Source organism: Pandoraea morbifera (assembly GCF_902459575.1).
GTDB classification, from domain to species: Bacteria; Pseudomonadota; Gammaproteobacteria; order Burkholderiales; family Burkholderiaceae; genus Pandoraea; species Pandoraea morbifera.
The window spans coordinates 170,376-227,028 of the sequence record NZ_CABPSD010000004.1; the positions used below are offsets into that span (position 1 = coordinate 170,376).

Sequence of the window (56,653 nt, forward strand, 5' to 3'; positions counted from 1 at the left end):
TCGGCGCGTTCGCCTGCGACAGGCCGATACAACCGGCCCGGGTGAGTTGGGCCATCTCGGTGAGCTCATGTCCCGCGAGCCCGATCGTGAGGGCCCCCAGGGGATGCACCGGCGGATGCGCATGTGCCCGATGGGCGGCATCCGCGCGCAGTTGCAACATCTCCACGAGCTCAGGTTCGTCGAGCACCGGATCGGTATCGGGCGGGCAGACCGTGCGCGTGACGCCACCCGCAAGCGCCGCCGCGGCCTCGCACGCCGTGGTGACACCTCGTGCGCACAGATCGACCAGGCCGGGCATCACGACACGCCCCGTCGCATCGATGACGCGATCGGCCGTGAAATCCGCTGGCGGCGCTCCCATCGATGCGATGGCACCGTCGGCAATGAAAACGTCCTGCTTTTGATCGGTCCGCGTCGCGGGATCGATGACGCGGCCGCCCTTCAGATGCAGTTTCATGGCGCGTTCACCCGTGGTTTGCGGCAACGATGCTCATTACCGCCATGCGCACGGCAATGCCGAACGACACTTGCTCGAGAATGACCGACTGCGGTCCGTCGGCGACCGCCGAATCGATCTCCACGCCCCGGTTCATCGGGCCCGGGTGCATCACGATGGCGTCGGGCCTGGCCAGCGCCAGTCGCTCGGGCGTCAGCCCGTAGTAGTGGAAATACTCGGCGGCGGATGGCAGCAACGCGCCGCTCATGCGCTCGTTCTGCAAACGCAGCATGATGATCACGTCCACGTCGCGCAGCCCTTCGTCCATATCGTGAAACACACGCACGCCAAGCTGCTCGAGCCCCTCGGGCAGCAGCGTACGCGGACCGATGGCCCGCACTTCGGGCACACCCAGGGTGGTGAGTGCATGAATGTCCGATCGCGCCACGCGCGAATGCAGGATGTCGCCCACGATCGCGACCGTCAGATTCTGGAATTCGCCCTTGTGGTGGCGAATCGTGTACATGTCGAGCAGGCCCTGCGTCGGGTGCGCGTGACGGCCGTCGCCCGCGTTGATCACGTGCACGTGCGGCGCGCAGTGTTCGGCGATCAGGTACGGTGCCCCCGATTGCGCGTGACGCACGACGAACAGGTCCGCATGCATGGCCGACAGATTACCGATGGTGTCGAGCAACGTCTCGCCCTTGCTCGTCGACGACGCGTTGATGTTCAGATTCAGCACATCCGCCGAAAGCCGAGCGGCCGCGATCTCGAACGTGGTGCGCGTGCGCGTCGAGTTCTCGAAGAACAGGTTGAAGACCGATTTGCCGCGCAGCAGCGGCACTTTCTTGACGTCGGCATCGTTCACGCCGACGAACTGCGTGGCCGTGTCGAGGATATGCATGAGCACGGCGCGGGGCAGGCCCTCGACCGTGAGCAGATGCTTCAGTTCGCCGTTTCGGTTGAGTTGCGGGTGACCGCGTCGGCCGAGCATGCCGTTAGCCATGCGCACCCTCCGGGCTGAAATCAGGCAGGCACATGCTCGTCGAAATACTGTTGGAGGATGATGCGGGCGGCCTCGGCGTCGAGCGACGTCTTCTGCGACACCTTGACGCCGGCTTCGGCCAGCGCCGCGGCGGCCGCCACCGAGGAATAACGTTCATCGACCCAGAATACGGGCACGCCGAATCGTCCGTTGAGTTGATTGCCGAAGCGTTTGGCCTGCTGCGTCATTTCGTGCGGCGTGCCATCGGGATGGCACGGCAGCCCGACGACGATGCGCTCGGGTTGCCACTCGGCAATGAGTTTGCCCATCTCGGCAAAGCGGACGTCGCGGTTGAGATTGGCCACGACGGTGAGCGCGCGGGCCTCGCGCAACAGGAGATTGCCGATCGCCACGCCGATCCGGCGCTCGCCGTAATCGAAGGCGAGCACCGTGGCGCTGCCAGCCATCATGCGTGACCCGCGTCGGCGGAGAGCATCGACGACGTGACACCAAGCAACGCCAGCGCGGCGTCGAAGCGCTCGGCGGGCGGAACGTCGAACACGATACCCGGATCAGCCGCCACCGTGAGCCAGCCGTTGCGACTGATCTCGTCTTCCAGTTGCCCGGCGCTCCAGCCCGAATGCCCCAGCGTGAGCAGGAAACGGTTCGGTCCCTGCCCGTTGGCCACGGCTTCGAGCACGTCCTTCGACGTCGTCATCTCCAGACCGCCCGGCACCGACAGCGACGAACTGTACGACGCGCCCGTGGCCTCATGCAGCACGAAGCCGCGCTCGGTCTGCACCGGACCGCCGAAGAACACCGGCTGATGGGCCAGCGGATCGATTTCGAGTTTGAGGTCGAGCCGCTCGAAGAGCGATTGCAGGTCGATGTCGGTGGGACGGTTGATGACCAGCCCGATCGCCCCCTTCTCGCTGTGCTCGCACAGATAGACGACGGTGCCGGAAAAGGTCGGATCGGCCATGCCCGGCATGGCGATGAGAAACTGATTCGTGAGATTGATACGGTCGTTCGGCATAGGGCCAGAGTTTGTCGGAACCGGTTTGACGGTCTGCCGTCCGGTGCCGCGGGCCGCGGCGGGTCAGCAGACGCACTTTTTCCGCATCGTGATACGGCCATCGGCCGCCAACGGCAGCCTTTTCGCCGACTTTATCACGGAACGTCGCGCCCGGTGACGAGCCTCTGTCCGAACACGCTGGCGTCCAGCGCACGTTCGCGCCACATCGCCATCTCGGCGATCAGATCGGGGCGCGCTTCGGGGTAGGTGTCCGCGGCGAACTGATGCAGCATGCCGCGCAGCGCCTTGACCGTCATCGCCAGCGCCGCCGGGCCGCCAGGTTCCGCCGGGGGCGACGCCGCCAGGCGTTCGCCGGTGGCGGCCACGGCCGCCGCAAGCCGCGCGACGGGCGCAAGCCCGATGGCTGCCGAATATTCGGCAACCTTCGCCGCGACCGCCGGATCGTTCAGATTCGGAAGCGCCTCGTCCGCCAGACTCAGGAAGGTCTGGCACACGTCCTGACGTACCGCGAGCGGTCCAATGCGCAGCCAATCGCGCGAACTGTTGCCCACGCCCTGCTTTTGCGCCGCTTGCGCGGCATCGGCCAGCAGCTCGGGAAGATGGCCCGGGCGGCGGAGCACCCCGAAATCGGTCAATAGCGTGCCGAGCCAGCTGTCGGGTGCCTGGGCGTGCCACGTGGCCAGTGCCTCGAGCAGATCGTGACCGGGAATCGCATCGGTCGTCGCCTTGCCGCCTTGACGAGCCTCGGACGCTGCGACGGCACTGCCCGGCGACGCGGCGCCCGTGGCGGCAGGTGGCGCCAACTGTTTGCGCAGCGCCATGTTCATGCGCCCGATCTGCCGCTTGTCCGCCAGACTGAGCGGTGCGCGCGCGAAACGCAGCCATGCGGCGGCAAGCCGCCAGTAATCGAGGGGCGCGGTCGCGCCGGCACGGTGCAAATCGGCGGCCAGATCGGCCAGTTGGCCCAGCGCCGCCGTGGTATCCACAACGTCCGCATCGGGGCGCAGCAGTCGCAACAGCACACGCTCGACGTCCGCCCGCAGAGGCGCGGTGCCCGCCGGAAGGCCGTGCAACCGCGGCTGAGCGATCGTCCAGCCCGCCATCCGTAGCTCGCCAGGCGTGGGCGCACCCGGCCAGGTTTCGGCGACGGCACCCGCGTCGCCCGTGCCAGAAGACGCCACGGGCGCTACGCCCGCTTGCCAGATCTCGCGCTCGAACTGACGCAACGCGTTGCGCTGCGCGGAGTCCTGCGCGCCCGGCTGCCCGTAGGCCGCCTCCGCGATCGCCTGAACGAGCCGCTCGCCCTGCAACGCCCAGTCGGCATGACCGCTGGACTGGAGCAAACGGTTGGCGCGCCGCAGCGGCCCGAGCGCCGCCTCGGGGCCGTGCGACCAGGCGTCGGAGGCCTCGGTCAGCGCGTCCGCCACCTCGGGTAGCCGCCAAAGCGGCAGGTCGCGCGTCTCCCGCGCTGCCGAACCCGCGGCGGTGACGGCGTTGTCGGGAACGTTGGCCATGTTGGCGACGTCCGGTGTGCGGGACATGGCAGCCATGCCGAAGGCATCGGACGTATCGAAGCTGTCGGGCGTGTCAGGCTTGTCGGACATACCGAACGTTTCGGACGGCGATTGCGGCGTCACCATGGGCCATCTCCTGGGCGTGCGACCGGTCTCGGTGCGTCCTCAGATCTGCACCATCTCGAAATCTTCCTTTCGCGCGCCGCACTCGGGACAGGTCCAGTTGATGGGCACGTCTTCCCAACGCGTTCCGGGTGCGATGCCCTCGTCGGGCAGTCCGGCCTCTTCGTCGTAAATCCAACCACAAATGAGGCACATCCAGCTCTTGTATTCCATGCTTTCTTCAGCGACGGGCGTTCCGTTACAATGACTTGTCAACCGCTTCGGGTCCCGGCGACGAGGTCGCGCGGTGTTGTGGGAACCCAGCCGGTGCATTGTCCGGCGGGCCAGGCCCACGGCGCTTGCCAGCGCTCCGAAACGGGCATTTAAGGCGTGATGGTACCAACGAACCCCAAGCCTGACCAGATCGCCGTCTATCCTGCATCCATGCACATCGAATCCCCTCCCATTCTGCTGACCTTCGGCCTGTCCGATCCCACTTCGGCGACCGGCGTCCAAGCCGACCTGCTCACCTTTGCGAGCATGGGCGGCTATGGCGTCTCGGTGCTGACCGGCTATTCGTCGCAAGACTCGCGCACCTGCGACGAGGTGCAGCCGATCGACCCGGACTGGATCGCCGACCAGGCGCGCATGCTGCTCGAAGACATGCCGGTGGCCGCCTTCAAGGTCGGCAGCGCGGTGAACGCCGAAAATGTGGCGGCCATTGCCGAAATCGTGGCCGACTACGACGAAACGCCGCTCGTGGTCGCGCCCGACTTCGGGCTGGCCGGCGAGCATCTGCTCTCGGCCGACGAACTGCGCGAGGCGACGGCCAGCTTGCTCGTGCCGCAGGCCAGTGTGCTCGTCGTGAGTCCGGCCAGCGCGGTGTCGCTCGCGCAGACGATCACGGAAAACGAGAATCTGTCGCTCGACGAAGCCGTATCGGTCCTGCTGGAAAACGGCTGCGAGTTCGTGCTCGTGAGCGACAACAACGCGCCGCAATTCACCCACACGCTGTATTCGGATGGCGGCATCATCCGCGAAGATGCTTGGGACCGCCCGGCGCATAACGTGGCCGGCGCCATCGACACGCTCGCCGCCGCCGTTACCGCCATGCTTGCCAATGGCCTGGCCGTCCCGGAAGCCGTGCGCGAAGCGCAGGAATACCTGCAACAGGTGCTGGAGAACGCGTTCCGCCCTGGAATGGGACGCCACTTCCCCGACCGCTTCTTCTGGGCGCGCGGCGACGAGAACGGACAGGACGACGCCGCGCCCGATGCCTGAGGGTTGAACGCCTTCGCCCGTGACGCCTGAGCGTCGGGGCACCGGGCGCGAGGCGGGTCGGGAGTGGCCGGGTGTCGTCGCCGCACGCCGCGCACAACGCGAAACAAAAGCCGCGAAGCAAAAAACGCCCGCGAATACGCGGGCGTTCTCGTTGGGACGGTCAGCGCATTACGCGCGCGGGGAAAATCCCGACGCGGGGCATCCCGCAGCGCGCTCAGGCATCGTCGCTCGCGTCGTTCGATTCTCCCTTCGGGCGTCCCCACACCTTGATCACGCGTTTGACGAACGGCTTCAAGTCATCGCCCTGTTCGCGCAACATGCGAATCAGCGCGGCATATTGTCCCGGAAAGATCGCCGAGTTGTAGTTCTTGAGCCGCTGAATATCGCGCAGCGCCTCGTCATCGCGCCCCGCGAGCGCGAGCAACACGATGTAGCGCTTGATCATCGTGGGCCCCGCGCCCAGTGCCAGCGCCTCACGGTGCGCGGCCAGCTTCTCGTCGAGACGGTCGCGATCGAGATACAGCGCGCCGGTGACCGCATAGTCGCCGTATGGCGCGAAGAAAAGCGCCGGATCGGTGCGGTACGTGTCGATCTTGCCTGCCCGATAGGCGACTTCGACACGCTGATAGTCACCGATCAGCCACGGAATCGCCACGCACGCGAAAAGCACGATCACACCGTTGATGGCCGCCGTCGCGGTCGGCGACACGTTGTCGATCGCCCTGGTATCGCACAGCCCCAGCAGGAACAGGGCGGGTAGCAGGAAGAACGCGTAATGCTGCGGATATTCGAGCATCGCATGGATGGCCAGCATGCCGAGCAGCACGAACGCAAGCGCGATCGGCGCAGTGCGGACCTCGCGCACGGCACGCGCGAACCAGAACGCAAGCGGCACGAGCACCGCCAGCGTGCCGATGACGCCGGTCTTCGCGAGCAAGTCGAGCAGCACATTATGGGCGTTGTCCGCCATTTCGACCGGACCGAGCTTGTCGACCAGGGCGAACTGCGCATCGATGTAGTTCGACCAACCGGCCCCCAGCAACCAGTGCTCCCGGAAAATCGCGAATCCATATTCCCAGAGGTTCAGCCGTCCGGTCACCTGACCCGCCTGATGCATACGCGCGACTGCGCTACCGTCGAGCTGCCATCCCCAAGCCACGTTTGCCCAACCGACGAACATCGTCATCAACGCGAGCAGCGGCAGGATCGCCAGCGGCACGAACCATCGCATGGAACGGCGCATGGAGCGCGCCGGATCGGTCCGCTCCGCCCACACCATCCACGCGCCGAACGCCGACAGCAACGTCAGCTGCAACCAAGGCGTGCGCGAGCCGGTCAGGCAGATGCCGACGTCGAACGCCGCGCAAACGATCACCCAGGCCCATGCAGGCAACTTGCGCAGATACCACAAGTAGAACGCGCCGGCGCTGGCGAGCGACAGATACGTTGCCAGATGATTCGGCTGGTACATGTTGCCGAACAGGCGCCGTGCGACCGTCACGGTGTACTTGGCGACCAGCCACGGCACATGCGCCTCGAGATGAAACGCCTGTACCAGTTGCGCGCCTACCGCGTACAGTCCGCCAAGCGTGAGCGCTGCCGCACTCCAGCGCATGAGCACACCGCGCCAACCTAGCTGCGCCAGCCAGAATCCGGTACTGACCGCGACAATCATGCCCACGCCGTAGAGCAGGGCCGTCAGCATCAACTGCGGCAGCTCGGTCGGCATGATGGCGCGCTGCACGAGAATCACCGCGATGAACGCGAGCGGCATCCAGCTCACGCGCGGCATGCGCAGCGCACGTGCGTCGCGCCGCCATACGGCAATCATCGACAGCACACCGAGGCACGCAAACAATGAAAAAGCCAACGACTCCGAGTAAAAGGTGGAGATCGGGTACGTGTGCTTGACGAGGTTATAGGGCAGAGCCCAGATCAGGGCGAGCGTGAGCCCGATCAACGATAGAAGCAGAGGAGGAAACAAGATCGCCGCCGTGCGGTGCACCGGTTGGAAGATGCGCAAGCATAACGAAAAATGGCCGCCCGGGGGCAGCCATTTTCCCGTTCGTCAGGCGCCCCGCTGGGTCGCCGCGCCTCGGCACTCGGGGGGCGCGAGCTTGGCGGGCAGCGTGGCACCGCCCGGCGCGCCTTCACGACCTTGTGCGTAACACGTCCAGACGATCTGACCTTCAGGCGCCTTGCCGACCGTCAGCGCCATGGGCTTGCCGTCGGGACCGGCGCTCGTGGGCACCAGCACCAGAGCACCGTCGCCAGCGCGCTGGGTGTAGGCGACCGTGACGTTGCCGCTCACCGAGTCGATGGTCACGGCGTTCACGTTATCGGTCGCACTCGGCGCTTGCCAGCCGCTATTGAACGGCGCGCCATGCATGGCGTTCTCGCTCACGAGCGCCTTGGCCGACGCTGCCGCGCCCAGTCCCTCGACGACACGCGCACGCACCAGGTAGTTTTGCAGATACGGAACCCCTGCCGTGACCAACACGCCGATGATCGCCAGCACGATCATCAGCTCGATCAGGGTGAATCCCCGGGATTTGGCGAGACCGGTAGTCCGGTGGCCGAAACGACGCATTGTGTAACTCCCTGCGAAAGCAATGAAAACAAAAGGGACTTCGGGGGGGAAGTGGGCGGAGTATGCCATACCCCCGTCGGCCAGCGCCCTGCCACAGATCAAATCGGGCGGCGCCGCATGGCTGGGCAGAATCGTCTGATCCAGACAGACGACGATTCGTCCGAAACGTTGTCCGGATTCCCGACCGGGGCTTCGCCCGGACCGGCCCGGACGGGGCGCGATTCCCCCGTCATATCCACCGCAAAAAGCAGCGGTCTCGCAATGGACCCGATTATTCGGAAGAGGTTGCACGCGCCTGGCGAGCCTCGCTGCGACGCTTGAGTGCGAGGCCCACGATCGCCACCAGCGCGGCGCCGAGAGTCGCCCCCACGTAGTGGGTGTATTCGCCGGCGTCACCCGGCAGATGGAGCCAATGACCGATGCCGGGGTCGGAGACGATCAGCCCGCCGGCTATCCAGCCGAGCAGCGCGGCGCCGACGAGGACGATGAACGGAAAGCGGTCCAGCGCCTTGAGCACCAGTTGCGAGCCCCAGACGATGAGCGGAATGCTCACGAGCAGGCCGAAGATGACCAGCGGCAACTGGTGATGCCCCGCCGCGCCTTCGGCGGCGCCGGCAATGGCGATCACGTTGTCGATGCTCATGACGAGATCGGCGACGATGATGGTCTTCACCGCCGTCCACAGCTTGTCGGCGGGCTTCACGCTGTCGTGGGCATCCGGGTCGGGCACCAGCAGCTTGATGCCGATCCAGAGCAGCAGCAGGCCGCCCAATGCCTTGAGGTACGGCACGGCGAGCAGTGTCACGGCGAATGCGATCAGCACCACGCGCAGCACGATCGCGCCAGCGGTGCCCCAGACAATGCCTTGCAGTCGTTGTTTGGCCGGCAGGTTGCGGCAGGCCAGCGCGATCACCACCGCATTGTCGCCACCCAGCAGGATGTCGATCATGATGATCTGCAGGACCGCGGCCCAGTTCAGCTCGGCAAAAAACTCAAGCATTGCGAGATTTTCCTTGGGAACGAATAAAACGGATGCGACCCATGCGGCGCAGGGCGCCGGCGAAACGGCTCACGCAATTTCCGCGTGCCGTCTGAAAAACGTCAAAGCAAAAAAGGGAGCCCGATGCTCCGGGCTCCCTTTTTCCTGACCGACGGCGCGGCTGCCGGTTCCGGCAACCGTACTTCGGCCATCCAGCGGAAATTACAGGATCGACTTGAGCAGACGACCCATTTCCGACGGGTTGCGGGTCACCTTGATGCCGCAGGCATCCATGATTTCCAGCTTGGCTTCGGCCGTATCGGCACCGCCCGAGATCAGCGCGCCGGCGTGGCCCATGCGCTTGCCCGGAGGCGCCGTCACGCCTGCGATGAAGCCGACGACCGGCTTCTTCATGTTGTCCTTGATCCACTCGGCCGCATTGGCTTCGTCCGGACCGCCGATTTCACCGATCATGATCACGGCGTCCGTTTCCGGATCGTCGTTGAACATCTTCATGACGTCGATGTGCTTCAGACCGTTGATCGGGTCGCCACCGATACCGACGGCGCTCGACTGGCCCAGACCCAGCGCGGTCAATTGACCGACGGCTTCGTATGTCAGGGTGCCCGAGCGCGAGACCACGCCGATGCGACCCTTCTTGTGGATGTGACCCGGCATGATGCCGATCTTCAGTTCGTCCGGCGTGATCACGCCCGGGCAGTTCGGGCCGAGCAGCAGGGTCTTGCGACCTTCGCGGCGCATGCGGTCCTTCACTTCGATCATGTCGCGAACGGGAATCCCTTCCGTGATACAGATCGCCAGGTCCAGATCGGCCTCAACGGCTTCCCAGATGGCGGCGGCAGCGCCCGCGGGCGGCACGTAGATCACCGACACGGTGGCGCCGGTTTGCGCCTTGGCGTCCTTGACCGAACCGAAAATGGGAATGCCTTCGAAGTCTTCGCCAGCCTTCTTCGGGTTCACGCCCGCGACGAACGCGTTCTTGCCGTTCGCGTATTCGCGGCACATGCGGGTATGGAACTGGCCGGTTTTGCCAGTGATACCCTGGGTGATGACCTTGGTGTCTTTGTTGATCAGAATCGACATTGCTTGATTTCCTTCGTCTGGTTGCCCGGCGTACGCCCACCCCTCGGGGCGGCGCACCGCGTCAGGCTTCGACTGTTCTGGTTACTTGCCTGCGGCGGCCGCGACAACCTTCTGGGCAGCTTCTTCCATGCTGTCCGCAGAAATGATCGGCAGGCCGGATTCGGCGAGCATCTTCTTGCCCAGGTCCTCGTTCGTGCCCTTCATGCGCACGACCAGCGGCACCTTCAGGGAAACGGCCTTCGAGGCTGCGATCACGCCTTCGGCGATCACGTCGCAACGCATGATGCCGCCGAAGATGTTGACCAGAATGGCGGTCAGGTTCGGGTTCTTCAGCATGATCTTGAACGCTTCGGTGACCTTCTCCGTCGTGGCGCCACCGCCCACGTCCAGGAAGTTCGCCGGTTCGCCGCCGAACAGCTTGATGGTGTCCATCGTGGCCATGGCCAGACCGGCGCCGTTCACCAGGCAGCCGATGTTGCCGTCCAGCGAGATGTAGGCCAGATCGAACTTCGAGGCTTCGACTTCCGCCGGATCTTCTTCATCCAGATCGCGGTAGGCCACGATTTCCGGGTGACGGTACAGGGCGTTCGAGTCGAAGTTGAACTTGGCGTCCAGCGCGGTGACCGTGCCGTTGCTGCTCACGTTCAGCGGGTTGATTTCGGCCAGCGACGCGTCCGTTTCCCAGAAGGCCTTGTACAGACCCTGCAGGATCGTGCGGGCTTGCGGGATCGAGGCGTCGGGGATGCCGATCTTCTTGGCCAGGTCGTCGGCCTGGGCATCGGTCAGGCCGACCGACGGCTCGACGATGACCTTGTGGATCAGTTCCGGGTGCTTTTCGGCGACTTCTTCGATGTCCATGCCGCCTTCGCTCGAACCCATCAGCACGATCTTCTGCGTGACGCGGTCGACCACCAGGCTGACGTACAGTTCGTTCTTGATGTCGGCGCCTTCTTCGATCAGCAGGCGATTGACCTTCTGACCTTCCGGACCGGTCTGGTGCGTGACCAGTTGCATGCCGAGGATCTGGCCGGCGTATTCGCGCACTTGCTCGATCGACTTGGCAACCTTCACGCCGCCGCCCTTGCCGCGACCGCCTGCGTGAATCTGGGCCTTGACCACCCAAACCGGACCGCCGAGTTCTTCGGCTGCCTTAACGGCCTCGTCCACGGAAAACGCCGGAATGCCGCGGGGCACCGCGACTCCGAATTTCCGGAGGATTTCCTTGCCTTGATACTCATGAATCTTCATGCGTGATTCCCTTCTTGCTGAGTTGGAAGTTTGGGTTCGAGCTTGCGAGTCGAGGCACCATCGCGCACCGCTTCTGTTGTGACGGGCGTCGTGGGCTCGTTCGCTCGATCGTTTGCGCGGCCGTTGAACCAGCGCGGGTAAAACCGGCGCACTGCCTCGCCATCAAACCGAAGGGCGTGGCAATGTCCGAGTTGGAAAGGAGGGGCCGACGCCTGCGCGTCGTTGGCGGCCTTGAGCGCCGTGTCGGGCGTGTGAATCACCACGCCGGCAAAGGCCTGAATCGCTGCCGTGGGCAGGACACTGCAAAGTTCGGTCAGATGCGTACAACCCGCCGCGCCGCCAAGGCGCTCGCGAACCGCATGGCGAAAGCCGCGTCGCAGGTTCAGGCCAATCAACTGACGGTAATCCGGGCCGATCCGGTCGCAAATGCCGGGATATGGCACCCAATCGGAGACGGCTTCGGCGTCACGCACCTCGAAATCCTCGTCGATCGTCACACGCAGCCAGAGCTCGTGAATCGGCGTGCCCTCCTTGCGAAGCCCCGTCGCCAATGCAAAGTCCCGATCCTTGTGATCGGTCAGGCGGGCTTCGATGTCCCATAGGCCGTCGTCGCGCGAATACGCTTCGACAGCGATCGTGCGGCGATGACGCAGGGTACGAGGGGCGGGCTCAGAGAGCGGCATGCGAGAGTGTGCAATGCATGAACGCGGAAAGATCTTGATTCTAGCATAGGCGGCGACGTGTCCTGCCGCAGCGCAGCAGAAGCCCGCTGCATAAGGGGGAATTCGCCGACCCATCGGTCGGTTTATCAAAATTGGCGGGGAGACGCACGCATGGTGCAACGCCATATCGCGATAAGCGAGGCACGACGCGTCACGCGAGTTTCATGTCGTCGTCATGTCAGCCTTCATACGGGTTGTGAAGCAATGCACCGCGCTCGCCTATTGCCGATAAATGCCGATGAATCGCCATCGATTCATGACGAAAGCGAAGGTACGCGCGTCAACTGTCGTCCGAAAACTCGTCGGCGCCACGCACGATTTTGCTGATAACGGTACTTGAAAAGCCCCTTGCGGCCAGAAACCGCATTTGCTTGGCCCGAGCTTCCGGGGTCGCGGCGACTTCACCGAACTTCTTCTGCCACACGGCGCGGGCGCGGGCGAGTTCCGTGGCGCGGAGCTGCTCGGTGAGCGTGGCGACCGTCTCGGGATCGACCTGATGTTGCTTGAGCTCGCCGACGATACGCGTCGTACCCAGACGCGACGCGCGTCGGTTCACCACGCTTTCCGCGAACCGCTCGTTGGATAGCCACCGCTCGTGCTCCAGGCTGTCGAGCAGGCGATCGAGTGCTTCGGGATCTTCCGCATCGGCATAAGGCGCCAGCTTGCGGCGCAACTCCGCACGGCTGTATTCGCGACGCGCGAGGTACGACAGCGCGCGCCCCTTGAGGCTCAGCACGGGTTTGCGCGACGGCTTTGCCGCAACGGCTTCGTCGCCGGGGGGCGGCGGCGCAGCGTTCGGATCTCGGGGAGGACGTCGCTGAATCATGAGCTCATCGTCGCGCAAATCTCGCGAACGCAGTCAGAAAAGAAAAAACGGCAACGCGAAGCCGCATGGCGACGCGTTGCCGTTTCGTCCGAGGAGGCTTAGGCCTCGTCGTCTGCTTCGATCTCGCCGGTCTCGTTGATCGCCGTCACGCCAAGCGATGCACGAACCTTGTTCTCGATCTCATGGGCGATATCCGGATTTTCGCGCAGGAACTCACGTGCGTTGTCCTTGCCCTGACCGATCTTCTCACCGTTGTAGCTGTACCAGGCACCGGCCTTTTCGACGATCTTTGCATTCACGCCCAGATCGATGATCTCGCCTTCGCGCGAAATACCCTGGCCGTAGAGAATGTCGAAAATTGCCTCGCGGAACGGCGGCGAGACCTTGTTCTTCACGACCTTGACGCGGGTTTCGTTGCCGACCACCTCGTCGCCCTTCTTGATCGAGCCGATACGGCGGATATCCAGGCGTACCGACGAGTAGAACTTCAGCGCGTTGCCCCCCGTGGTCGTTTCCGGGTTACCGAACATCACACCGATCTTCATGCGGATCTGGTTGATGAAGATCACCGTGCAGTTCGTGCGCTTGATCGTGCCGGTCAGCTTGCGCAGCGCCTGCGACATGAGACGCGCCTGCAGACCCGGCAACGAATCGCCCATCTCGCCCTCGATTTCGGCCTTCGGCACCAGTGCCGCCACCGAGTCGATGATGATGAGGTCGATGGAGCCCGAACGCACCAGGGCGTCGGCAATTTCCAGTGCCTGTTCGCCCGTGTCCGGCTGCGAGATCAGCAGATCCGGCACCGAGACGCCCAGCTTGCTGGCGTAGCCAACGTCGAGCGCGTGCTCCGCGTCAATGAACGCGCACGTGCCGCCGATCTTCTGCATTTCGGCAACGACCTGCAGCGTGAGCGTGGTTTTCCCCGACGATTCCGGGCCGTAGATTTCGATCACGCGGCCGCGCGGCAAGCCGCCGACGCCAAGCGCGATGTCCAGCCCCAGCGAGCCGGTAGAGACGACCTGGATGTCCGCTTCGACCTCGCCGTCGCCCAGACGCATGATCGAGCCCTTGCCGAATTGCTTCTCGATCTGCGCGAGGGCGGCGGCAAGCGCCTTGCCTTTCTCGGCCGACAGATTGGCAGACCCTTTCTTGCTTTCTTCCATGAATCGTCCTTTGATATGATGAGCGAGACGGCTCGAGTGACGCGTGATTGCCGGTACTGTATAAAAAACCAGTGCTATTTGCAAGCCCCTGTTGTCCGAAAACGCCGAAACGACAAAAAAAGCCGCGAACCACGCGCCGCAACATCACAGGAGACACACCGCTGCCGTCAGGCGCCGGTGCCTAAACCAGCCTATCACGCCCATGCGAATTCTCATCGCAGAGGATGACAGCATTCTGGCCGACGCCCTGACCCGCTCATTGCGCCAGGGGGGCTACGCCGTCGATCACGTCAAGACAGGGCTCGAGGCCGACTCCGCACTCTCCGCCCAGACGTTCGACCTGCTGATTCTCGATCTCGGCCTGCCCCGCCTGCCCGGTCATGAAGTGCTGCGCCGGCTGCGCGCCCGCAATTCCCATTTGCCGGTGCTGATCCTGACGGCATCCGACAGTGTCGATGCCCGCGTCAAAGGTCTCGATCTCGGCGCCGACGACTACATGGCGAAGCCGTTCGCGCTGGCCGAGCTCGAAGCTCGCGTGCGCGCGCTCACGCGACGCGGTGCCGGCGGCGGCTCGACCGTCATCCGTCACGGGCCGCTCAGTTTCGATCAGGTCGGGCGCACCGCCTATATCAATGAGCAGATGCTCGACCTGTCCGCGCGCGAGCTCGAATTGCTCGAGGTGTTGCTGCTGCGTACAGGCCGGCTCGTCTCCAAGGAGCAACTCGTCGATCATCTGTGCGGCTGGGGCGAAGAGGTGAGCAATAACGCCATCGAGGTGTACATGCACCGGTTGCGCAAGAAAATCGAGCCGAGCGGCGTACGTATCGCCACGATCCGCGGGCTGGGGTATTGTCTGGAGAAGCCGGCTACGGCGCCTGCCACCGCCGCCTGACGACCGTGGTGCGGCCTCGACGGAAAGGACGTGTATGGCGTTGCCGCGTCCCCGGCGCGGCGGGGTTCGCGACGGATCCCCGCGATCCCGGTGTAGCGCCCCTTTCCGGTTTCGGCCCCGGATTCGGTCTCGCCTCCTTTTGTCCTCCTGTCCGATGCGCCTGAGCTTCCGCCATTCCAATCGCACCGCGCAAGCGACCCCGGACGCGACGTCCCACGGCGCGCCGCGCGCATCCGCACGCCGCGACAAGGCAACGCCCGACCACGACGCGTCTGTGCCCGAGGCCGCCGATCCGTTCGATCCTTACGCCGATCCCTTCGTGCGCCCCGGATTCGGCGCACCGCTCGAGCGCGAAGCCGAGCCGCCGCCGCGCTCGCTGTTCGGCGAGATTCTCGACTGGATGCTCGCGCCGCTGTTGCTGCTCTGGCCGATGAGCATCGCGGTGACGTATCTCGTTGCAAAATCGATTGCCAACGGCCCGTTCGATCGGGCACTCGAGACCAACACCTACGTCCTCGCCCAGCAGGTGCACACCGATCGCGGCCAGGTCACGCTGACGCTACCCATGCCCGCGCGCGATCTGCTGCGCGCCGACACCACGGACAACGTCTACTTCCAGGTGCTCGGTGCAAAGGGGGAACTCGTTGCCGGAACTGCCGAGCTGCCGCTGCCGCACGAAGACGACCGTCCGCAACCCGGCGTGGTCCAGTTTCGCGACGAAACCGTGGGAGGCAACGACATTCGCGTGGCCTTCACCTATGTCGACCTGCCGCGCATGGAGCCGCCCGGCAGCATGGCGCTCGTACAGGTGGCGGAGACGCTCGACAAGCGTAGTCAGCTGGCCAACGAAATCATCAAGGGCGTGATCCTGCCGCAATTCGTGATCCTGCCGCTGGCGATCGTGCTCGTGTGGTTCGGCCTGTCGCGTGGCCTCGCGCCGTTGCATGCGTTGCAGGAACACATTCGCGCCCGGCGCCCCGACGACCTGTCGCCGCTCGAGGCACGTCAGGCGCCCCCGGAGATCGCGCCCCTCGTCAATTCGCTCAACGATCTGCTCGAACGTCTCGAACAGAACATGAAGCTGCAGCAACGTTTCATTGCGGATGCCGCGCATCAACTCAAGACACCGCTCGCCGGGCTGCGCATGCAGGCCGAACTGGCATTGCGTCAGACCTCGCCGGATGAGCTGCGTCGCTCCCTCTCGCAAATCGCGGTTAGCTCCGAGCAGGCCGCCCGGCTCGTCAACCAGTTGCTCGCGCTTGCGCGAGCGGAGAACAGCGCGAACGACGCCGCCGCGTTCACGCCGGTCAACCTCAGCCTGCTGGCCCGCAGTGCAATGCAGGACTGGTTTCAGGCCGCCTTTGCCAAGCGCATCGATCTGGGTTTCGAGGAGCCGCCGTTCCCGGTGCATCTGTCGGGCCAGCCCGTGATGCTGCGCGAGATGCTCAACAACCTGATCGATAACGCGATCCGCTATACGCCCGTTGGCGGCAAGGTGACGGTACGTCTGCGGCACGAGGCGTCCGACGGCTTCGTTCATCTCGAGGTCGAAGATACGGGGCCGGGCATTCCTTCGACGGAACGCCCGCGCGTGTTCGAACGCTTCTATCGAATTCTTGGCAGCGACAGTGACGGCAGCGGTCTGGGGTTGGCGATCGTGCGCGAGATCGTGCAGATCCATCGCGGCGACGTGAGCGTACTCGACCATGTCGATGCGCAGCATCCCGAAGCGACCGGCACACTCATCCGGGTCACGTTACCGCTCGCCGATGGGCCTATCGAAAACCCTCATGCGTGACGAAAACACGCGAAATACGTTCAAATTCATGCGAAAGCCGAGGGTAATTCCCTAGCGGCGTAAGCTTCGAGTCAGTTTGGCGTCAGACGGCGGTAAGGTTGCGCTCCAATAATCAGTTGCAACGGCCCGGGTGCGTCCCAGGGGCGTGCTTACATTACAGGAGACAACCGCATGGCTACTGCAACGACAGCCACCTCCCACGCGCCGATGACCGCAGAAGAACGGAAGGTCATCTTTGCGTCGTCGCTGGGCACGGTGTTCGAGTGGTACGACTTTTACCTGGCCGGTTCGTTGGCCGCCTTCATCAGCAAGCAATTCTTCTCCGGCATCAACCCCACGGCGGCGTTCATCTTCACGCTGCTGTCGTTTGCGGCAGGCTTCGCGGTGCGTCCGTTCGGCGCGATCGTGTTCGGCCGGATCGGCGATCTGGTGGGGCGTAAGTACACGTTCCTCGTGACCATCACGCTGATGGGTCTGTCGACGCTGGTGGTCGGTCTGCTGCCGGGCTATGCGTCATGGGGCATCGCCGCTCCGGTGATCTTCATCGCCATGCGCTTGCTGCAGGGCCTGGCGCTCGGCGGCGAGTATGGTGGTGCCGCCACATACGTTGCGGAGCACGCACCGCACGGCCGTCGCGGCTTCTACACGTCGTGGATTCAGACGACGGCCACGCTGGGTCTCTTCCTGTCGCTGCTCGTGATTCTGGGCACCCGCATGATCATGGGCGAGGATGCGTTTGCCGATTGGGGCTGGCGCGTGCCGTTCGTGCTGTCGATCGTGCTCTTGTTGATCTCGCTGTGGATTCGTCTGCAACTGAGCGAGTCGCCGGCATTCCAGCGCATGAAGGCTGAGGGCAAGGCGTCGAAGGCGCCGCTCAAGGAGTCGTTTGGCGAGTGGAAGAACCTGAAGATCGTGATTCTGGCGCTGGTCGGTCTGACGGCGGGTCAGGCCGTGGTCTGGTACACGGGCCAGTTCTACGCGCTGTTCTTCATGACACAGGTGCTCAAGGTGGACGGCAACACCGCGAACATCATGGTGGCACTGGGCCTGTTGATCGGCAGCCCGTTCTTCGTGTTCTTCGGGGCGCTGTCGGACAAGATCGGTCGCAAGCCGATCATCATGGCCGGCTGCCTGCTCGCGGCACTGCTGTACTTCCCGATCTTCAAGGCACTGACGCATTACGCGAACCCGGCCCTCGAAGCGGCGACGGCGCGCTCGCCGATCACGGTGATCGCGGATCCGAACGAGTGCTCGTTCCAGTTCAACCCGGTGGGTACGTCGAAGTTCACGAGTTCGTGCGACATTGCGAAGAGCTTCCTTTCGCGTGCGGGCCTGAACTATCACAACGAGACCGCCCCGGCGGGCACCATGGCGACGGTGAAGATCGGCGACAAGGTCATCTCGTCGGTGGATGGCAAGGCTGCGGACGCCAAGGATCAGGTCAAGGCTTTCGAGGCGAACATGGCGGCCACGCTCAAGGCCGACGGCTATCCGCCGAAGGCTGACCCGGCACAGATGAACAAGCCGATGATCGTGGTCCTGCTGGCGATTCTGGTGATCTTCGTGACGATGGTGTACGGTCCGATTGCGGCAATGCTGGTGGAGCTGTTCCCGACGCGCATTCGCTACACGTCCATGTCGCTGCCGTATCACATCGGGAATGGCTGGTTTGGCGGCTTCCTGCCGGCAACCGCCTTCGCCATCGTGGCCGCCAAGGGGGACATCTACTCCGGCCTCTGGTACCCGATCGTGATCGCGCTCGTGACCTTCGTGATCGGCACGCTGTTCATCAAGGAAACCAAGGACGTCGATATCTACGCCAACGACTGACAGGTGTCCCCGATCGACCGATCGGTGAGCGCCGGGGCCTTCGGGTCCCGGCGTTTTCATTTGTGCCATGGAGATTGCGCGGGCGATCGGGATGCGTCCGGGCAGCCCCTGCCGCGACGGACGAGCAAGCCGTGCAAAAGGCTACCGAACGATCTTTAACGTTTCACAAAAAAGATGTTGACAGCCTATGGGGGCCTACCTATAATCTTTCTTCTACGGCGAATTAGCTCAGTCGGTTAGAGCGACGGAATCATAATCCGCAGGTCCGGGGTTCGAGTCCCTGATTCGCCACCAAATGCGAAAGCCCTGTAAATCTCTGATTTACAGGGCTTTTTCACTAAGGGCTCTGCGGCTTCGCTGCGAGCCCTTTTCTTTTACCGGCTCCTCACGGTGCAAATTCGGTGCAATACGCGGTGCAGACCTCAAGAAAGGAGCACCATGGCAGCACTCACAAAAACGCCCTCAGGAACCTGGAAAGCAACGATTCGTCGAGTGGGTTGGCCCACAACAGCCAAGACATTCCGAACGAAGCGCGACGCAGAGGATTGGGCTCGCCGGACCGAAGACGAAATGGTCCGAGGCGTGTTTATTCAACGCGCACCATCCGAGCGCACTACCATTGCGTCGGCACTGGAACGGTATGTCAAAGAAATCGTTCCCACGAAAAAGGCCTCCACACAACGCCGCGAACAGGCCAGAGTCGCCACACTGCTCTCCGCCTTCGGCAAATATTCACTTGCCGCGGTAACTCCCGACCTGATCGGAAAATTCCGCGACCAGCGACTGGCGGAAGGCAAGGCGAACAATACAGTTAGGCTTGACCTGGCCCTTCTAGGTCACCTCTTCACGGTCGCGATAAAGGAATGGCACATCGGGCTCACCTACAACCCTGTCGCCAATGTCCGAAAACCGAGCCCGGGCGAAGGTCGCGACCGTCGCATTAATCACGACGAGCAAACACGGCTGCTCGCAACCATCGACAAGCACTCAAATCCGATGATGGGCCAGATTGTGCGCATTGCCATTGAGACAGGCATGCGCCAATCGGAAATCCTGGGGATCCGACGGTCGCAGGTTGATTTGGTGCGACGGGTGGTCCGATTGCTGGATACAAAGAACGACACAGCGAGAACAGTCCCCCTAAACAAGCAGGCGACGATTGTCTTCGCTCAGGCCCTCGCGTGCCCTATCCGCCCCATCGATACCGATCTGCTATTTTTTGGCGAGCCCGGCAAGGATGGAAAACGTCGCCCCTACCAGTTCACCAAGGCATGGAACATCATAAAAAAGGGAGTCGGCCTGTCAGATTTGCGATTTCATGACCTTCGCCACGAGGCCGTCAGCCGTCTTATCGAAATGGGGCTGAGCGATCAGGAAGCCGCGGCGATTAGCGGCCACAAATCGATGCAAATGCTTCGTCGGTACACGCACTTGCGAGCGGAAGATCTCGTGAAGCGACTGGACACTCTTTCGGCTTAACGATGTCGCGACGATTGTGGGGGCGCGAGGGCAATCTCTCCGCCCGCCATCACAGACACATCAATTCGCAGTTGATCGGATTGTCGATGTGTGCATCGATGCAAAAAAACTCCGATTGGTGATACCAGTAACGTAGCGAGTCCACATAGCGCAGATTCGATGCGATGCGCTCGCGTTCCATGTGAGTGATGAAGTTTCTGACGTCGTCATAAACGTTCAGCAGCCGCAGGCTACACCGACACGCCAACAGCGCCCGATGGACAGCGACGTAGCTTTCAAAAGCCAATGAGACATCCGGCAACTCATCGCGCAGCATTTGGCGGTAGATCACTACAGCGCGCCCGAGATCCGCGAGCTGCACTGCATTGGGATCAAAACGCTCCGCATCGGTCAACTTTTGGCCCAGCACCTCGAGCAACGCGTCGATCTTCCCAGCATCCCCCCAACTCTCGGCATAAGCCCCTGTGGCGGGATAAAGCTGCCAAAGCGGATTGGACGCGCTTTCGCCATCCCAAAGGGCAGACCAAAGCCGACCGGGCCCAAATCGGTATAGGCAATCTGCAGGCGAGTACATCAGCGAAACTTCGTCGCACTCTCCCTGCCGCATCCCCCTGTCCGCGTACTCGACACCCCTACGGGCGTCCGAACGGGCCGGCGCGACGTAAAAACGTTCGTCCGGGAACAGCTCCTGGAGAAATGATCGTGACTCCCCCGCCATCGAGACATCCCCACTGAAGTTCTTCCGCCATTTGTTTCGACTCTCAGACTCCCACGCTCGGCCGGGGTGAAGCGCACGCATTCGCTGATCAAACCAGCGGGAGAATTGATTGACGTTATCGACGACCGTCACGCGCAAATATAGCGCTCGCAGCGTCGCCATCGTCTTAACGCGGTCCCGTACTCGAGCATCAAAGGTTTTCACTGCGCCGCGAGGTCTCCCTCGTCGAACGCGCGTCTCGTGCGTTCCCTCTGACCTAATTTGGCTCACGCTCATTTGTGCCGGTAACAAATATCGAACGAATTTATTTTACCGACAACTTAGGCGCTCCACAGCGAAAACTACCGATCAGGAACGTAGTTAACCGTTAGAAAAGGAGTCCTTGATGGCCACGACAAGTTCAACGCTCACGGAGAAGTACTCTGTCCTGCTGACTTTGAGTCAGTTGGCAGCAATCCTGGATCGAAGCCCTGAGGGACTCCGAATTAGCCTGTCGAGATCATCCTCGGATTGGGCAACCAAGATCAATGCCACAAAGGTTTGCATCGGCAGACGGGTCTACTTTCGAACCGAGGCGATAGCTGCCCTCATTGACGAAGAATTTTCACTGTTCAAAACGGTTGCATGATGTCGCAGCAAGACGCAGATGAACTTCGGGCGGAGACGACATGGTTCCATGTGTTTCGATCAATGTTCTCGTCGGGCGACGCGGCCAAAATGGGGCCGCACGCCGTTGTTGTCTACCTCGTAATTAAGGCGCACGCCAACTTCCGAACGGGGTTCGCGTCGCCCTCCATCGACTTGATATCGACGATGTCTGGCGTTAGCCGTAGTCAAGTCATCAGAGCACTCGAAACCTTAGAGAAAGAAGGCTATATCGAGAGAACGCTTGCAGGCAGAAGCAACAAATACGTACTTCGTGAGAAAGTGCTCATTCGCGATCGATCCGGCCAACAATCCGCCGTTGCAAGCTGGAACTATTTGCCGGGGTCATTGCATACCACCATTGATCACGTGAAAACAGCAACGCGATCCGGCGACCTCGCAAGTTCTCCCGTTGTACATATCGAGAGGCTTCAGGTCAACGTAACTCAAGTGCAGGGGCCAACTCTTATGCTTAATTTGGCGGATATTGAGGGCTTACCACCAGGTGCCAAAGACGCATTGCTGTCTCTCTACGAGAAGCTCACACAATAGATATTCACAGCTCCACCGGACACGGTTTCAGGGGACACCTGACTTGTCCACACCGGTGCCACGCTGACACCATTTCGAGGTCGATCAGTGTCTCCGTGACACCCTAACAAGATTATTGATATTTCTAATGAATACGGAAGCATCTTCGGCAAGTTATCCACATATACACAACGATACCCGAGTCGTTGCCTCTCCCCCCGGATCCGCCGGAGGCATTAACATCCCCGCACCTCGTAGTGGAACATAAAGAACGTATTCTCCTGCCGTCGAGAAATTACCCCAATTCATTGATTTTATTAAACAAAAACAAGCATACGCTCAGCCCATATTTCCAAAAAATGTATTACAAAGGGGATACATTCCACTTGTTAGCGGAAAGTTGACCAGATATTAACTAGACGTTGACTCTTTGTTGACTTCACCTTGCCAGGGGCCCGCCCTCGCTTGGTGTTCTCCCCTAGCGAAAGAGCAGATAAGGAGATGATGAAATGAAGGGAGAGCCAGACGACGATATTGACGCCGAGATCATTCGGCGTATTGAGCAGGACTTGGAGGATGATTCGGCGGCGCGCGAGCACCTCGCTGCAGGACGTGCTATTTACTACGAACTGCCCGGGCTCGACGTGATTGTGCGCGAGCACCCTGACGGGAAGATCGAGTACGTGGATGTTCTCGACGACGGAACAATCGTCACGCTGTTCTCGCATGCGAGAATTGGCAATGGCATGCACTGCTAACATGCCGAGTTACTCGAACTGAGCGCTGAGATGGAGCTATGACCGAGCAACTGTCTTATAACGACCAACCGATCGAAAACCCAAACGAGGATCGCTTCGGCGTTGACGCTTTTGCACGCGCCCTTGCCGCAAGCATTCGCAAGATGAAATCACCCCAAGGGGCGGTGATCGGTCTCAACGGCCCCTGGGGCTCCGGAAAAAGCAGCGCGGTTAATCTCTGCAAGCACCACCTAGCCGAAGCAGTCAGGTCTGACGAGCTTGTCATCATCGACTTTGCCTGTTGGTGGTTTAGGGGCGAAGATGCCCTTGCACTCGCTTTTTTCCGAGAGCTGTACGCTGGCCTGGGGCCAAGCCTCGGCGACAAGGTCAAGAAAAAGCTGCCAAAACTTGGGGCACGCCTGCTTAGGGCCGGCGCACTTGTCGGCAAGATCGCGGAGGCCGCCGGTGCAGTGATCGCAGGAGGGATCGCCGAAAAGGGTATGGAGTGGCTCGCAGGCCTGATCGAGGAAGATGAAACCGTCGAAGCACTTCACGCTGAGCTGTCGAAGGCTTTGCGAGAACAGAAGAAGCGCTTTCTCATCGTCATCGACGACATCGATCGGCTCTCGCCTGACGAGGCCTTACTGATCTTCCGATTGGTCAAGTCGGTCGGCCGTTTGCCAAATGTCATGTACTTGCTGGTTTATGACCGCCTGCTGGCCGAGAGGATCGTCAGCGACCGCTACCCTTCGGAGGGCCCGCACTACCTCGAAAAGATCATTCAGGCCGCATTCGAAATACCCGATCCGGCAGCGTTCGAAGTTCAGCAACATTTGCTGTCGCTAATCGGGTCCATCTGCGGCGCGCCCGCGGAGGCGGACATGGTGCGCTTCATGAACATCTTCTACGAAGGAATCTCGCCAGCAATGCGGACTCCGCGGGATGTCGCACGCTTCGCAAATTCACTGAGCGTGTCATGGCCCGCTGTATCCAGTGAAGTGGACCGCGCCGATTTCCTCGCGCTGGAGATGCTTCGGCTTCTGCATCCCGCGATATATCGAGCCATCCGCCAAAACAAGGAACAATTGAGCGGCAATGGTCGCGACAAAGGGCGTGAGCGGGGGGAGGCAGCACGGTACTTCAACGAGCTATTATTCGGCGCTGCGCCACCCCCAGAGCATGATCGGATGCGACGACTTCTGATGAGGCTGTTCCCAGTCTTGGAGTCCGCTTGGGCAAATATGGGCTACGACGAAGGGTTCGCCAAGCAATGGGCAATGAAACGCCGCGTGTGTTCACCTGCTCATTTCGACACCTACTTCCGCTTCTCGATCGGCGACGAGGTGCTCACGAGCACCGAACTTGATGAGTTTGTAGCGCGCGCCGACGACGTCGAATTTGTCAAGGCCACATTGCGCCACGCCTCAATGGTGACTCGACGATCTGGCGGCACCAAGGCCGCTGTATGGCTCGGCGAGCTGATAACTCACTCCGAACGTGTAGATCGCGACAAAGTCGAGGCACTTCTGACCGCGCTATTCTCAATCGCTGACGAGATCAACGTCGAAGCCGATTCCGCGAGAGCTTTCAGCATGGATAGCAACGAATTGCGCCTGCACTGGCTGCTGCGAGCGCTCACGAAGGAGCGCTATACGCTCGACGAACGCTCAGCTATCTTTCGGCACGCCTGCGACGCGGCTTCCCTTGGGTGGCTTGCCGACTTCTCACGTTCCGCTTGGACTGACTACCACCCACGCGAAGGCCAAGAGCGCGAGCCGCCGGAGAACTGCCTGACCACGGAAGCCGACGCCGAGCATCTCCGCGCCCTCCTGCGCTCGCGAATCGAAGCGGCAGCAGCGGATGGCACGCTGCTCGCACACCGGGATCTATCCTACCTTTTGAATTGGTGGGCAGACTTGGCTACTGACGATGGCGCGGAAGTTCGAGCATGGACATCTGGAGTTTTCGCCAGTGATGATGGCGTTCGACAACTTGCAAAGGCGTTCACTTCATATGGCTGGACCCAATCGATGGGCTTCGGAGGAATGGGCGACGTTGTCGCCCAACGCGTGACAAGAGTCCATAGGAAAGGCATGGCTCGATTGCTCGACCTAGACGCGTTCCGTTTGCGAGTTGAAGCTGTTGCTAGCAACGGCGAGCATCCAGAAGTCTTGGAATTCCTAGAGGCTTGGCGGCGCGCTGGCCAGGGCAAAGATGACTGACTGCGCCGACGCGCGAAGCGCGTTTTCTCGAAAGAGACTGCCATGACTCAATCAGCCTGGACACGTGATGGTCGTCCGGTGGACGCGGCCGCAATCGCCAGCGCCGAGTGGGATCGGTTGAAGCAGACCGCGCCGCTAGGCGATTTTGTGATGCCATGCTGCAAGGCACCGGCGGTACTAAAAACGAGCATCAACGGCATGCCCTTCTTCGCTCATCTATCTGACGAATGCATCACTGCCCCCGAGACCAAATGGCATAAGGCCGGCAAAGCGGCGGTCCTGGCAGCCTTGGATAGTATTGGGCATTGTGGGCAGCGAAGAAGCGCTTGGAAGATCATCGAGCGGCGACAAGTGGGAGGCCGATGTTCTGTTCTCCGTCCCTGGGCGTACCATCGTGATTGAACTGCAACGCTCGTACCAACACCTGCGCGATTTCATTCGCCGCCAGGAACGGTACTCCGCTTCGGCCGTCGAATGTTATTGGCTGGTTCGCAAAGAGAACTTTCGGACCTTGGGCAAGGCAACGTCACGCCTGCTGCTAAAGCGCGACTTCGGCAACGAGTTCCCACAGGGGGGAATCGGTACCGGCATGCTGCCGGAGTTACCGGTAGCAATGCTCGATACGGAAGATTCGCAACTCGTGCTGTTCGGCGGTCTTAAGATGGCCACGGTGTCGACGTGGCTGGCCGGGATCCTCAACGGCACCTACCAATATCGAGGCGGCTCATGGAATCTCGGCGATTGAGGCAAGTTGATTGACACTTTAGGGATCGGGCTTTGAACGGCACCGCCGGTACAAGCGCTCGCCCCATCAACCGTTTCCGCCCGCTACTAGACGAGCATCGCGTGAATCTTTTTGAGCCAACCCGATACCTCGCCAGCCGCGTCGACCTCTGCAAGCCTCGCCGCAGTCATTTTCGCGGCAGCGTCGCGGTTGAGACGCTTCTTTGCCCGATTGATCTTGTCCGACAGCTCCTTGGCGTCAGCCAACACATCTGCCCACGGCTTCGTGCTACCGGACGATTCGTGAACGGACTTCGCCACGATTAACGGAACGTCACAGGTATCGGTATACGTGACCACGATACCGTTCATGCCTTCCGCGATAGCGTCGGCATGCAAATAGTTCTCAAGCTCCCGCTTCGTCGTTACGACCGCCCAAGATCCATCAGTGCGTGCGTTGACGGTATCGCATTCCGCCTGATATTTCGGCGGCACGGCTTCGTCACGATCATAGATATGAACTTCCGGGAGGTTCAGGTTTCGCAGATAGTGCTTGGCAACCCATTGTTTGAGCGAGCCCCCGCCGAGAGGGACGAGCGCCACGCGGTTGTCGCCGGCGAAATCGACGACATCAGCCATGCCTGGTTTCAGCATCGAGCTGATGCGCTCAAGGAACTCGATATCGTTGGTCCCTTCAACGAAGACCAGCGCTTGGACTCGCCGATCAGGTAATACGCCGAGTTCGTTCGCAATCGTGGCCAAATCGTCGTCAGTGCAATGAACGACGGTCGCCGTACCATCGTTCTGTTTACGCACGCACCGCAGGCTATCGCTGGGCAGAAGCCCCGCCAAGCCCGGCGTATGCGAAGTGACCAGAACTTGCGTGTTTTCGTCAACAGCAAGTTCCTTGAGCGCCTGAACAAGCAGCCGCTGGTTGTCGGGGTGTTGCGACGTCTCCGGTTCCTCAATGGCATAGATGACGCTCAACGCTCCCTTTTCTGTACGTCGCCTCTCCGCTTCAGCCCGAAAGAAGTTCAGGAGAATGAGACGGCGAACTCCGCTCCCGCGCTTGTTGATGGGTATGTCGTTGTCTCCCACGAGACCGAATTTGAAGACATCCCATTTAGGATCGGTCTTGAAAAACGGCTTAAGCTCGCTCGCCAGGCGACCGTCCATCTCATTCAGTTTTTCCAACGTCCGCTTCGCAACATCCTCTGCTCGGAGCCTCACCGCATCCTCGATCTTCTTCAGATCGTCCGCCATCTCCTTGAGCGCTTGTGTGATCGCGAACTTAAGCGGGCTTTGAACCTCCTCATCGCCGTCCTGGCTCGGTCGATCCGAGCGAAACAGCGCATACATTGGCAGCTGCGGCTTGAGCTGTTCCCAGACCTTTTTGGCATCCTCCTTGTCAAGCGGAAGTAGCCGGCGCTCAAAGATTAGTGGTTGACAGGCATCGCGGATCGCTTGTCGCATGCTGCCATTCACCGTCAAATTTACGGTCGATTCATCTATGCCCAGCTTCTTGACTCTGGCTTTCAGGTCAGTATTCTTGAGCATGAGCAAGTCGGCCGCATCGGCATTGGTCGGATGCAGAGCAACCGCGAAGACCGCCTCTTTCGGAGTTTTTCCCGAACAGTCCCACTCCTTAGAAATCTCCAGCTCGCCTTTTTCGTTCAGCAAGTGCTCAGTCGCGAGAGAGGTGCGTGCCGCGGTGTCGAGAACTATCTCGGCAGGGAGACTGGTGAAAGCGCAGCCGACGCGGATCATCGTGCCAGTGCCATGCACACATGCATCACCACGTTCTGGCTTGCCATCGTTAAAGAAAATTTCGAGCGCTTCGAGGATCGTTGACTTGCCCGCGTCGTTCTTACCAATGAACGCCGTCAGATCGTCGATCTCTATTCGAGTACTTTGAGCATACCCACGGAAATTTTGAAGAATCACCGCTGCGAGTTTCACACAGCCCCCCGATGGAATGTGGTCCTGCAAACAATACGAGTTCTAACGCTCCGTTTATCGACGGCTCTGCTGGATCCCGCGCGTTGTCAAATCGCTAGCGTGCATGCGTTGCGTTCAGGCGCAGCCCCAAGGATGACAAGACCTTGAGCACCGTCGCGAATTCAGGATTTCCGCCACTACTCAGTGCGCGATAGAGGCTTTCGCGAGCCAGCCCGGTATCCTTCGCGACGTTGCTCATGCCCCGCATTTTTGCCAAGTCTCCAAGAGCATTAACCACTGCGACCGGATCGGCCGCCGCGAGTGCCGCGTCAAGGGAGTCGGCTAGCTCTTCCTCAGACGAACCCGTCGCAGATAGTTGCGGATGCGCGGCTTCGGGTTCGGTTTCCTGGTTCACGTCGAGCAAGCTTTGTTGCTGGCCCGCTTGCCACTCGTCGGGCGTAGCCCGCTCGTGCAGATCATGACGCAGCTCGTCGCTGCAATGGGCCAGGAAGCTATCCCAATCGGTCTGTGTCTTGATGTTGATCGCGCGCTTCTCTGGCACGCTGAAAAGCACCGCGATCTTGCCGGCACGCACTAGGCGCAGGACGTTAAGGACGGTGCCAGGGCTCTTACCGTCCCAGATCATCAGGCCAAAGTCGGCCTCGCGCGCCATCTCGCGATCCTTGGCGGCGTAGAACTGAAAGCCTTTGAGACTCTTCGGTGCATCGACCTTGCGCGTTGTCCAATGACCAAGATTGTTCCGAAAGCTCTCACCAGAGCAAAACACCGTCACTTTGTCGTAAGCGGCATCGCTGAAGTACTTCTGCACGGCCTTATCAGCACCGTTGGCATCGCCAACAATGACTTGGTGTCCGCTGTTTATGACGTTATCGAGCCGGTGTTTAATTTCGGCCGGTAGACGTGACACATGGCGCGAGCCGCCGATGAAAATCGTGTTCATCATCGGTTCCTCCGAGTTTTGGTGATGGTGAGAGCACACACGCTTTTGGCGCCGCCTTGTTTCAGCAGCACGTCAGTAATGGCGTTCATCGTGGTTCCAGAGCGAAACAGATCGTCAAATAGCAAGATGTTTCTGCCTGCGGTGTGAGCCGGATCGACGGCATAGAGGCCATCGACCAATTTCACGCGTTCGTCGGGATCAGTGACGCCTTTGAGTTGCGTTGTCGCGCGGGTCGTGACAATGCATTCGACGACCGGCAAACCGACCGCAGCTCCAATTCCGCTCGCCAGAACGAGCACCGGTTGCACGGCGCGTGCCGACGATGGCGGTACAGGAATCATCAAATCGAAATGTGCCCGGTGCTGTTGCAGGTACGCGGCGGCCGCCTCAATGATCCCGTTCGCCGCTTCCTGGTTGCCGTGGTATTTCAACTGATACAGCAGTTCCGCAATCTCAGGCCGCGCGGTGTCGAATTGCAGATGACCGGCTTCGTTGTAGCCGGTCGGAGTGCTGCTGGTGGTGTGGAGGTCCAGCGCAACGCCAGCCCGGAAATGGCCCTCGATCTTCTGCGGGTGAATAGTGACCACGCGTAGCCCTCCGTAAGCTTGATAGGCTAGTGTAGCCCATGGGTTACACGCCCGCAAGGAAGGCGACTAGTTGTGACATTTCAATGTGGTTGACACTTGAGGGATCGGCCCACAGCTCATACCGCCCACGCAGACCGCCCGTCCCGCCGAGTGCCCCCCCAACAGCACGCGACGGAAGCGCGTATCCCTCATCTGTCAAGATCAGCATCGACTTGGGCCAGCAGTACCAGCGAATGTATGGGCTGCGGCTACACGTTCTCGATCTAAAGTGGCAAACGGGGCCACCACCACCGTACAAGACTTCTAGCCTTGAATGCCGCGCACGGCGACCCTAACTACAGGCTGTAGCCGATCCCATAGGTGGTCGTAAAAAAACCCCGCGACGATACCAGCCCCCATGAAGCCCAAAACGTAAGGAACGATGGCTTCGGCAAGCTTTCTCGTTTCATCAGGCCCGACGTTCGTGGTCCGCTGCATGATGAGGCCAAGAATGATGTAGCAAAGCAGCATGGAAAACGCCAAAAGCATACCGCCCTTGGCGATCAAACCACTCGCGCGCAAGCCGATATAGGGCCAAAAGGCTTGGCGTTTGACGATGGCTAGCATCTCCTGCTGCACCTCATGAAACAGAGGCTTGTGCCTCATAGGGAAGAACACGCCTGGTTTCTCCTTTGAAGGTTTGTAGGGAAATTGAAAATAAACGCTTCTGCCCCTTGCAGCCAGATAAGCTGCGGCAGACACAGACGGAAACACATCCGTCTGAACAATAACATGGGGTGTGCTTCTTCCCGCCCCCTCCTGACCACGGACGGAATCTCGACTGAATGCGCACCTTGGGAGTGCTTCGCCAGTGCATTCACGGTGCATCTCTCAGCTTTTTTAGACCACCCGAAATTACGGTAAACTAATGACGCCAAACAACTTTTGATTTCGGTCGCTTACGGTCGAATTCTCTTAATTTTCAGCAACTTACCGCGTTCCACGCCGAATCATAATCCGCAGGTCCGGGGTTCGAGTCCCTGATTCGCCACCAAATTTGAAAACGGCTTCCAGCGATGGAAGCCGTTTTTTTATTCCCCGAACGCCAACGTCGCATAGAGATGCGTCTGAGCAGCGAGCGCGTTATATCGCCCTGCCCCCGACCACATTGGTCGCAGTCCGTACGGGCGCGAAACACGCACCCCGAACATTGCCAGGCCCCCCCGTCACTTCATAGCCGCCCGCAAGGCGCCGACCATGACGCCTTGCATTTGCGCAACGCCGTCAATTAATCGAAATCGAACATCTCTAACAGCGACTTCTTCTTGCGCGGCTGGCTGTAATGCCGTCGCCGATCGTCGTGTCCATAATGTCTGTCATGCGTGTCGTACGAATGGCGATCGTCGCGATGCTCTCGCGTGTCGCGTTCCATCCGCTGCGAACGCTCATGATGACGCGCCGATTGCGGCGATGTCATCGCCGGACCGCCATCGGTGCGCTCGATCAACTTGTCCAGTTCGCCGCGATCGAGCCACACGCCACGACACGTCGGACAGTAGTCGATCTCCACGCCCTGACGCTCCGTCATCAACAAATCCGGGGTACCGCACACAGGACACTTCATCGTTTCGCTCCGTCACTGAAAAGACAACGCCTTCAATGTATCGGGCGCAGCGCAACGAAAAAACCTGCATTTTCATTCACTCAACTTCGAAAAAAACGAACTCCCCACCACCATGAAAAAGCCCCCAAGGGTTGGCGTTGACTCCAACCCTTGGGGGCAGCTCAGTTCCCAGCGCGCGCCGCGCGCGTCTCAAAGACGCGCCGGCATGTGCGCCGTGCCGGCGCCGTTCAGTGCAGCACCCGCGCCTTCTGGGCATTGCGGCGCGCCTTCGCACGACGCGTGAGCATGTTCAGCCCCTCGACGAATGCCGAGAACGCCATCGCCGCGTAGATGTATCCCTTCGGCACATGCGACCCGAAGCCCTCCGCGATCAGCGTCATACCGATCACCAGCAGGAAGCCCAGCGCCAACATCACGACCGTGGGATTCGCGGCAATGAAACGCGAAAGCGGACCCGCCATGAAAAGCATCGCGGTCACCGCGGCAATCACCGCAATGAACATGATCGGGATGTGTTCCGTCATGCCCACGGCCGTGACGATACTGTCGATCGAGAACACGAGATCGAGCAGCAGAATCTGCATGACCGCCGCGCGTGCGGTGATCGTCGCCAGCGTACCGGCCCCCGACGCCCCGTCGCCATGCCCCGCCTCATCGTCCTCGCCCGCGCCGTGCGCCACATGATGATGCATCTCCTTGGTCGCCTTCCACACCAGGAAAAGACCACCCGCGACCAGAATCAGGTCGCGCCACGAAAACCCGTGACCGAACAACTCGAAGAGCGGCGTCGTGAGCTTCGCGATCCACGCCACCGTTCCAAGCAGCGCCAGACGCATAACCAGGGCCAGCGCAATTCCCATGCGTTGCGTACGCGCCCGCATCGCCAACGGCAGCTTGTTGGTCAGAATCGAAATGAAGATCAGGTTGTCGATGCCAAGCACGACCTCCATGACCACCAACGTGACAAGGGCCGCCCACACCGCCGGGTCAGCCGCCAAAGCAAGTAAATAGTCCATATGTGCGTCAGAGTTTCCGTATGGTTGTCGGAGCGCCCGCCTCAAACCTCCCGACGCCGCGCCCCCGTCCTTCCCTCGCAACCCGCACCAAACGTAGCTTGCGGGTTCAGAACCGCATCATCGTCGAACTCACGCTTCGCAAAAACCATCTATATACTTCATGGAAGTTCGGTTTTTCCGAAGATACAGGAACATGTTGAACTACCGACATCTTTACTATTTTTGGGTCGTCGTCAAGGAAGGCGGCTTCGCCCGAGCGGCGCAACGCCTGGACATGGCCGTGCAGACGATCAGCGCCCAGGTGCGAGAGCTCGAGAAGTCACTGGGGCATCAGTTGCTCAAGCCTGCCGGGCGGGGCGTGACGATGACGGAACCGGGGCAGGCGGCGTTTCGACGTGCCGAAGAGATTTTTCGTCTCGGCCAGTCGATCCCCGACGAAGTCCGCGAGGCGGCGAGCGGCCGGGTGGCGCGTCTGTCCGTGGGACTGGCCGACGGCATCTCCAAACTGGCCGCGCATGCGATCCTCGCCCCGGTACTCGACACCCCGGCCCTGAGACTGGTCTGCCACGAGGGCGAGCACGAGCAATTGCTCGCCGAGCTGGCGCTGCACAAACTCGATCTGGTGCTCGCCAGCCAGCCCGCCCCCTATAACCCGACGTTGCGTCTGGCCAGCGAGCGTCTCGCGGAATCGCCGGTGGACTGGTACGGCCCGGCATCGGTCGTGCGCAACGCCTCGCGCGACGCGTTTCCGCAATGCCTCGCCGAGTTGCCGGTGCTCCTGCCCACGGGGCACTCCGCGCTGCGCGCACGCCTCGATCTGTGGTTCGAGACACAGGGGATTCGGCCCAATGTCGTGGGCGAGTTCGAAGACAGCGCGCTCATGGCCGTGTTCGCCACGCGCGGGATGGGTGTCTTCGCGCTAAGCGAAGCAGGCGCGGGCGACGTGTCGATGTTGCGCGGCCTGCGCTGGCTGGGGCGGCCCGAGGGCGTCCACGAGGAAATCCACGCCATCCGCTCGCGACGCGGCGAAGGACATCCGCTCGTGCTCCGTATCATCGAGGCCATCGGACAGACGTCCGATTCTGATATAAGAACCTCTGACGCACCTTCCGTGCCGTCGCCATCTGCAAGGAAACCTCATGTCGAGTCGTAGCGACCAGCGCAAATTCTTCCACCTGATGCTGTTCGTGGTGACGGTCGCGTTCGGGTGGATCCTGTTCCCCCTCTTCGGCGCCGTGTTCTGGGGCACGATCCTCGCGCTGCTGTTCCAGCCAGTGCAGCGCCGCGTGTTGCTCCGCATGCGCGGGCGCCCGAATCTGGCCGCGCTCACCACCCTCGCGCTGGTCCTGCTCATCGTGATTCTCCCGCTCACGGTGGTGGTAGGCATGCTCACGCAGGAAATCAGCTCGGCGCTCGTGCGCTTTCGCACCGATCTGCCGCAACTCACCGTCGCCTTTCAGCAATTGCTCGACCGGCTGCCCGCGAGCGTGCATCGCATCATGGACCTCGCCGGCGTGCAGGATGTCAACGCCATTCAGCAGAAACTCGGCGACGGCGCGGCACAGATCGGCCGTCTCGTGGCCGTCTATCTCGTGAGCATCGGCCAGAACACGGCGCAGTTGCTCGTGAGCTTCGGCGTGATGCTCTACATGCTGTTCTTCCTGCTGCGCGACGGCGTGGCGCTCGGGTCGATGGTACGCCGTGCGCTGCCGCTCGACGAACGTCACAAGGGTCAGTTGATCCGGCAATTCACCACGGTCGTGCGCGCCACGGTCAAGGGCAACATCGCCGTCGCAGTCGCGCAGGGCATGCTCGGCGGCATCATCTTCGCGGTGCTCGGTATCGAAGGCTACGTGCTCGCCGCCGTGGTGATGGCGTTCCTGTCGCTGCTGCCAGCGGTCGGCGCGGCGGTGGTGTGGGTGCCGGTGGGCATCTGGCTGCTGCTCTCGGGGGCGATCTGGAAAGGCGTGGTGCTATTCGCGTTCTGCGGCACCATCGTAAGCCTCGTCGACAACGTGCTGCGCCCGATCCTCGTGGGCAAGGACACCAAACTCCCCGACTGGGTCGTGCTCATCTCCACGCTCGGTGGCATGTCCCTCTTTGGCCTGACCGGCTTCGTGATCGGGCCGCTCATCGCCGCGCTGTTCATCGCGAGCTGGAACATCTACACGCGACTGCGCGACGTCGAGGAAGACCAGGCCGACGCCGGCTGATTCCAGATGATTCCGGCTGATTCCGGCGGGCCGGCGTGGACGTCACGGCGGACGTCGTACGCGGCCCCACCGCTGCCATGCACGACCGACGCCGCACGATCCGGAGCGCCGTCGTCATCGGCCCCACGCGATCATGCGACCTGCGCCATCGGCGCGCCCCGCATCCACGCGTCGAGGTCACGAGCAACCTGCGCCATTGCGCCGCCCCAGTCGCCGCGCTCGGGCTGACGGTACAAGGTGACCGACGGATACCAGTCGCTGTCGCGGCGATCGAGCTGCCAGCGCCAGTTGGGCGTGTGCTGGATCAGCCCCCAGACCGGCTTGCCCAGGGCGCCGGCCAGATGCAGCGCCGCCGTGTCGACCGAGATCACGAGATCCATCTGGGCCATGACGGCAGCCGTCTCGGCAAAGTCGCTGAGCTTGGCGCCGATGTCATGCACGTTGGAATACCGCGCGAGTTCAGCACGCTCTTCTTCCGTGGCATCGACTTGCAGCGCGTAGCACTGCGCGCCCGACGCGAACACCGGCGCCCAGTGCGCGAGCGGCACATCCCGTTGCGGTGGAAGCGCACGCGCACGCCACACGAAGCCGATGCGCAGCGCGCCCTCGGGCTTGGCACCGAGCGCGGAGCGCCAGACCATCTCCCGCCCGGCACTGGAGCGCAGGTAGGGCGAATGCACGGCCACATCGCCCCCGATCCCGAGCAGATGAGGCAGGCTGAGCAGCGGCACCTGCCAGTCGAACGACGGCACCGGCATGTGATCGCCGAGCACCGTCACCCCGCGCGCCACGCCGCCGAGCAACGTGACGAGCGGCGCCTGCACCGAAAGCACGACGTTGGCTCCCATCTTCACCAGGCGCGGCAGGAACCGGACGAACTGCAGGGTGTCGCCGTAGCCGGGCTCGCTGTAGACGAACACGGTCTTGCCTTCGATCGACGCGTGCCCGTCCCACAACCGGTCGGCAAAGCGCCGCTCCTGCACGCCTTCCTGCCAGCGCCATTCGTAGTCATGCCAGCCCGGTTCATAGTCGCCCAGCAAGAGGTGAGTCTGCGCGCGATTGGTGCGCGCGCCCACGTGATCGGGCGAGCGCTTCACCGCTTCGTGCAGGCATTGCAGTGCGTCGGCGAACGCATGCCGCTCGCGCAACGCCACACCGAGGTTCACCAGCGGATCGGGTTGCTGCGGCGCAATGGCGTTGGCAAGGCGGTAGGCGTCGATCTCTTCGTCATACCGCCCCAGCGCGGCAAGCGCGCGGCCCCGGTTGAAATGCGCCTGCCAAAGCGCCGGGGCCTTGGCCGCCGTGCGCTCGAACCAGACGAGTGCGCGGGCGCTGTCGCCCGCCTGCGCCCACGTGAGCCCCACGGTGTGCATCGTGCCGATGACGTCGTGCGACTGCTGCACGGTGGCTTCGAACAACGCTTCGGCTCGCATTTGACGCCCCGCCTGCAGGTTCGCCATCGCGGCGTCGAAACAGGCCTGCGCGCCCGGCTGCGGCACGAGCGCAAGCAGACGGTCGAATGCGTCGGCGGCCGCCTCGAAGGCGCTCATGCGCAGCGAGACGTAGGCCACGCCCTCGAGGGCAGGGACAAATTCGGGAGATTGTTTCAGTACCTGCCGCAACTCGGCGATCGCCTCGTCGAGCCGGCCCGCGGCACTCAGTTGTTGTGCGCGCTCGCAACGCGCGTCCAATGGCGTCGTCATGCGGCGCATCCTTGCTTGTCTGGGAATTGGAGGGGGTCGGGCCGGCATGCCACACGTCGGCCGCAGAGGGCATCTTGCCCCATGGCAGCAGGCGCCGTGGCCCGATCGAGCGGTGCACACTACACGACCGCACGGCACGAATCAAGCCGCGGGAATTGGTCTGCGCCGCGCCCATAAAGTTCACATCTTCAAAATAGCGTTTTCCCTGCCCGAAACCGCCCGCCCCTAACTTCCGGAAATCGCGCGCGGGCGATCAGGCGAACCGCCGCCCGCCATGTATCACCCACCGAAACGGGAGACCTGACGCAGTGCAGCATAAAAACCACAGTCAGTCGCCACGCAGCGGGTTTGCCAGCCCGCGACATGCGCTTTAACATCAATTTGCGGGGCAATCTGGTAGCATCCGCTGCCGTCCCTGCGCACGTGCCCGTGGCCGCCCGTGCCGCAATGCGGCGCAAACTCCTGTTGACCGTCCGACCCCTCAATCTCTCGAGGTCCTGATGACGCGCGTAGCCCGTCCGTTCATCCCCGCCACTGCGCGACGCCTGCTGCCCAATCGCTGGGATTTCATCGCCTTCCCGCTCATCATCGGGTTCCTGATGGTGAGCTCGTCGGGCATTCGCCAGACCTGGGCGCCGCTGGCCGACCTGCAGTCCGAAGTCATATCGCTGGACCCGTCCAACCTGCCCGAGTATGCCCTGCGCACCACGTTGCGCATGCTCGCGGCCATGGTCGCGTCGCTGCTCTTCACGCTGGTCTACGGAACGCTCGCGGCCAAGAGCCGGCGCGCCGAGAAGCTGCTCGTGCCGATGCTCGACATCCTCCAGTCGGTGCCGGTGCTGGGTTATATCTCGTTTACGGTCACCTTCTTCCTCGCACTTTTCCCGGGACGCGTGCTCGGCGCCGAATGCGCCGCCATCTTCGCGATCTTCACGAGCCAGGCGTGGAACATGACGTTCTCGTTCTATCAGTCGATGCGAACGCAGCCGCGCGACCTGTCCGAAGTCGCGGTAAATCTGCGTCTGTCGCCCTGGCAGCGATTCTGGAAGCTCGACGTGCCCTATTCGATGCCCGGCCTCATCTGGAACATGATGATGAGCATGTCGGGCGGCTGGTTCTTCGTGGTGGCATCGGAAGCGATCACGGTGGGCGACAAGACGGTCACGCTGCCGGGCATCGGCGCGTATCTCGCGACGGCCATCCTGCAGCGCGACCTGCATGCGGTGGGCTGGGTGATCCTGGCGATGATCGTCGTCATCGTCATCTACGACCAGTTCCTGTTCCGCCCCATGGTGGCCTGGGCGGACAAATTCCGTCTCGAAGACACGGTCTCGCAAGCCGCGCCGGAATCGTGGGTGCTCAACGTGATCCAGCGCACGCGTGCGATTCAGTTCCTGCTGCGCCCGTTCGGCAAGCTGCTGCGCACGATCGCCCGTATGCGCATGCCACTGTCGCTGCCCGCGGCCATTCACTCGGAATCGAACACCCGGCTCTCGCGCGCGATCGACTGGCTGTGGGCGCTGCTGCTGGTGGTGATGGGGGTATGGGCCGCGTGGAAGATCTGCGACTTCGTGCTCTCCGAAGTCGGCTTCTCCGAGGTGCTGCGGGTTTTCGGCCTCGGCCTGATCACGCTGGTGCGCGTTGTCGTGCTCATCGCGATCGCGTCCGCGATCTGGGTGCCGCTGGGCGTGCTGATCGGGCTGCGTCCCAAGCTGGCCGAGCGCATCCAGCCGCTGGCGCAGTTCCTCGCCGCGTTCCCGGCAAACCTGCTGTTCCCGATCTTCGTGATGGCGATCGTCCACTTCCACGCGAATCCGGACATCTGGCTCTCGCCGCTCATCGTGCTGGGCACGCAGTGGTACATCCTGTTCAACGTGATCGCCGGTGCAACCGCCTTCCCGAACGACTTCAAGGAGGCCGCCACCAACTTCCGCATTCGCGGCTGGCAGTGGTGGCGCCAGGTGATGCTGCCCGGCATCTTCCCGTACTACGTGACCGGTGCGATCACGGCGTCGGGCGGCGCCTGGAACGCGTCCATCGTCTCGGAATGGGTGCAGTGGGGCGACGACAAGGTCGCCGCGCACGGCCTGGGCGCGTACATCGCGCAGACCACCGCTGACGGCGACTATCCGCGCATTCTGCTCGGCATCGCCGTGATGGCGCTGTTCGTGGTGCTGTTCAACCGCTTGCTGTGGCGCCCCATGTACGCCATCGCCGAAAACAAGCTTCGTCTGAATTGAAGGGGCCGTGATGCCGAACGATACCCATACGATTGCCGGAAAAGAGATCTTCTCGCTCGCCAACGTCAGCCGCGGTTTCCGCAAGGGCAGCGACGAGCGCCAGGTGCTCGACGGCGTGAACCTGCAACTGCACGAAGGCGAAATCGTCGGCCTGCTCGGCCGCTCCGGCTCGGGCAAGTCGACCCTGCTGCGCATCATCGCCGGCCTGATCCAGCCGAGCTCGGGCGATATCCGCTACATGGGACAGCCGCTGGAGGGCCCGCCCGAAGGGGTGGCCATGGTGTTCCAGACCTTTGCCCTGTTCCCGTGGCTGACCGTGCTGCAGAACGTGGAAGCCGGACTCGAAGCGCTGGGCGTCGAGCCCAAGGAGCGACGTCGGCGCGCGCTCGCGGCAATCGATCTGATCGGCCTGGACGGTTTCGAAAACGCGTATCCGCGCGAGCTGTCGGGCGGCATGCGCCAGCGCGTGGGTTTTGCCCGGGCCCTCGTGGTCAACCCCACGCTGCTGCTCATGGACGAGCCCTTTTCCGCTCTCGACGTGCTCACGGCGGAAACGCTGCGCACCGATCTGCTCGATCTTTGGAGCCAGCGCCAGTTGCCGATCAAGTCGATCCTGATCGTCACGCACAACATCGAGGAAGCGGTGTTCATGTGCGACCGCATTCTGGTGCTGTCATCCAATCCGGGCCGCGTGGTAGCCGAGATCAAGGTGCCGTTCGCGCACCGTCGCAACCGTCTCGACCCCGCCTTCCGCAAGATGGTGGACGACATCTACGCACTGATGACCGCGCGTCGCAACGCGCACACCACGCAGAAGATGCCGCTGGAGTTGTCCAGTCCGCTGCACGAAGTCTCGACCAACCTGATGGCCGGTCTGCTCGAAGCGCTCGCCGTGCCGCCTTACAACGGTCGCGCCGACCTGCCGGAAATCGCGCAGACGCTGCTGCTCGAAGTCGACGATCTGTTCCCCGTGGCGGAAATTCTCGATCAGCTCGGTTTCGCGGAACTCAAGGAAGGCGACATTCTGCTGACCGCCGCCGGCAAGCGGTTCGTGGACGTGAGCACACAGGAACGCAAGGTGCTGTTTGCCGAGCATCTGCTGCGCCATGTGCCGCTTGCCGCGAAGATTCGCGCGGTGTTGCAGGAGCGTCGTGGCCAACGCGCACCGCGCGTGCGCTTCGAACAGGAGCTGGAGGACTCGATGTCGGACGACCTCGCACAGGAAACGCTCGATACCGCCATCAACTGGGGGCGCTACGCCGAGATCTTCTCGTACAACGACCACACGGAAACGTTCAGTCTCGAGGACGTCGAAGGCGCGACCTGATCGCGCCGGTCGCCGCCCCCTGGGAAACGCGGACGGCTTGCGCTCAGAACGCGTAGCCAGCGCCGATCATCCAGGTCTGTGTGATCGTTCTCGAATCGGGTTCGTAGGCAGCCGTGCCCGGCGCCACCTGCGTCACGCTCGAACGGCCATACTGGAAGCGCGACCATTCGTACGAGGCGTTGATGTGGAAGTTTCGGGCCACGGCGTAGTCGAGGCCGAGCCCGGCCACGACCACGGGCTTGTTGCCCAGGCTGAACGTGTTCTGCGATCCCGCCTGCGTCATCGAGGCCCCTACCATCGCCCCGGCCCGCACATCGGCCGTCGCCACGAGCCTCGGCGTGACTTCCAGCTGCCCCATCAGCCCGCCGCCGACCACGTGGTGCCGATAGCGTTCGTAGAAGCCGTAGGGGTCACGACTGCTGTCGCGAATCCAGTCGTGATAGCTGTAACTCAGGTAAGGCACCACCTGCGCGCCCCATGTGCCGAGACGAAACGGGATCGCCTTGCCCGCCTTGAGCGTGACGTCGGTATTCGTCGAGCGCGTGGTCATCTGGTAATTCGGCTGCACGACCCGGCCGGCGAAGTCCTGCAAATAGCCACTGTAATCGACATTGCCGTGCGCCACGCGCACTGAACCGCTGAAATACAGGTTCGAGATGCCGAAAAGCTGGCGCTGGGTAGTCGCACCCAACGCGAACGCCGCGGTAGTGCCGCGTTCGGAATCGCTTTTGCCCGGTCCGATATCTTCCCGGTAATTGAGCGGTTGGGCGCCCACCCCGAGCCAGACCTGATTGTTGGCGCGCAGCATGGCTTCCTGCGCCTGAACGTGAGCCGTGCACAGACCCGCAGCGGCAATGACAATGGCGGCGCGCCGGATGGCGACTCCGCGATGGCCGCAAGCGATGGTGCGGCGCGTTTTCGGCGTCATGGCACGACCCTCCCCAGGCGTGATCTCAACGACGATCTGAAAGCGGCCTTCGTCATGGCCACCGTTTTCGTGCATTGTTTCAGCGCCTCACGCGGCACGCAAGCGGGCAAATGGGGATTCCGCGCAACCTTCGCAATTCGAGAGTCACGCCGATCGAGACATCGACCGGGGAACCCCCGTCACCGGGCCGTGGCGCCGGGCTGCGGCGGGGCGAGGCAGGCACGTTGCCCGTTCCGAAGGCTTCGTCGAAACAGCCATCGCCGTGCGGCTGACCGTGTCAAAAAGGCGACACCTATCGGTATAGATACTGATTCGCGGTCGTTTTTGTGCGGTCGCATAATCGATTCAGAACCTGCGGCAGATGCCCCGGGGGGCGCATCGACAGTTCATCGCGCAGGTTCTTTCCGCGGCGCAGACCGTGTATCAGACCCGAGAAGACGTATCATGAGCTATTACCATTCGAAAGAAGAAGGCCGTGGCCGTGCCATGAGCCTGACCCCCGCCTACCGCTGGCGTCGTCGCGCGTTTGCCGTGACCTGCGCGGTCCTCGCCGCCCTCGCCTACTACGCGGTACATCACCCGAAGTAAGCAGCACGGCAGGCCGGGCGTCTGAAAACACAAGGCGCGTACGACTCGACATCGCACGCGCCTTGCCGGGACTGTCGCGTTCGCTGTTCAGTCACCGTTTTCAGTCATCGTCTTTCCCCTTCGTTTCGCTCTCGCCCTTCAAGCTGCGTTTCCCAGGGCAGGCACGCTCCAGTCCAACGGGACATTGGCGAGCATGTCGTCGACCATGGCGTCGAGATCGTAGGCGGGCTTCCAGCCCCAGTCGTAGCGCGCATGCGTGTCGTCGAGCGTGTGCGGCCACGTCTCGGCGATCGCCTGACGGAAGTCCGGCGCGTACGTCACCTTGAAACCCGGCACCCGGCGCGCGATCGCCGCGGCCAGCGTCGCCGGATCGAAACTCACGCCCGCCACGTTATACGACGATCGCACGCGCAGCCGCGAGGCGTCGGCGTTCATCAGTTCCAGCGTGGCGCGCACGGCGTCCGGCATGTGAATCATCGGAAGCATGGCGTCTTCCTTCAGGAAGCATGTGTACGCCTCGCCACGGCGTGCGGCCTGGAAGATGTCGATGGCATAGTCGGTCGTGCCGCCGCCCGGGGGCGTCTTGTAACTGATCACCCCCGGATAGCGCAGGCTGCGCACGTCCACGCCGAACTTCGTGAAGTAGTACTCGCACAGGCGCTCGCCCGCCTGCTTGCTGATCCCGTACATCGTGGTCGGGTCCATGATGGCCAGTTGCGGTGTCTCCACCGCCGGGGTATGCGGCCCGAACGCGGCGATCGACGACGGCCAGAACACGCGCAGCTTGCGCTCGCGCGCAAGTTCGAGCACGTTGAGCAGGCCATTCATGTTGAGGGTCCATGCCTGCAACGGACGCGTTTCGCCGGTCGCCGACAGCAGCGCCGCCAGATGGAAGATCTGCGTAATGCCGAAGCGCTCGACCAGCGCCGCGAGTCGTACGGCGTCGAGCACGTCGAGCGTCTCGTAGTGGACCGCGTGACGCGACGGGCCGGGCGCGATGTCCGACGCAATCACGTTCCCCTTGCCGTACTGCGCGGCAAGGGCTTCGACGAGTTCGCTGCCGATCTGTCCGTTGGCGCCGATGATGAGGATGCGTTCCATGTTCAACCTTGTTTGAGAATGCCGAGTTCGTTGCCGGCCTGCGCGAACGCCGACAGCGCCCGCGTGAGGTGTTCTCGGGTGTGCGCCGCCGAGAGTTGAACGCGCACCCGCGCCTGTCCTTGCGGCACCACGGGATAGAAGAAACCGGTGGCAATCACACCCAGTTCGTACAACCGCTGCGCGAAGCGCTGCGCCAGCGTGGCGTCGAACAGCATGACGGGCACGATGGGGTGCGTGCCCGGCTTGATCGTGAAGCCCAGCGCCGCCACTTCCTGACGGAAAAACGCCGTGTTGGCATGCAGTTGCTCGCGTCGCGCGGACGAATGTTCCAGCTCGTCGAAGACGGCGAGCGACGTGCCGACGATCGCCGGCGCCAGGCTGTTGGAGAAGAGATACGGACGCGAGCGCTGGCGCAGCGTTTCGACCACTTCCCGACGACCGGCGGTGAAACCGCCCATGGCGCCGCCAAGCGCCTTGCCCAGTGTGCCGGTGATGATGTCGATCCTGCCGAGCACGCCATGATGCTCGTGCGTGCCGCGCCCGGTCGGCCCCATGAAGCCGGTTGCATGGCACTCGTCGATCATGATGAGCGCACCGTATTGCTCGGCCAGCGCCACGATGCGATCGAGCTGGGCGATCGTGCCGTCCATCGAGAACACGCCGTCGGTGACGATGATGCGATGGCGCGCCCCGGCCGCCGCCTGCAACTGGCGCTCCAGATCATCCATGTCGTTGTGGGCGTAACGCAACCGCTGCGCCTTGCAAAGCCGCACCCCGTCAATGATCGATGCATGGTTGAGCGCGTCGGAGATGATCGCGTCCTGCTCGTCGAAAAGCGGCTCGAAAACGCCGCCGTTCGCGTCGAACGCCGCGGCATAGAGGATCGCGTCTTCCGTCCCGAGATACGCCGCGATGCGGGCCTCGAGCGCCTTGTGCGGGCCTTGGGTGCCGCAGATGAAACGCACCGACGACAGGCCGAAGCCGAAGTCCTCCAGCGCCTTCTGCCCCGCCTTGACGAGCGTTTCGCTACCGGAAAGCCCGAGGTAGTTGTTGGCGCACAGGTTGATGCGGGTCTGCCCGTCGTCGCACATGACCTCCGGCCCCTGCCGCGACATGAGCACGCGTTCCTGCTTGAAAAGGCCCTGGCGGCGCGTGTCTTCGAGTCGTTCGGTCAGTTGCCGGTAGAAGCCTTCGCGGGCTTCCGGTTGTTGTGCGGTCATCGTGCGCATCTCCTTTGTGCGGACGGCGGCGCCGTCTTGCGGCCCCGCCCGATAGGTCGGCCGGCGTCGGGTGAGCCGGCTGCGATGTCGGTCGACAGCGCACGATCCCGCCCTGACAGGCCCACCCCGGTCCGGCGTTAACCGAACGCGTATCGGCCGTGCAGCGGGCTCTGCTACCATGACGCTATCCACCTTATCGAAAACTATACTTTATATTGAACAAGTTTCAATATATTGAAAAATTCTAATATCCCGGAATCCCGATGGCAAGTACTCCGTCCGCCGCCCTGCCGCCGAGCGCCCCGCCGCCGGTCGGCGACATGATCCAGCAGTTGCGCAAGGAGCGTGGCATGACGCTCGAGACGCTCTCCCGCGCCTCGGGGGTATCGAAGTCGATGCTCTCCCAGATCGAGCGTGACAAGGCCAATCCGACCATCGCCGTGGCGTGGCGGCTGGCCAACGCGCTGGGTGTTCGGCTCGATCAGTTGCTGGGTGCCCCGGCCGGCGATCCGGAACCGGTGCGCATCTTCGGCAAGCACGAGACACCCACGTTGGCCGGCGCGGAACAGGCCTATCAACTCAAAATCCTCGGCCCGATGGAGTTGGCCGGGAAATTCGAGTGGTATGAGCTGACCCTGCAACCCGGCGCCGCGCTCGTGTCCGAGCCGCACGATCCGGGCACGCGCGAGCATTTCACGGTCTTCGACGGCCAGATCGACATCGAGGTCGATCACATCGCGCGTCGCGCCAGGCCGGGCGAGACCGCCCGCTACCCCGCCGACCGCGCGCATGCGATCCGCAACGTGGGCAAGTCCGTCGCGCGCGGCCTGATGGTGGTCATCCACGGCTGAGCGGTTGTCGTCGCCCGGCTTTCCCGAACCGTTCATCCTCGGTTCGCCCGGTTTTCCCTTTGCTCGCTCGCGCGTCGCCCCGCGCGCGCCTCAAGTCCTTGCCCGGACTGCCGTTAGCACACGTTCGGTCAGTGTTTTCTCATCAGGGACGCTGACATTCGATCGACATTCGGCCCGAGCGAGCCAGACGACGCGTCTCGCGTGGCCGCCGCCAACGTGCAGCGAGTCCGTCACACCGAAGCGGAACCAGTGGGGAAGACGAAGTGATGCAGCAGTTGAGTTTGAAAGCGAAGTTGTGGTCTGCCGTTGCGTTGATGTGGGTCAGCCTGCTGGCCATGGCGGTCTGGGGCGCGTGGGCCCAGCGCGACACGATGCTTGCCGAGCGGCGCGAGGGGCTTACCCACGTGGTCGATGCGGGCCTGAGCCTGGTCAAGTACTACGCGGAGCGTGCGCAGCGCGGCGAAATCACCGTCGCCGAAGCCCAGAAGCTCGCGCGCGAACAGATCGGTGCCATCCGCTATGACGGCGAGAACTATTTCGGCATCCTCAACTCGCAGCGCGTCATCGTGCTCAACGCGGTCAACCCCAAGCTCGAAGGCAAGGACATGAGCCAGTTCCGAGATCCGTCGGGCAAGCTCATGTTCTCGGACATCGTCGCCGCGGCGCGCACCGACGATCCTTTCGTTACGTACCTCTGGCCGAAGCCCGGCTCGGACAAGCCCGTCGAAAAGATCAGCCGCGTGGGCGCCTATTCCCCCTGGGACTGGTACCTGACCACCGGCGTCTACGTCGACGACATCAACACGGCGTTCGTGGGGGCGTTGCTGCGCTGGGGCGTCATACTCGCCATCGTCGGTCTGGCCGTGTCGGGGATCATGCTGCTCATCATCCGCAACGTGCAGCACAGCCTGGGCGGCGAGCCGGAGTACGCCGCGGATATCGCCACGCGTATCGCCGACGGCGACCTGCTCGCTCAGGTCCGACTGCGCCAGGGCGACAGCGACAGCCTGCTGTTCGCCATGCAGCGCATGCAGGCCAACCTCCAGCAGATGATCGGACGCATCCGCAGCGGCACCCGTGCCATCACACTTTCCGCGCGGGAAATCGCCGAAGGCAACACCGACCTGTCGGCGCGCACCGAACAGCAGGCTGCCGCGCTCGAGGAGACGGCGTCGTCGATGGAGCAGCTAACCTCCACGGTGCGACAGAACGCCGACAACGCCCGTCAGGCCAGCCAGCTCGCCGAGAGTGCGTCGGCCATCGCCGTGCGCGGCGGGCATGTCGTCGATCAGGTCGTGGCCACGATGGAAGGCATCTCGCAAAGCTCGGGCAAGGTGGTCGACATCATCAGCGTGATCGACGGCATCGCTTTCCAGACGAACATTCTGGCGCTCAATGCCGCCGTGGAAGCGGCACGCGCGGGCGAACAAGGCCGGGGGTTTGCCGTGGTGGCCGGCGAAGTGCGTACGCTCGCGCAGCGCAGCGCGGCGGCGGCCAAGGAGATCAAGGAGTTGATCGAAGCGTCGAACGGCCGCGTCCAGGACGGCTCGACCCTCGTCGCCCAGGCCGGCCAGACGATGCACGACGTGGTGCAGGCCGTGCGTCGCGTCACCGACATCATGGGCGAGATTTCGGCGGCGTCCGAGGAGCAGAGCCACGGCATCGAGCAAGTCGGCCGGGCGGTCACGCAGATGGATGAGGTCACGCAGCAGAACGCTGCGCTGGTGGAGCAGGCGGCCGCGGCGGCCGCATCGATGGAAGACCAGGCGCACATGCTGGACCAGGCGGTCGCGGCCTTTCGCATGACGTCGGAGGACACCCCGACCGGCGCCGCCCCGGTTACGCGCGGCACGGCCAGCGTGGCACGGGCGCGACTCGCCGCCTGACTTTCGCCGCTCGGCCCGGGCCAGGTCCGGGCGGGGTCCGGGCTTCAGTCGTCCTGAAGCGCGCCGGCCAGCCCCGCGTCGATGATCTGCCGGGCAACCGTGGGCAAAATGCGCAGCGGCGCCGAACCCGGGCCAAATGTCTGGCTTGCCGCGTAGGCCCCCTCGAGAATCAGCGACAGCGCATCGACCAGCGGCGCCGGCCGCCGGGACCCGGCAGCGGTCACGAGCGCGGTGAAGCGCCGCACCACCTCCGCCTTGTAATTCACGACCGACTTGCGCGCCGCATGCTCGGGATCGGGAAACTCCGCGGCCACATTCACGAACGGGCACCCCCGATAGCCGCACTGGCTCGCGCGCTCGGAGAGATCCACGAAAATTTGCAGCAACTGCGCGCGCGGATCGCCCTCGTGCTTCGCGATACTCGCGTCGATCCGCGCCAGGCTGGCCGTCTGCATGTGATCGAGATACGCCAGAATGAGATCGTCCTTCGACGCGAACTGGCGATACAGACTCATCTTGTTCACGCCCGCGCGCTTGACCACGGCGTCCACCCCGACGGCACGCACCCCCTCGGTGTGGAACAGCTCGACGGCGGCGTCGAGCAGATGCTGCTGCGCAATGGGAGCGGGCGTGACATGCCGCCCCGCCTTGCCCGGACGCGGCGCTGCGCTTCGGCGTCGCGCCGGCGCCGCACTGCCCTCGCCCTTGGCGGATGCCTTGCCCGGCATGCCTGGCGTCGTCGATTTGGCCATTCGTGTGGCACTCCCTGGTCGGTGAACTGCGGCGCCGGCAAAGCCCTGCCACCGCAATGGAATACTTGACATGTTACCGATCGGTTCATAACATGGCAACCTCATGTTACCGATCTGTCACAAATGCACGAATCAACGTAGACAGTCGGGCTCCCGCAATCGTTCCCGGGCTGGCGCGCTCCGCTCGCCACCGAACGCCAAGGATTTCCGCCATGAAGGCAGCACTCGCAAGGCGCATCAACGGTCACTTCCATTACGGGTGGATCGTGGTCGGCGTGATTTTTCTCGTCCTGCTCGCGTCGGCGGGCATCCGTGCGACGCCCAGCGTGATGATGGTGCCGCTCGAACATGACTTCGGCTGGAGTCGGGCCACCGTGTCGCTCGCCATTTCGGTCAACCTTGCGCTCTACGGCCTGACCGGTCCGTTCGCCGCTGCCGCCATGCAGCGGTTCGGCATACGACCGACCGTGATGGTCGCGCTGCTGCTGCTCGCCTCCGGCACGGCGCTCTCGTCGCTGATGACCGCGCCGTGGCAGATGGTGCTGATCTGGGGCGTAATGGTCGGCGGCGGCACCGGCGTGGCTGCCATCACGTTGGCGGCGACCGTCTCGAATCGGTGGTTTCACACGCATCGTGGCCTGGCGATGGGGATTCTCACCGCCAGCTCGGCGACCGGGCAAATGGTGTTTCTGCCGATGATGGCGGCGATTACCGAACGCTACGGCTGGCGCCCGGTGGTGCTGATCGTGGCGGCGGTCGCCGCGCTGGTGCTGCCGCTCGTGGCACTGCTCGTGCCCGAGCGGCCTGGCTCGGTGGGCCTGCGCCCGGTCGGCGCACCGGAAGGCACCCCGGATGCGCCGCTCAATCAGGGCAATCCGCTCGCCCACGCACTGTCGGTATTGCGCATGGCCGCCGGCAAGCGCGACTTCTGGCTGTTGTTCTTCAGCTTCTTCATCTGCGGCGCGAGTACCAACGGGTATATCGGCACGCACTTCATCGCGATGTGCGGCGATTACGGTATCTCCGAGGTCAAGGGCGCCGGCATTCTGGCGGCCATGGGCATGCTGGATCTCGTGGGCACAACCCTGTCGGGCTGGCTCTCCGATCGCTACAACAGCCGCGTGCTGCTCTTCTGGTATTACGGGCTTCGCGGCCTGTCCCTGATCTACCTGCCGTACGCCTTCGGATTCGACTTCTTCGGCCTGCCCCTCTTCGCGCTGTTCTACGGACTGGACTGGATTGCCACGGTGCCACCCACAGTGCGCCTCACGACCGACGTGTTCGGCAAAACGATGGCGCCGATCGTGTTCGGCTGGATCGTGGCCGGGCACCAGCTCGGTGCGGCAACGGCGGCCCTGGTGGCCGGCTCGCTGCGCGCCACGCTCGGCAACTACACCATGGCGTCGATGCTCTCGGGCGGCGTGTGTATCGTTGGCGCGTTCATGGTGCTGCGCATCGCCCGCCGCGCCCCCGTCAACCCGGCGCCGATCGGCGCCTGAGCCACCATGACGATATCCGGATTCCGCCTCGCCCCGGCGCGGTCCGGCGCCGCCGAGGCGCGAATCGTCGGCCGGCGGCCAGTGCAGCGCGCCACGATGACGCCGTCTGCAAGGCCGTCGGATTTCCCGTAACCTGTGCAGGTTTTGTGCAGCACAGCATCCCCCCACTTTCACAGGACCTTCAGCAATGACGGACTCACAACATGCACCTACGGGCGCGCTCGCCGCGCTGGATACGGACCTCTTTTCGCCGTACACGCTCGGCCCGCTCGAGCTGAGCAATCGCATCGTCATGGCGCCGCTCACGCGCAGCCGCGCCGGCGCGGGCGACGTGCCAGGACCGATGGTCGCCGAATACTACGCACAACGTGCCTCGGCGGGACTCATCATCAGCGAAGCCACCAACATCTCGCAGCAAGGCAAGGGCTACGCTTACACGCCCGGCATCTACACGGAAGCTCAGATCGCCGGCTGGAAACAGGTGACGGACGCACTGCACGCCAAGGGCGGCAAGATTTTCTGCCAGTTGTGGCACGTGGGACGCATCTCGCATCCGTCCCTGCAGCCGGGCGGCGCACTGCCCGTCGCGCCCTCGGCAGTGCAGCCCGCAGGCAAGGCGTTCACGGAGAGCGGCTTCCAGCCGCACCCGACGCCGCGCGCACTGGAGACCGACGAGATTCCGGGCATCATCGAACAATACCGGCATGCCGCCGAATGCGCGAAGCGCGCCGGGTTCGATGGGGTGGAAATTCACGCGGCGAACGGCTACCTGCTCGATCAGTTCATGCGCGACAAGACGAACCATCGCACCGATCAGTACGGTGGCAGCATCGAGAACCGCGTGCGCCTGACGCTGGAAGTCACGCAGGCCGTGGTCGATGTGTGGGGCGCGGATCGCGTGGGGATTCGTCTCTCGCCGGTCAGCCCGGCGAACGACTGCGGCGACAGCGATCCCGAGCCGGTGTTCACCTATGCGGTCGAGCAGCTCAACCGCTTCGGCCTGGTGTACCTGCACGTGGTAGAAGGCGCGACGGGCGGCCCGCGCGAGGTGGAGAACGGTTTCGATCTGCAGAAGCTGCGCCGGCGCTTCAAGGGCGCGTTCATGGCGAACAACGGCTACGACCTCGCGCTCGCGCTCAAGGCGCGCAAGGAAAACCTTGCGGATCTGATCGCGTTCGGCAAGCCGTTCATCGCGAACCCGGATCTGGTCGAACGGCTCAAGCGCGGCGGCCCGTTCAATGCGCTGGATCGCGACACGCTCTACGGCGGCGACGCGCGTGGCTACGTCGACTATCCGACGCTCGACGAATCTGCGGCATAACGGGGTAAGCGTGTAACCGCTATGCCGCGCAGGCGTCGGCAACGCACCGCCGACGCCGCGCCGCTCACGCCGCGCGCTGCGCCTGCCAGCGCGCGAAATCGGCACCGGCCGGGTTCTGGTACATGCGAAGGCCGAACTCCGGCAGGATCGCGAGCAGGTGATCGAACACGTCGCCCTGAACGCGTTCGTACTCTGCCCAGACCGTCGTGTTCGTGAAGCAGTACAGTTCGACGGGGATGCCCGTCGACGACGGTTCCAGCGAGCGCACCATGCAGGTCATGCCCTCGTGGATGTTCGGGTGCGCCTTCAGATAGGCCAGCGCATACGCACGGAACGTCCCGATATTCGTCAACCGACGCGTATTTGCCGGCACACCCGCGGCCACGCCCAGCGCAGCGTTCGCGTCGGCGATCGAGCGACGCTTTTCGATCAGGTACGGCTCGAGCAGATGCAGCCGGGACAGCCGCGCGATCTCCGCTTCGTCGAGAAATCCGACGCTGCCGGCGTCGATGCACAGTGTCCGCTTGATGCGACGGCCGCCCGCCTGCTGCATCCCACGCCAGTTCCGGAAGCTCTCGGAAATCAGACGCCACGTCGGAATCGTGGTGATCGTCTTGTCCCAGTTCTGCACTTTCACCGTATGCAGCGCGATGTCGACCACGTCGCCGTCCGCGCCGACCTGCGGCATCTCGATCCAGTCGCCTACGCGCAGCATGTCGTTCGACGTGAGCTGCACGCTCGCCACGAATGACATGATCGTGTCCTTGAACACCAGCAGCAGCACCGCCGACATCGCGCCCAGGCCAGAGAGCAGCAGCCACGGCGAGCGGTCGATGACCGTGGCCACGATGGCGATTGCCGCCACCACGTACAGCGCGATCTTGCCTAGCTGCACGTACCCCTTGATCGAGCGTGTGCGCGCATGTTCCGACAGGGCATAGACCGTTTGCGCGGCATCGAGGGCTCCGGCAATGGTCAGTGTCGCGTAGAGCAGCGTGGTGGCCAGCGCAATATTGCTGATGAGCAGGACAGCCTTGGGCGGCAGATCCGGGACCCACGCAATCCCGAACTGGATCACGAGGTACGGGAGGATGTGCGCCGCCCGCTGGAACACGCGGTGAGCGAGCAATGCATCGTCCCAGCGATTGGCCGTGCGCTGAACCACGAGTCGCACGACGCGCACGATCAGGTACTGCGCCAGGGCCTGCACGAGCAACGCCACCACGAGCAGTATCGTCAACGCCACCGCCAGCCGCGCCCACGGTGCGTTATCTAGCCACGCCAACATTCCTTCCCACGTCATTCCAGTACTCCTTGCCACCGCCCGCCCGAGCGGGCGGGCAAACGCAAAATGACGGCCGCATCGGGCCGTCATTCACAAACCTGCCGACGAGCCCCCGGACACCTTGCCGGGCGCATCGCCGGTACATCCATCCCTCTCGTTGCCGAATCCTGCAACCGGCAACGGGCGCTTCATCGGTCCTTCATCGAGGGCGCCAGCTTACACCGACGCACCGAACGGTACGCTGGCGATCACGTTCGGCGCGCCCGGCAGCGACGGGGGCGTGATCGTGCCGCCGCCATTGCCGCGCGACTTGCCGGAACTCAGGTAGTCCGCAATGGAGTCCTGCGTCACCTCGCCGAGGTACTGATTATCGTCGCCGAGCACCGGCAGCGATGCCAGATTGTGCTCATACATGCGCGAGAGCAACACGCGCAGGTTGTCGTTGGCCACGGCCGAAGCCTTGAAGTCGCGCACCCGCTCGCCGCACGTGCCCTGTGCGTGACGCGTATCCCTGCGAGCAACGTAACCCAGCGCACGCGCATTCTCGTCCACCACGACCAGCGAGCGCGTATCGAGTTCGTCCATCATGCCGTAGGCTTCCGACAGCGGGGTCTGCGGCTTGACAGTCGGCTGCGGCGTGGCGGCATCTTCCGCTCGCACCAGCAGCAGGCGCTTGAGAATTCGGTCATGTCCCACGAAGCTCGCGACGAACTCGTCGACCGGACGGGCCAGCAACGCGTCAGGTTGCGCGAATTGCACCAGGCGTCCCTGGCGGAAGATCGCGATGCGATCGGCCAGCTTGATCGCCTCGTCGATATCGTGGCTGACCATGATGACGGTCTTGCCCAACTGCCGCTGCATCTGCAGGAACTCGTTCTGGATCGACTCGCGGTTGATCGGGTCGACGGCGCCGAACGGCTCGTCCATCAGCAACACGGGCGGATCGGCGGCAAGCGCGCGAATCACGCCGATCCGCTGCTGCTGACCGCCGGAGAGCTCGCGCGGATAGCGCGACAGATAGCGTTTCGGATCGAGCGCGACCATGCCCATGAGTTCCGTCGCGCGCTCGCGACAGCGCTTCTTGTCCCAGCCGAGCAGACGCGGCACGACGGTGATGTTCTCTTCGATGGTCATGTTCGGGAACAGACCGATCTGCTGAATCACGTAGCCGATGTGGCGGCGCAACTCGATTTCGTTGATGTTGCCGGTGTCTTCGCCGTTGAGCAGAATGCGCCCGGAGGTCGGCTTGATCAGCCGGTTGATCATCTTGAGCGTGGTCGTCTTGCCGCAGCCCGACGGGCCGAGGAAGACGCAGATCTCGCCCGGCGGCACCTCGAGGCTGACCGAATTCACGGCCGTGACGGGCGTACCGTCCTTCTGGACGAAGCTTTTGGTGAGATTGTCGAGTGTAATCATACGGTTCGGATTCCTTTCGGTGTCAGCACGCGCTGCAGGCGGTGCAACAAGGTGTCGGCGACGATGGCGAGCAGACTCACCATGACCGCACCCACGACAAGCTGTCGGGTATCGCTCTGGCTGATCCCCTGGGTGATCAACACCCCGAGACCGCCGGCCCCGACGATGGCGCCGATGGCCATCACGCCGATATTCATCACGACGGCGGTGCGTACGCCGCCCAGTACCACCGGTACGGCCAGCGGCAGTTCGACCAGACGCAGGCGCTGCCAGAACGTCATGCCGATGCCGATGCCCGCTTCGCGGATGCTCGGCTCGATCTGGCGCAGCGCGAGGCTCGTGTTACGCATGATCGGCAGCAGCGAATACAGGAAGACGGCCGCCACCGCCGGCGCCGGCCCGATGCCCATGCCGTAGACCGACAGTGCGGGGATCATCAGCCCGAACAAGGCAATCGAGGGAATGGTCAGCACGACCGTCGCCAGCCCGAGCACCAGGCCCGAGAGCCAGCGAAAGCGCGTGACCAGCACGCCCAGCGGCACGCCGACCACGATGGCCGCGCCTACCGAAGCGGCCACCAGCCACGCATGCTGCCCCGTGAGGGTCAGGATGCGGTGCCAGTTATGTGTCAGAAATTCAATCATGGGACTCCTCAGTCATTGCGCATGCGGTGCGGCATTACTGCACCAGGCCTTCCTGCTTGAGGAAGTCGCTTGCCACACGCGACACGGCCTGATGGTCGATGTCCACCTTCGCGTTCATGTCGCGCATGTTCTCGTCGTTGATCTTCGCGGACAGCGCGTTGAGCTCGTCGGCGAGTTTTGGGTTGGCGTCGAGCACTTCCTGGCGCACGACGGGCGTGGCGGCGTAAGCCGGGAAAAAGCCCTTGTCGTCGGCCAGCACCTTCAGATCGAACCCTTTGTTACGTCCGTCGCTGGTATAAACGAGGCCCGCGTCGATCTGCTCGTTCTTCAGCGCCGTGTAGACCAGGCCCGGATCCATCTGCTTGATGTTGCGACGCTCGAGATGGAAGCCGTACAGCTTTTCCATCGGCTCCAGTCCGTCGGAGCGGCCGACGAACTCCATGTCGAACGCAAACTGCATCTTCGGGTCGGCGCGGAATCTCTCAACGAGCTGCGACACCGTCTCCACGCCTTCCTCACGCGCGATCTTGCCCGGCATCGCGAATGCGTAAGTGTTGTTCAGCGTGGATGGATTGAGCCAGACGAGACCGATCTTGCCGTCGAGCGCCTTCACGCGTTCATACGTTTGTTGCGGGTCAAGCTTCTCGGTGACCTTGTTGTAGACGATCAGCGACGTGCCCGTGTATTCCCAGACGATATCCAGCTGATGGCTCTCCATGCCCTGGCGCATGACCACGCTGCCCAGGCCGTTCTTGAGTTCGACGTCGTACCCCTTGCTGCGCAGGTACTGGGCCGTCATCTCCGAGAGAATCAATTGCTCGGTGAAGTTCTTGCCGCCGATGGTCAGCGTGGCGGCGCCGGCGGCCGCGCTCGCGACCATGACGCCGAGCGCGACACAGGCCATGCCCAGGCGGCGCATCCAGCGCGAGCGCAAACGCGAGAGGGCGCCCGTGCACACTTGAGAATTCGACTGTTGCATAGGTGTGGGTCTCCTTTGTCTCAGCGCGCGGGCGCGCCGTGACGTGCGAACCAGAGGCCACTCGCGAAGGCGACGATGCCGTCGAGCACAAGCGCGAGCAAGGCGGTCCCGGCAGCGCCGAGGAGCAACTTGGTCTGGTCGTTCAGATAGATGCCCGGGAAGATCAGTTGTCCCAGACTGTCCGCGCCGATCAGGAAAGCGAGCGGCGCGGTGCCGACGTTGATCGCGAGCGCGGTGCGAATGCCGCCGACGATGACCGGCATGGCGTTGGGCAAGTCGACGCGAAACAGCACCTGGGCGGGAGTCATGCCCATGCCGCGCGCCGATTCCCGCAAGGCGGGCGGCACCTGCCGCAGCCCTTCGTACGCGTTGCGCACGATGGGCAGCAGCGAGGCCAGCCACAACGCCAGAATGGCGGGGCGATCGCCGATGCCCAGCACCGCCATCGACAGCGCCAGGACGGCGAGCGAGGGCAGCGTATTGCCGATGTTGAAAATCTGCACGGCGCGTTCGGCGTGCTTCTCGAACATCGGCCTCGAGATCAAAACGCCTGCCGGCACGCCGACGAGGATGGCCATCGCCATCGAGATCGCCACGAGCTTCAGGTGCTGTTGGGTGTAGTACACCAGGTCGCCCCGGTATTTGACGAGCGCGTCGACGCCCAGCCAATACACCAGACCGGCGACTGCGGCGACGATACCGAGCAGTCCGAAGCCGGCCAGATAGAGAATGCGATACTGCTTCGCCACGTTCATGCTCCCTTTGAATGGGTTGGCAGCGCTGGCGCGGGGCAATAGCAATCGCCCCGCGTGACAACGCGGTCAAACAAGCATGACAACTGTTAGCTGCCTTGCGAATTGTGAAGTGTTCGCTCCGAAGGTCTGTGAAAGACGACGGTGACGAACCAGGCGTCGCGGATGCGACATGAGAGACAAGCTTTCGACGCCGTGGGCGCCTGGGCCTCTCGATGCACGCTTATTGAAAGCGCGCGAATGTTTTACTGCTCAAGCTCATTGCGGGATGGAACGGGTCGCCGGCGCAACGAGGAACACCGGCAACGCTTTTGTTTCTATTGACCAATCTCGGCGATTGGCTTTTTTTATTCTAGTACAGATAGTGCGTCGATGCCAACCCGTAGCACGCTTTTCGTGAGGGATCCGGTGCATTTACACACGCTTACATGCCTCATTTCCCCATATGAATCGGATGCCGAATTAATTGCACACGCTCGAATCCCCCGTGATATCAGGCCTCGGGCGGTTCGATGCGTGGCGACATGCATGCGTCCCGAAATCTTCGATTTCAATGTTCCGCACAGCGGTCCGTCGTGCCGCAGCGATTTATTTTCCGACGCGGCGCCGGCGCGCTCCCGAGGGGTTCCGGGAGGCCCCGGAATGCTTCGAAATCCGCATGGTCACAAGGCCGAAACGGGCGCCGGGCGTCCTCCGTTCGAAACGGATGCGGACGCCGAAAAACTCGTGTATTCTCCGAGGTTTATCTTAGTTTTCAACTATTTAGCGTGTATCGGGGAAACGCGGCGGTAACGTGAGGCAACGACCTTGCGGCCAGTCGCGGCACGCGGGTTGAAGGCAGGGGACACGCGATCGTGCGCGAGGCACGAGGTCGTTGAGTGGCGAATAACAATTATGAAAAGTACCATCAGCCGTACCGAACAGGGCAATCGCGTTGCCGCGACCACGATTCTGGTCGCGTGCGCCGCACTGACCCTCGCGGGGTTTCTCACGCGTGCGCTCGAAGGCACGGTGAATCCGCTGCTGACCTTCTTCCTCGTCTCGGCCGGCGGCATTCTCAATCTGTCGACGGCGTGCCTGCTCGGCGTCCAGTATCTCTACAACGGCAAGCGCTACTTCGCGCAATTCGGGTGCGCGTTTTTGCTGCGCGGCCTGTTCATGTTCACCGAAGGCGTGCTGCTGGCGAACCAGCTCGCGGGCATCGCCACACATGTCACGCGCGCGCCTTTCTGGCTATGGTGGATGGCCGAAGCCAGCTTCGCGGCTTACGTCATGCTCAGCGTGCGAAGCTACTCGCGCACCCGTGGCGATCCGCATACGCGCCCCGGCTACACGGAAGCGGCGCGTTATGGCGCGACGGTCCTCGTCATCTGGATGGTGGTGTCGTTCTCGCTCGTCGGCGCCGGACGCATGCTGGTCGCGCCGCATCTGGCCGCTGGCATCGACGTCGAAACGCTGGCGCTCGGCGCGCTCTTCGTCGCGTATGTGGCCCTGTGGTGGCGCGTGGCGGCGGTCACACGGCTGTCGCACAAGCTTTTCCTGCTCGTGTGGGTCGTCGTCACCATTTCGTTGTGCCAGTTGCTGCTCTCGCTGACGGCGCCGAGCGAGGCGTCGTATCAATGGTATGCCGCGCGTTTGCTCGCGCTGGCGTCTCCCGGCGTTGCCACGCTCGCGCTCGTGTGGGAAATCACGCGTCAGTATCAGTCGCTCGCGCTCACCAATACCGATCTCGTCGAGAAGGTCTTCATTGATCCGCTGACACACATCTACAACCGTCGTTACTTCGACAACCGCATTCGGCTGGTTGCCGAGCGTGTGCAACAACGTGCCATCCCCCTGTCCGTGCTGCTGATCGACATCGATTTCTTCAAGCAGGTGAACGACCGCTACGGGCACCCGTTCGGCGACGCTGTCCTGCAGCGCATCGCCACCACGATTCAGCATTGCATCCGGCTGCCGAGCGATTTCGTGGTGCGACTTGGCGGAGAGGAATTCGCGGTGGTCCTGCCGGAAATCGATCAGCACGCGGCGCTGCGCGTCGCCGACCGGATTCGCGAGTCGGTCAAGCGGGCGAGCACCGACCTGCTTCCCGCCAAGGCCCGTGACGAGGGCGAGGCGATTACCATCAGCGTGGGCATCGCGACATGGCAGCCGGGCGAACCGCTCGTCATCAGCGCCATGCTCGAGCAGGCCGACAAGGCGCTCTACCAGGCCAAGCACAAGGGTCGCGATCAAAGCGTGTTGGGCCAGCGCATGGCGGCTTAGCAGGCGCGGTGGCAACC

50 protein-coding genes and 1 tRNA gene (1 of these 51 running past the window's edge) are annotated in these 56,653 nt (G+C 62.9%); 20 read left to right on the forward strand and 31 right to left on the reverse strand.

Going from position 1 to position 56,653, the window contains the following annotated elements:
- From PMO31116_RS08935 to PMO31116_RS08960, 6 genes are all read right to left on the reverse strand, one after another.
- A protein-coding gene (locus PMO31116_RS08935; protein ID WP_150566408.1) for a dihydroorotase crosses the window boundary here: on the reverse strand, nucleotides 1-457 show its beginning. The gene continues 824 nt to the left of window position 1, outside the view; 457 of the gene's 1,281 nt are visible here — the first part of the coding sequence; the start codon lies at nucleotides 455-457; the stop codon falls past the left edge of the window.
- A gap of 7 nt (nucleotides 458-464) precedes the next feature.
- Nucleotides 465-1,442 carry an aspartate carbamoyltransferase catalytic subunit gene (locus PMO31116_RS08940; RefSeq protein WP_150566409.1) on the reverse strand — a complete coding sequence of 326 codons (978 nt, stop codon included), beginning with the start codon at nucleotides 1,440-1,442 and terminating at the stop codon, nucleotides 465-467.
- 20 nt (nucleotides 1,443-1,462) lie between these two features.
- Nucleotides 1,463-1,891 (reverse strand): Holliday junction resolvase RuvX, encoded by a 429-nt coding sequence (gene ruvX, locus PMO31116_RS08945; RefSeq protein ID WP_425494784.1) that lies wholly within the window; start codon nucleotides 1,889-1,891, stop codon nucleotides 1,463-1,465.
- Nucleotides 1,888-2,457 carry a YqgE/AlgH family protein gene (locus tag PMO31116_RS08950; protein ID WP_023594273.1) on the reverse strand — a complete coding sequence of 190 codons (570 nt, stop codon included), beginning with the start codon at nucleotides 2,455-2,457 and terminating at the stop codon, nucleotides 1,888-1,890. Before PMO31116_RS08950 ends, ruvX begins: the two co-directional genes overlap by 4 nt.
- Before the next feature lie 134 nt (nucleotides 2,458-2,591).
- Complete coding sequence (locus PMO31116_RS08955) at nucleotides 2,592-4,097, reverse strand: hypothetical protein (protein ID WP_150566410.1); 1,506 nt, start codon at nucleotides 4,095-4,097, stop codon at nucleotides 2,592-2,594.
- Between the two features lie 39 nt (nucleotides 4,098-4,136).
- Nucleotides 4,137-4,307, reverse strand: a complete 171-nt coding sequence (locus tag PMO31116_RS08960) for a rubredoxin (RefSeq protein WP_006400971.1) — start codon at nucleotides 4,305-4,307, stop codon at nucleotides 4,137-4,139.
- Nucleotides 4,308-4,517: 210 nt separating this feature from the next.
- Here PMO31116_RS08960 and thiD point away from each other — a divergent pair, with 210 nt between their 5' ends.
- Nucleotides 4,518-5,354: a bifunctional hydroxymethylpyrimidine kinase/phosphomethylpyrimidine kinase gene (thiD, locus tag PMO31116_RS08965; protein WP_150566557.1), complete on the forward strand. Its 837-nt coding sequence runs from the start codon at nucleotides 4,518-4,520 to the stop codon at nucleotides 5,352-5,354.
- 214 nt (nucleotides 5,355-5,568) lie between these two features.
- Here the strand turns inward: thiD and PMO31116_RS08970 are convergent, their stop codons facing one another.
- The 8 genes from PMO31116_RS08970 to recA form a co-directional block, all read right to left on the reverse strand.
- A complete protein-coding gene (locus PMO31116_RS08970) occupies nucleotides 5,569-7,338 on the reverse strand; it encodes a PglL family O-oligosaccharyltransferase (RefSeq protein ID WP_150566411.1) in 1,770 nt (589 codons plus the stop codon).
- Between the two features lie 84 nt (nucleotides 7,339-7,422).
- On the reverse strand, nucleotides 7,423-7,944 hold the full coding sequence (locus PMO31116_RS08975; RefSeq protein ID WP_023594269.1) for a pilin: 522 nt from the start codon (nucleotides 7,942-7,944) through the stop codon (nucleotides 7,423-7,425).
- A gap of 271 nt (nucleotides 7,945-8,215) precedes the next feature.
- Nucleotides 8,216-8,944: a TerC family protein gene (locus PMO31116_RS08980; RefSeq protein WP_150566412.1), complete on the reverse strand. Its 729-nt coding sequence runs from the start codon at nucleotides 8,942-8,944 to the stop codon at nucleotides 8,216-8,218.
- 201 nt (nucleotides 8,945-9,145) lie between these two features.
- On the reverse strand, nucleotides 9,146-10,027 hold the full coding sequence (gene sucD / locus PMO31116_RS08985) for a succinate--CoA ligase subunit alpha (protein WP_023594267.1): 882 nt from the start codon (nucleotides 10,025-10,027) through the stop codon (nucleotides 9,146-9,148).
- 81 nt (nucleotides 10,028-10,108) lie between these two features.
- Nucleotides 10,109-11,275, reverse strand: coding sequence for an ADP-forming succinate--CoA ligase subunit beta (gene sucC, locus PMO31116_RS08990; RefSeq protein WP_023594266.1), 1,167 nt, complete (start codon nucleotides 11,273-11,275; stop codon nucleotides 10,109-10,111).
- A complete protein-coding gene (locus PMO31116_RS08995; RefSeq protein ID WP_150566413.1) occupies nucleotides 11,272-11,958 on the reverse strand; it encodes a DUF2889 domain-containing protein in 687 nt (228 codons plus the stop codon). Before PMO31116_RS08995 ends, sucC begins: the two co-directional genes overlap by 4 nt.
- Before the next feature lie 319 nt (nucleotides 11,959-12,277).
- Nucleotides 12,278-12,823, reverse strand: coding sequence for a recombination regulator RecX (gene recX / locus PMO31116_RS09000; protein ID WP_150566414.1), 546 nt, complete (start codon nucleotides 12,821-12,823; stop codon nucleotides 12,278-12,280).
- Nucleotides 12,824-12,921: 98 nt separating this feature from the next.
- On the reverse strand, nucleotides 12,922-13,986 hold the full coding sequence (gene recA / locus PMO31116_RS09005) for a recombinase RecA (RefSeq protein ID WP_150566415.1): 1,065 nt from the start codon (nucleotides 13,984-13,986) through the stop codon (nucleotides 12,922-12,924).
- A 202-nt stretch (nucleotides 13,987-14,188) separates the two neighbouring features.
- Here recA and PMO31116_RS09010 point away from each other — a divergent pair, with 202 nt between their 5' ends.
- The 5 genes from PMO31116_RS09010 (at nucleotide 14,189) to PMO31116_RS09030 (ending at nucleotide 19,985) form a co-directional block, all read left to right on the forward strand.
- The gene (locus PMO31116_RS09010) at nucleotides 14,189-14,878 is read left to right on the forward strand and encodes a response regulator transcription factor (RefSeq protein ID WP_023594262.1); all 690 of its coding nucleotides are present in this window, start codon (nucleotides 14,189-14,191) and stop codon (nucleotides 14,876-14,878) included.
- A gap of 154 nt (nucleotides 14,879-15,032) precedes the next feature.
- The gene (locus PMO31116_RS09015; RefSeq protein ID WP_246185230.1) at nucleotides 15,033-16,676 is read left to right on the forward strand and encodes a sensor histidine kinase; all 1,644 of its coding nucleotides are present in this window, start codon (nucleotides 15,033-15,035) and stop codon (nucleotides 16,674-16,676) included.
- A 171-nt stretch (nucleotides 16,677-16,847) separates the two neighbouring features.
- Complete coding sequence (locus PMO31116_RS09020) at nucleotides 16,848-18,506, forward strand: MFS transporter (RefSeq protein ID WP_150566417.1); 1,659 nt, start codon at nucleotides 16,848-16,850, stop codon at nucleotides 18,504-18,506.
- Nucleotides 18,507-18,723: 217 nt separating this feature from the next.
- Nucleotides 18,724-18,800: transfer RNA gene (locus PMO31116_RS09025), tRNA-Met, on the forward strand.
- Nucleotides 18,801-18,944: 144 nt separating this feature from the next.
- Complete coding sequence (locus tag PMO31116_RS09030) at nucleotides 18,945-19,985, forward strand: tyrosine-type recombinase/integrase (protein WP_150566418.1); 1,041 nt, start codon at nucleotides 18,945-18,947, stop codon at nucleotides 19,983-19,985.
- 49 nt (nucleotides 19,986-20,034) lie between these two features.
- Here the strand turns inward: PMO31116_RS09030 and PMO31116_RS09035 are convergent, their stop codons facing one another.
- Nucleotides 20,035-20,907, reverse strand: a complete 873-nt coding sequence (locus tag PMO31116_RS09035; RefSeq protein WP_150566419.1) for a hypothetical protein — start codon at nucleotides 20,905-20,907, stop codon at nucleotides 20,035-20,037.
- A gap of 420 nt (nucleotides 20,908-21,327) precedes the next feature.
- Here PMO31116_RS09035 and PMO31116_RS09045 point away from each other — a divergent pair, with 420 nt between their 5' ends.
- The 4 genes from PMO31116_RS09045 (at nucleotide 21,328) to PMO31116_RS24040 (ending at nucleotide 25,583) form a co-directional block, all read left to right on the forward strand.
- On the forward strand, nucleotides 21,328-21,900 hold the full coding sequence (locus tag PMO31116_RS09045) for a helix-turn-helix domain-containing protein (RefSeq protein WP_150566421.1): 573 nt from the start codon (nucleotides 21,328-21,330) through the stop codon (nucleotides 21,898-21,900).
- Between the two features lie 488 nt (nucleotides 21,901-22,388).
- The gene (locus PMO31116_RS09050) at nucleotides 22,389-22,637 is read left to right on the forward strand and encodes a hypothetical protein (RefSeq protein WP_150566422.1); all 249 of its coding nucleotides are present in this window, start codon (nucleotides 22,389-22,391) and stop codon (nucleotides 22,635-22,637) included.
- 38 nt (nucleotides 22,638-22,675) lie between these two features.
- Nucleotides 22,676-24,838, forward strand: a complete 2,163-nt coding sequence (locus PMO31116_RS09055) for a KAP family P-loop NTPase fold protein (RefSeq protein WP_150566423.1) — start codon at nucleotides 22,676-22,678, stop codon at nucleotides 24,836-24,838.
- A 394-nt stretch (nucleotides 24,839-25,232) separates the two neighbouring features.
- Nucleotides 25,233-25,583, forward strand: a complete 351-nt coding sequence (locus PMO31116_RS24040) for a hypothetical protein (protein ID WP_246185218.1) — start codon at nucleotides 25,233-25,235, stop codon at nucleotides 25,581-25,583.
- Between the two features lie 86 nt (nucleotides 25,584-25,669).
- Here the strand turns inward: PMO31116_RS24040 and PMO31116_RS09065 are convergent, their stop codons facing one another.
- From PMO31116_RS09065 to PMO31116_RS09090, 6 genes are all read right to left on the reverse strand, one after another.
- Complete coding sequence (locus tag PMO31116_RS09065) at nucleotides 25,670-27,520, reverse strand: ATP-binding protein (RefSeq protein WP_150566424.1); 1,851 nt, start codon at nucleotides 27,518-27,520, stop codon at nucleotides 25,670-25,672.
- Between the two features lie 94 nt (nucleotides 27,521-27,614).
- On the reverse strand, nucleotides 27,615-28,463 hold the full coding sequence (locus PMO31116_RS24335; RefSeq protein WP_343038606.1) for an addiction module antidote protein: 849 nt from the start codon (nucleotides 28,461-28,463) through the stop codon (nucleotides 27,615-27,617).
- Nucleotides 28,460-29,047 carry a ComF family protein gene (locus PMO31116_RS09075; RefSeq protein ID WP_150566425.1) on the reverse strand — a complete coding sequence of 196 codons (588 nt, stop codon included), beginning with the start codon at nucleotides 29,045-29,047 and terminating at the stop codon, nucleotides 28,460-28,462. Before PMO31116_RS09075 ends, PMO31116_RS24335 begins: the two co-directional genes overlap by 4 nt.
- 303 nt (nucleotides 29,048-29,350) lie before the next feature.
- Nucleotides 29,351-29,704 (reverse strand): hypothetical protein, encoded by a 354-nt coding sequence (locus PMO31116_RS09080; protein ID WP_174971013.1) that lies wholly within the window; start codon nucleotides 29,702-29,704, stop codon nucleotides 29,351-29,353.
- A gap of 610 nt (nucleotides 29,705-30,314) precedes the next feature.
- Nucleotides 30,315-30,650, reverse strand: coding sequence for a TFIIB-type zinc ribbon-containing protein (locus tag PMO31116_RS09085; RefSeq protein ID WP_150566427.1), 336 nt, complete (start codon nucleotides 30,648-30,650; stop codon nucleotides 30,315-30,317).
- Nucleotides 30,651-30,877: 227 nt separating this feature from the next.
- Entirely contained in the window at nucleotides 30,878-31,666 is a 789-nt protein-coding gene (locus tag PMO31116_RS09090) for a TerC family protein (protein ID WP_150566428.1), read from the reverse strand.
- A 193-nt stretch (nucleotides 31,667-31,859) separates the two neighbouring features.
- Between PMO31116_RS09090 and PMO31116_RS09095 the strand changes: the two genes are divergently transcribed.
- Nucleotides 31,860-32,819 carry a LysR substrate-binding domain-containing protein gene (locus tag PMO31116_RS09095; protein ID WP_150566429.1) on the forward strand — a complete coding sequence of 320 codons (960 nt, stop codon included), beginning with the start codon at nucleotides 31,860-31,862 and terminating at the stop codon, nucleotides 32,817-32,819.
- Entirely contained in the window at nucleotides 32,806-33,879 is a 1,074-nt protein-coding gene (locus PMO31116_RS09100; RefSeq protein WP_150566430.1) for an AI-2E family transporter, read from the forward strand. Before PMO31116_RS09095 ends, PMO31116_RS09100 begins: the two co-directional genes overlap by 14 nt.
- Nucleotides 33,880-34,010: 131 nt before the next feature.
- Here PMO31116_RS09100 and PMO31116_RS09105 read toward each other — a convergent pair whose 3' ends face one another.
- Nucleotides 34,011-35,582 (reverse strand): tetratricopeptide repeat protein, encoded by a 1,572-nt coding sequence (locus tag PMO31116_RS09105; RefSeq protein WP_174971016.1) that lies wholly within the window; start codon nucleotides 35,580-35,582, stop codon nucleotides 34,011-34,013.
- Between the two features lie 500 nt (nucleotides 35,583-36,082).
- Here PMO31116_RS09105 and PMO31116_RS09110 point away from each other — a divergent pair, with 500 nt between their 5' ends.
- Both PMO31116_RS09110 and PMO31116_RS09115 read left to right on the forward strand, forming a co-directional pair.
- A complete protein-coding gene (locus PMO31116_RS09110) occupies nucleotides 36,083-37,822 on the forward strand; it encodes an ABC transporter permease (protein WP_023594255.1) in 1,740 nt (579 codons plus the stop codon).
- A gap of 10 nt (nucleotides 37,823-37,832) precedes the next feature.
- Nucleotides 37,833-39,149 carry an ABC transporter ATP-binding protein gene (locus PMO31116_RS09115; RefSeq protein ID WP_145864537.1) on the forward strand — a complete coding sequence of 439 codons (1,317 nt, stop codon included), beginning with the start codon at nucleotides 37,833-37,835 and terminating at the stop codon, nucleotides 39,147-39,149.
- Between the two features lie 43 nt (nucleotides 39,150-39,192).
- On the opposite strand, the gene PMO31116_RS09120 is transcribed toward PMO31116_RS09115, so the two are convergent.
- Complete coding sequence (locus PMO31116_RS09120; protein WP_150566432.1) at nucleotides 39,193-40,077, reverse strand: outer membrane protein; 885 nt, start codon at nucleotides 40,075-40,077, stop codon at nucleotides 39,193-39,195.
- Between the two features lie 444 nt (nucleotides 40,078-40,521).
- Here PMO31116_RS09120 and PMO31116_RS23640 point away from each other — a divergent pair, with 444 nt between their 5' ends.
- The gene (locus PMO31116_RS23640; protein WP_174971019.1) at nucleotides 40,522-40,665 is read left to right on the forward strand and encodes a hypothetical protein; all 144 of its coding nucleotides are present in this window, start codon (nucleotides 40,522-40,524) and stop codon (nucleotides 40,663-40,665) included.
- Between the two features lie 138 nt (nucleotides 40,666-40,803).
- Here PMO31116_RS23640 and PMO31116_RS09125 read toward each other — a convergent pair whose 3' ends face one another.
- Both PMO31116_RS09125 and kbl read right to left on the reverse strand, forming a co-directional pair.
- Complete coding sequence (locus tag PMO31116_RS09125; protein WP_174971022.1) at nucleotides 40,804-41,766, reverse strand: NAD-dependent epimerase/dehydratase family protein; 963 nt, start codon at nucleotides 41,764-41,766, stop codon at nucleotides 40,804-40,806.
- A 2-nt stretch (nucleotides 41,767-41,768) separates the two neighbouring features.
- On the reverse strand, nucleotides 41,769-42,986 hold the full coding sequence (kbl, locus tag PMO31116_RS09130) for a glycine C-acetyltransferase (protein WP_150566434.1): 1,218 nt from the start codon (nucleotides 42,984-42,986) through the stop codon (nucleotides 41,769-41,771).
- Between the two features lie 263 nt (nucleotides 42,987-43,249).
- Between kbl and PMO31116_RS09135 the strand changes: the two genes are divergently transcribed.
- Nucleotides 43,250-43,837 (forward strand): helix-turn-helix domain-containing protein, encoded by a 588-nt coding sequence (locus PMO31116_RS09135; protein ID WP_023594249.1) that lies wholly within the window; start codon nucleotides 43,250-43,252, stop codon nucleotides 43,835-43,837.
- Between the two features lie 266 nt (nucleotides 43,838-44,103).
- Nucleotides 44,104-45,723, forward strand: coding sequence for a methyl-accepting chemotaxis protein (locus PMO31116_RS09140; RefSeq protein WP_150566435.1), 1,620 nt, complete (start codon nucleotides 44,104-44,106; stop codon nucleotides 45,721-45,723).
- Nucleotides 45,724-45,767: 44 nt separating this feature from the next.
- Here the strand turns inward: PMO31116_RS09140 and PMO31116_RS09145 are convergent, their stop codons facing one another.
- Nucleotides 45,768-46,451: a TetR/AcrR family transcriptional regulator gene (locus PMO31116_RS09145; RefSeq protein ID WP_150566559.1), complete on the reverse strand. Its 684-nt coding sequence runs from the start codon at nucleotides 46,449-46,451 to the stop codon at nucleotides 45,768-45,770.
- Nucleotides 46,452-46,687: 236 nt separating this feature from the next.
- Here PMO31116_RS09145 and PMO31116_RS09150 point away from each other — a divergent pair, with 236 nt between their 5' ends.
- Nucleotides 46,688-47,974 carry an MFS transporter gene (locus tag PMO31116_RS09150; RefSeq protein ID WP_150566436.1) on the forward strand — a complete coding sequence of 429 codons (1,287 nt, stop codon included), beginning with the start codon at nucleotides 46,688-46,690 and terminating at the stop codon, nucleotides 47,972-47,974.
- Nucleotides 47,975-48,161: 187 nt separating this feature from the next.
- The gene (locus tag PMO31116_RS09155; RefSeq protein WP_150566437.1) at nucleotides 48,162-49,295 is read left to right on the forward strand and encodes an alkene reductase; all 1,134 of its coding nucleotides are present in this window, start codon (nucleotides 48,162-48,164) and stop codon (nucleotides 49,293-49,295) included.
- Between the two features lie 64 nt (nucleotides 49,296-49,359).
- On the opposite strand, the gene PMO31116_RS09160 is transcribed toward PMO31116_RS09155, so the two are convergent.
- The 5 genes from PMO31116_RS09160 to PMO31116_RS09180 all read right to left on the reverse strand — a co-directional run bounded on the left by PMO31116_RS09160 (nucleotide 49,360) and on the right by PMO31116_RS09180 (nucleotide 54,374).
- Nucleotides 49,360-50,598: a mechanosensitive ion channel family protein gene (locus tag PMO31116_RS09160; RefSeq protein WP_150566438.1), complete on the reverse strand. Its 1,239-nt coding sequence runs from the start codon at nucleotides 50,596-50,598 to the stop codon at nucleotides 49,360-49,362.
- A 198-nt stretch (nucleotides 50,599-50,796) separates the two neighbouring features.
- The gene (locus tag PMO31116_RS09165; RefSeq protein ID WP_150566439.1) at nucleotides 50,797-51,996 is read right to left on the reverse strand and encodes an osmoprotectant ABC transporter ATP-binding protein OsmV; all 1,200 of its coding nucleotides are present in this window, start codon (nucleotides 51,994-51,996) and stop codon (nucleotides 50,797-50,799) included.
- Nucleotides 51,993-52,640: an ABC transporter permease gene (locus PMO31116_RS09170; protein WP_023594242.1), complete on the reverse strand. Its 648-nt coding sequence runs from the start codon at nucleotides 52,638-52,640 to the stop codon at nucleotides 51,993-51,995. Before PMO31116_RS09170 ends, PMO31116_RS09165 begins: the two co-directional genes overlap by 4 nt.
- Nucleotides 52,641-52,674: 34 nt before the next feature.
- Nucleotides 52,675-53,559: a glycine betaine ABC transporter substrate-binding protein gene (locus PMO31116_RS09175; RefSeq protein ID WP_150566561.1), complete on the reverse strand. Its 885-nt coding sequence runs from the start codon at nucleotides 53,557-53,559 to the stop codon at nucleotides 52,675-52,677.
- 80 nt (nucleotides 53,560-53,639) lie between these two features.
- Nucleotides 53,640-54,374, reverse strand: coding sequence for an ABC transporter permease (locus tag PMO31116_RS09180; protein WP_174971025.1), 735 nt, complete (start codon nucleotides 54,372-54,374; stop codon nucleotides 53,640-53,642).
- Between the two features lie 891 nt (nucleotides 54,375-55,265).
- Between PMO31116_RS09180 and PMO31116_RS09185 the strand changes: the two genes are divergently transcribed.
- Complete coding sequence (locus tag PMO31116_RS09185) at nucleotides 55,266-56,636, forward strand: GGDEF domain-containing protein (RefSeq protein ID WP_150566440.1); 1,371 nt, start codon at nucleotides 55,266-55,268, stop codon at nucleotides 56,634-56,636.
- Nucleotides 56,637-56,653 lie beyond the last annotated feature (17 nt).

What these genes read in the sequence shown, in the direction of transcription:
- sucC (WP_023594266.1), bottom strand. Translation starts at nt 11,275, where the DNA reads ATGAAGATTCATGAGTATCAAGGCAAGGAAATCCTCCGGAAATTCGGA.
- PMO31116_RS08960 (WP_006400971.1), bottom strand. Translation starts at nt 4,307, where the DNA reads ATGGAATACAAGAGCTGGATGTGCCTCATTTGTGGTTGGATTTACGAC.
- PMO31116_RS08975 (WP_023594269.1), bottom strand. Translation starts at nt 7,944, where the DNA reads ATGCGTCGTTTCGGCCACCGGACTACCGGTCTCGCCAAATCCCGGGGA.
- PMO31116_RS09015 (WP_246185230.1), top strand. Translation starts at nt 15,033, where the DNA reads ATGCGCCTGAGCTTCCGCCATTCCAATCGCACCGCGCAAGCGACCCCG.
- PMO31116_RS09140 (WP_150566435.1), top strand. Translation starts at nt 44,104, where the DNA reads ATGCAGCAGTTGAGTTTGAAAGCGAAGTTGTGGTCTGCCGTTGCGTTG.
- PMO31116_RS09175 (WP_150566561.1), bottom strand. Translation starts at nt 53,559, where the DNA reads ATGCGCCGCCTGGGCATGGCCTGTGTCGCGCTCGGCGTCATGGTCGCG.
- PMO31116_RS08995 (WP_150566413.1), bottom strand. Translation starts at nt 11,958, where the DNA reads ATGCCGCTCTCTGAGCCCGCCCCTCGTACCCTGCGTCATCGCCGCACG.
- PMO31116_RS09090 (WP_150566428.1), bottom strand. Translation starts at nt 31,666, where the DNA reads ATGGACTATTTACTTGCTTTGGCGGCTGACCCGGCGGTGTGGGCGGCC.
- PMO31116_RS09050 (WP_150566422.1), top strand. Translation starts at nt 22,389, where the DNA reads ATGAAGGGAGAGCCAGACGACGATATTGACGCCGAGATCATTCGGCGT.
- PMO31116_RS09160 (WP_150566438.1), bottom strand. Translation starts at nt 50,598, where the DNA reads ATGACGTGGGAAGGAATGTTGGCGTGGCTAGATAACGCACCGTGGGCG.
- PMO31116_RS09055 (WP_150566423.1), top strand. Translation starts at nt 22,676, where the DNA reads ATGACCGAGCAACTGTCTTATAACGACCAACCGATCGAAAACCCAAAC.
- PMO31116_RS08955 (WP_150566410.1), bottom strand. Translation starts at nt 4,097, where the DNA reads ATGGTGACGCCGCAATCGCCGTCCGAAACGTTCGGTATGTCCGACAAG.
- PMO31116_RS09145 (WP_150566559.1), bottom strand. Translation starts at nt 46,451, where the DNA reads ATGCCGGGCAAGGCATCCGCCAAGGGCGAGGGCAGTGCGGCGCCGGCG.
- thiD (WP_150566557.1), top strand. Translation starts at nt 4,518, where the DNA reads ATGCACATCGAATCCCCTCCCATTCTGCTGACCTTCGGCCTGTCCGAT.
- PMO31116_RS09120 (WP_150566432.1), bottom strand. Translation starts at nt 40,077, where the DNA reads ATGACGCCGAAAACGCGCCGCACCATCGCTTGCGGCCATCGCGGAGTC.
- sucD (WP_023594267.1), bottom strand. Translation starts at nt 10,027, where the DNA reads ATGTCGATTCTGATCAACAAAGACACCAAGGTCATCACCCAGGGTATC.
- PMO31116_RS09020 (WP_150566417.1), top strand. Translation starts at nt 16,848, where the DNA reads ATGGCTACTGCAACGACAGCCACCTCCCACGCGCCGATGACCGCAGAA.
- PMO31116_RS09185 (WP_150566440.1), top strand. Translation starts at nt 55,266, where the DNA reads ATGAAAAGTACCATCAGCCGTACCGAACAGGGCAATCGCGTTGCCGCG.
- PMO31116_RS09150 (WP_150566436.1), top strand. Translation starts at nt 46,688, where the DNA reads ATGAAGGCAGCACTCGCAAGGCGCATCAACGGTCACTTCCATTACGGG.
- PMO31116_RS09155 (WP_150566437.1), top strand. Translation starts at nt 48,162, where the DNA reads ATGACGGACTCACAACATGCACCTACGGGCGCGCTCGCCGCGCTGGAT.
- PMO31116_RS09110 (WP_023594255.1), top strand. Translation starts at nt 36,083, where the DNA reads ATGACGCGCGTAGCCCGTCCGTTCATCCCCGCCACTGCGCGACGCCTG.
- PMO31116_RS09095 (WP_150566429.1), top strand. Translation starts at nt 31,860, where the DNA reads ATGTTGAACTACCGACATCTTTACTATTTTTGGGTCGTCGTCAAGGAA.
- PMO31116_RS08980 (WP_150566412.1), bottom strand. Translation starts at nt 8,944, where the DNA reads ATGCTTGAGTTTTTTGCCGAGCTGAACTGGGCCGCGGTCCTGCAGATC.
- recA (WP_150566415.1), bottom strand. Translation starts at nt 13,986, where the DNA reads ATGGAAGAAAGCAAGAAAGGGTCTGCCAATCTGTCGGCCGAGAAAGGC.
- ruvX (WP_425494784.1), bottom strand. Translation starts at nt 1,891, where the DNA reads ATGATGGCTGGCAGCGCCACGGTGCTCGCCTTCGATTACGGCGAGCGC.
- PMO31116_RS09170 (WP_023594242.1), bottom strand. Translation starts at nt 52,640, where the DNA reads ATGATTGAATTTCTGACACATAACTGGCACCGCATCCTGACCCTCACG.
- PMO31116_RS24335 (WP_343038606.1), bottom strand. Translation starts at nt 28,463, where the DNA reads ATGATGAACACGATTTTCATCGGCGGCTCGCGCCATGTGTCACGTCTA.
- PMO31116_RS08950 (WP_023594273.1), bottom strand. Translation starts at nt 2,457, where the DNA reads ATGCCGAACGACCGTATCAATCTCACGAATCAGTTTCTCATCGCCATG.
- kbl (WP_150566434.1), bottom strand. Translation starts at nt 42,986, where the DNA reads ATGACCGCACAACAACCGGAAGCCCGCGAAGGCTTCTACCGGCAACTG.
- PMO31116_RS09105 (WP_174971016.1), bottom strand. Translation starts at nt 35,582, where the DNA reads ATGACGACGCCATTGGACGCGCGTTGCGAGCGCGCACAACAACTGAGT.
- PMO31116_RS09165 (WP_150566439.1), bottom strand. Translation starts at nt 51,996, where the DNA reads ATGATTACACTCGACAATCTCACCAAAAGCTTCGTCCAGAAGGACGGT.
- PMO31116_RS09180 (WP_174971025.1), bottom strand. Translation starts at nt 54,374, where the DNA reads ATGAACGTGGCGAAGCAGTATCGCATTCTCTATCTGGCCGGCTTCGGA.
- PMO31116_RS09085 (WP_150566427.1), bottom strand. Translation starts at nt 30,650, where the DNA reads ATGAAGTGTCCTGTGTGCGGTACCCCGGATTTGTTGATGACGGAGCGT.
- PMO31116_RS09115 (WP_145864537.1), top strand. Translation starts at nt 37,833, where the DNA reads ATGCCGAACGATACCCATACGATTGCCGGAAAAGAGATCTTCTCGCTC.
- PMO31116_RS23640 (WP_174971019.1), top strand. Translation starts at nt 40,522, where the DNA reads ATGAGCTATTACCATTCGAAAGAAGAAGGCCGTGGCCGTGCCATGAGC.
- PMO31116_RS09010 (WP_023594262.1), top strand. Translation starts at nt 14,189, where the DNA reads ATGCGAATTCTCATCGCAGAGGATGACAGCATTCTGGCCGACGCCCTG.
- PMO31116_RS09045 (WP_150566421.1), top strand. Translation starts at nt 21,328, where the DNA reads ATGATGTCGCAGCAAGACGCAGATGAACTTCGGGCGGAGACGACATGG.
- PMO31116_RS09100 (WP_150566430.1), top strand. Translation starts at nt 32,806, where the DNA reads ATGTCGAGTCGTAGCGACCAGCGCAAATTCTTCCACCTGATGCTGTTC.
- PMO31116_RS09030 (WP_150566418.1), top strand. Translation starts at nt 18,945, where the DNA reads ATGGCAGCACTCACAAAAACGCCCTCAGGAACCTGGAAAGCAACGATT.
- PMO31116_RS09135 (WP_023594249.1), top strand. Translation starts at nt 43,250, where the DNA reads ATGGCAAGTACTCCGTCCGCCGCCCTGCCGCCGAGCGCCCCGCCGCCG.
- recX (WP_150566414.1), bottom strand. Translation starts at nt 12,823, where the DNA reads ATGATTCAGCGACGTCCTCCCCGAGATCCGAACGCTGCGCCGCCGCCC.
- PMO31116_RS08940 (WP_150566409.1), bottom strand. Translation starts at nt 1,442, where the DNA reads ATGGCTAACGGCATGCTCGGCCGACGCGGTCACCCGCAACTCAACCGA.
- PMO31116_RS09125 (WP_174971022.1), bottom strand. Translation starts at nt 41,766, where the DNA reads ATGGAACGCATCCTCATCATCGGCGCCAACGGACAGATCGGCAGCGAA.